Genomic DNA, 57,671 nt, shown 5'->3' with positions numbered 1-57,671 from the left:
CTTAATGCCCAACGAATATTGACAGCACCACCCTGCACACCAAATGATAGGGTTGAGCGCGGGCCTACTTTCACCCGATAAGCATAGGTTAGATAAATACCTGTGTTTTTGGCAAGACCAATACCATCATAAGATGCCTGTAAACCGAGTCCCATTTTCTCACTGCTGATAGGCATGTCCATCGAGAAAGTGTAGGTAGTAGGAGCCCCTGGAACCCCGATCCACTGATAGCGTCCGAGAGCAGTCAGACTTAATACATCTCGGCTACCCGCATAAGCTGGGTTGATAGCCATTGTATTAAACATGTACTGTGAAAACATCGCTTCCTGTTGCGCGTAGGTGTGAAAATTGACAGATAACAACCCTACGAAAAATAGCGTAGCTAACCTGCTTTTCAGGTTTGTAAAGTTTTTCATATTTTACTCAATTAATAGTAAAGACTTAGCATGAAACTTTGTCTAAGCCCAATTATACTCAATAGCAAAACAAAGTTACATTAAGAATTTTAATTATCAAATTTTTTTCATTTATCATTAAAATAATCGATTTTTAAAGTTTTTTTAACGAAAAAAACTCTTTTTCGACTGATTTTCGATACATGCGTCATTCAATAGTTTGCTTTCTAAAAGCACCTAAAACCTTGCCAGAATTAACAAAATTTCAGATGAATTTTATAGCCGTTCTTTGCTTAAAGTTCCTTTGTTTTATAAGGTTTTGAGTGAACCGGAAAATCCTTGTTCACTCATAGCCCTGTTATCAATTATCTTACAACTGTAATAAATCCAATTACTGGTTTTCCATCCCATTTACCATCGGCTTGCACCACGTAGTAGTAAGTACCATCCGGAACATCTTTGCCATCGCTCATTAACACAAGGCCATTGTTGGCTTTTCCATCCCAGCCTTGAGACTTGCCGTAATCCTCATTTTTGTATACCAAGATACCCCAACGATTATAGATATAGATGCTAGCTTTTACATTGGTATTATTGATGTGTTCAATAAAGAATGTATCACCTTTGCCATCATTATTCGGAGAGAAACCACCTGGTATAATCGCTGTCGCCGTATCATTCGGTAGCGGTATGTCATCGCCTATAGTGATTAATGTAGGAGCACTATTGTTGCCAGGGTTACCATCATTATCAGGGTCAGGGTCTATACCTGTCTGAGAAATATCGGTTATGTTGGCAGTTGTATCTCTAGCACTACCATACGCAGTATTAGCAAAGATAACAGCCTCTTGTTTTTCGGTCAGAATTCTTAACTTCAACTCTAAGGTATCTGATGCACCCGGTGCTAACGAACTACTGTCGGCAATCAACATGGTAGTTACACCTGTTAAGGCAGTTGTACGGCCATTAAAATCAGGATTCAGTTTCAACTGGCTGCCTGCACTCAATGTTGGCGTATTATCAACAATAATAAAGTTACTGCTATCGTCGGCTACAAATACATTATCGAGACTATCGATTAGTTGTACTTTCGTAAGTGTACGTGTACTATAGTTTTTGATAACAAATCTATAAGTCAGATTATAGGTTTTATCTGCATTCGGGATTGTATCCAGTACAGCCGATTTTGCTATACCCAGTGCCGTAACATTGATAGGATTAATACCTCCATCGATACTGATTGGCGTGGCAATACTATTGTCTTTAGGATTACCATTATTATCCGGATCAGGATCAGTGCCATTGGTAGATAAATCATCAACCGTTTTATTGGTTGGATATTTACCTATAGCTAATGCCTGGTTGGCAAATGTAGTAGTACCCTCAGAAAGTGTTACACGTGTAAAGATTGTGATATTACGCGTGGTATTTTTAGGAAGTGTACTTAATGAATCAACCAATAGGTTAATCAAATTGCCACGTCCGGTATAATTATCATTAACTTTAAATCCGGCATCAGCGGTTACATGTACTGAGTCGATTCTTACACTATCTCCAAAGGTTACAGCAAGATTGTCTTGTACTTGAACTCCAATGAAGTCAGTGCGTCCGTAGTTTTTTACTTTGAACTTGAACGTAACGTCGTAAGTTCTGTCGCCTACTTTAGTCGGCTCGGTAGCTTCTTTCGAGATACCTATCAAGGCTTCAGGTAAGATACCGAAGTTGATAACAGTAGGGGTACTTCCCTGTGGATCAGGGTTGAGGCCGTCATTAGAAATATCGCTGATAGTGATACCTGCCGGAGTTTTGCCCGAAACAATGATTGAATTTCTGAACGGCCCTAAGTTACTGTTGAGTTTCACATTGACTACCCATTTAACCGTATCAATTCTGCCAGGAGCTATCATACTTGCACTTGCCAATAAGCAAGAGTTACTTGCGCCATTATAATTGGCATTGGTTACCAGCTGGCTTCCAGCACTTGCGCTCGGTGCTTGTACAATAGTGGCCTGTACCGGAGCAGGGAATGTATTAGTTAATGTATCACATAGCTGTACGTTCGACAAGGTCAGGTTTCCACAGTTTTTCATAATTGCACGGAATGCGATATTATAGCTTCCATCAGCCTGCTTAATAGTATCTTTTACATAAAGTGCCAGACCTATACAAGGGATTTCGATCGAACTCATGCCACCTGGGTCTAAGTTCAGGTTCGTCGGATTACTACCCGGTGCATCAGGGTTTGTACCTGCATTCGATAAGTCAACTACGTTTTCAGTATTTCCGTTAGCCAAAGTACCTGAACCTCTTGCAATAGCTGTATTGGCAAATAGTTTTATTGTATCCGGTTGCAGATTGACACTGAATTGGAGTGTATCTGTCTGGCCCACTGGGATACTACTACCCGGAAGTGTCAGACGGGTATCTGTTGTGCCATTGAATGCATTATTAATCACTAACTGGCTACCAGAATTTTTAACCGGTGTACCTAATACTGTAAATGTAGCAGGTAAGTTAAATACTTTTGATAGCGTATCAGTTAATACTACATTGTTCAGAGCCAACGAACCGTTGTTCTTCACAAATAGTGTATAAGTAACATCGTAAGAACCATTGGCTTTCTTGGTGCTATCTGATACAATTTTAGCCAGACCTACACTTGGGCTCTTATATAGTCTCACAACCGTTGGTTCTGCACTTGGTTTATCAATATAAGGACCGTTGTTTGATACGTCTGATACATCATCTTCAATACCAAATGTGGTCATTCCGGTAGCTTCTACCAGGGCATTGGTACTGAATGGTCCTTCATTGCCATTTGGTACAATATTGATAACAAATTTTACTGTATCAGTCACACCTGCTTCAATTTCACTACCAGTCGGAACTGTCAGATTTAAGTCTGTCGAACCGTTGAAATTATCGTTTGGTATCAATTTGCTTCCTGCGCCTACCGTTGGTTTCTGAATAATTGTATAAGTAACCGGCGATGGAAACATGGTAGCAAGGTTTTCAGTCACCTTAATGTTTTCCAGCTTCACGTTTCCACAGGCTTCAATAAAGGCACGGAATGTAATATTGTAGCTGCCATTTGCCTGACGGGTTGTATCAGCCGCCAACGACATAGCTGTACAGATTTCCTGACAAGTAGCACAGTGAATATCCCAATGACTGCTGTTATTACTAAGAATTGGATCAACCTGGTCGATTTTTATAATCTTAGCTATATTTCTGATCGTACCTGCTTTGGTAGTTTTTGCTGTATAAGTATAAGTCTTGATAGCGCCACCAGGGAAAGTACCGATCACACTCACTAATGAATCTGTACCAAAGGCTGTTAAGCCTGGAGTAGCAGAAGTAATAGTGATACCTTTTGGCAACACGTTTGTAATATGCACATTGGTAGCTGTGGTCATGGTATTGTTGGTAACCGTAATAGTATAAGTCAGTTGGTCACCCACTGCCAGTTCTACACGTGAACCTACGATTGTGATGCCTAACTCAACACCAGCCGTATCTAATGGCGGTGTACCGCAAGTATCAATGTCTACTATAATTGGTGCGCTTGCGCTGTAGCAACCTATGGCGCTTTTCTCAAATACATAATATGTACCTGCACCAACAGCTGTTGCGTTAGTCAACAATGGTGAGCTAAGTGTTGCACCTGTACGGAACTCGAATGTACCACCTGTAGTTCTTGGTGCACTGGTAACCGCATTCGTAAGATTGACCGTGGTAGCCGGACAAACATTTTTAGCTGTAGCAACTACTGATGGAGGAGTGATTGTGTCATTAGCCACTACCACAATGGTATTCGAACTTAACGAAGCACAACCTTGCGCATTTAATAATTTAACCGAATAAGTGCCAGATGTTTTTACGACAATACTTTGTGTAGTATCTCCGGTGCTCCATACGCGACGACCCGTCTGTACTATACTTAAAATAACCGAATCGCCGGAACAGATATTTGGAGATTTATTACTTTCAATATTTGGTGCTGTACCTATACCATTGATTGTAAGTTTGAAAGTATCTGCTGCTGCCAAACATGGGCCATTTCCGTCAGGATCATTAGTAGTCAATGTAAAGTTTACAAAGCCTCTTGTAATGTCTGCACTTGTATAATTATATTTTGTATTCAGACTCAGAGAATTATCGAATGTTCCGGTACCATCGCTAGTCCATTTAACACTTTGCGCCGAGCCACCTTTTTGTCCGTGCAATTCAAAGAAATTGGCACTGATACATACGGTAGAGTCTTTACCGGCAAATGCTGTGGCCGGATTAGTTGCACAAGAAGTGGTATCGTTACAATTGATAATCTGAACGTTGATACGGCTTCCTTCGCTGAAACAACCTGCACCTGATTTTTCAAATACATAGTATGAGCCTGTTCCAACTGATGATGGATTAGCCAATACCGCAGAATCAGGACTGTTGTATGCACGGAATGTAAATGTTCCGCCAACTGATGAAATCGCACTTGTTACGCCGGTTGTTAAATCAACATGCGTGAACGGACATACATTCGTAAGGTCTTTGGTCGTTGGTTTTTTCAGACCCGAGCCATTCACCTGTATCGTAATCACATTAGATTTTTCACTCTGACATTTGCCGGCATCACAAACCGCCCAGTAACTGGTTACTGTGGCAGGAGATACGTTGATAACAGCACCCACTTGTCCGTCAGACCATTTCACTGTACCTACACAACCTGCAGCTTCTAAAGTAGTTGAGCTACCACCACAAACCTGTGGTTTTTTGCAGCTTACCAATGGAGGCGCCGGGCTACCTACGTTAACAGTAGCAGCAGCCGATGGTGCACTTTCGCAAGAACCTACTTTACATTTGACTGTATATACTGTTGTCTCCTGAGGACTTACAACAATCGAAGAAGTAGTTTGTCCATTAGACCATACGAATGTGCCAAGACAACCAATTGCTTTCAAAGTAAGAGTGTCTCCCTGACAAATTCTTGGTCTTGCACAAGTACAGGCAATAATTGGCGGCTCTGGCTGAGAGGTAACCGTAATGGTTAATTTATCTGCTTCGTCGCTTGTACAAGTGCCCTGGGCAGCTTTACAAACGGCGGTATATTCTGTTGTAGTAACCGGATTTACCGTTACTGAACTTCCGGTAAGACCATTCGACCAGATTACATTACCCTCACAACCTGTTGAAGAAAGCACTGCGGCATCTCCCACACAGATAGTTGTATGATTAGCACTAAGAACCGGTTTGTTCAGTTTGCCTACTGTAACAGTAATGTTATTTGATTTTTCACTTTCGCAATTTCCTATTTTACAAGCAGCGGCAAATACAACGGTGTTTGTGACGTTAACAGTGATGCTAGAACCCGTTTGCATGTTTGACCATACAACTGTACCTGTACAACCCGTAGCAGTTAATGTTACATTACCACTGGCACATAGGTTTGTATTTGATGCCGAGATAACCGGAGGTACGCTTGTTTCTGTATTGACTGTAATCGTTTTAGATGCTACAGCCTCGCAGGTTCCTGCAGAGCAGGTAACTGTATAATTAATAGTAGCAACCGGATCAACTGTAATACTGCTGGTTGTCTGACCATTACTCCATAGTAAACTACCTGTACAACCTGATGCTGTCAGCGTAGCCGAACCACCTACGCAAATAGTATCTTTAGAAGCCGTAATAGTAGGCGCTGTAGTAGAAACCGTGATAGTACTTGCAGCAGAAGAAACACTATTGCAATCATCAACATTACAGATTGCCGTATAAGAAGTAGTAGCAGTTGGGCTCACTGTAATAGTAGCCGTTATAGCACCTGTACTCCAAGTTACAATACCATCGCAATTATTTGCTGTTAATATGACTGATTCTCCCGCACAAATCTGGTCTTTGGCTTTTGTAATAACCGGAGCAGCAGGTTGAGGCTTCACTGTAATAGTTTTAGAGGCTTTGGCACTACATTGTCCGCTTATACAGGTTACTTCATAAGTAGTAGTTATGGTTGGTGAAACTGCTATAGCAGAACTGCTAACCCCATTAGACCATACCAACGTACCATTACAGTTTGATGCTGTAAGGTTCACATTGCCACCTGCACAAACCACGTCTTTATCAGCATTTATGCCCGGTGTTTGAGCGGCAGGTGTGACTGTAATAGTAAGTGGCGCAGAAGTCTGGCTGCCACAACCACTTGAAGAACAAGTAGCACTATAAGTACCTGTTGTACCAGGCATAATACTTACTGAACTTCCGGTCATACCGTTAGACCAAGTTATGGTACCACTACAACCGTTGGCGGTAAGTACCACTGTTTCGCCATTACAAATCGCATTTTTACTTGCTGAAATGGTTGGAGCACTGCCAGCATTACCAATAGTAATCGTTAGTGGGCTTGATACGCTACTTGTACAAGTATTTGTTTTACAAACAGCTGTGTAAATAGTAGTAGCAGTAGGATTAACCGTAATACTTGAACCAGTTGCACCAGTAGACCACACAACGCTACCTGTACAAGAAGTGGCGCTTAATACTACACTTCCGCCTGCGCATATCGTATTGTTAGGTGCATTAGAAGTAATAATCGGTGGTACAATCTGATTAACTACTACTGATATAGGATTTGAATCACCACTAGAACAAGCATCACTGATTTTACATTTTGCCGTATAAGTAGTTGAGATTGTTGGGCTAAGTGTAATAGAATTACCTGTACCACCTGTTGACCATACTACTGTGCCTGTGCAACCAACTGAAGTCAAGGTGATGCTTTCTCCTGTACAGATATACGTAAGAGAAGTAGCAATCAATGGTACAGGCGGGTTACAAGGGCCTGAAGTAATAGTTATATCTGCGTCATCCGTATCATCTTCGCCATTACCTGTGCCATTATTTGGAGTAGAGTCAGCATCTTGCTGGTCTGATTTGGTAATCTGTGCCCAGTTCTTGATACTTCCTGTTGATGCAGTAATTTTTACTACAATCTGGAATGTTGAAGCAAATCCTACTTTAATTTCGTTAAATTTCGCTGTTACTGTATTGCCAGAAGTAGTGATATTATCTGCTCCGGTAGCTGCTATAATTTCTAAGCCATCAGGTACAATATCTTTTACTTCAACATTGGTAGCAGGGCTTGAGCCATTGTTGAGAACAGTTATGTAATAAGTAATTTGTTCACCTATGGTAGCTGTAGTTTTATTGACAGTTTTATCTAAACTTAGGTCCGAAACAATGGCGTCCACTGATGGCGATATAATCACTTTACTATTATCATCTTCTGATGTGGTAGAAGCATTACCAGGTGTTGAGTCAACATCTTTCTGGTCGGCTTTACTTATTTGCGCAAAGTTTATTTTATCTCCTGCCGAAGTTACTTTTACTAAGTAATCTAAAGTAATCGTTTGCCCAGCGGCAATATTAGAAATCGTGGCAGTCAGTATATTACCATTTTTCGTAAAAAATGGGCTCGAAATAAACTCTAAGCCTGTTGGCATCTGGTCTTCAACCTCTACATTGGTTGCCGCATGTGGGCCGGCGTTCGTAACTTTGATAGTGTATACAATATTATCCCATACTTTAGGGGTCATTGTAGTTACTATTTTAGTAAGACTTAAATCAATTAATGTATCACAATTTTTCAGATTGACTTTCAGCATTCTTGGAGGGCTGAAACAACCTGCACCAGATTTTTCAAATAGATAATAAGTACCCGCACCAACACTTCCTGGTGTTGATACCAAAGGAGATTTCTCGCTGGCTGATGTATGCCATTCGAACGTACCGCCAGGAGTAGTTGCTCCATTGATGACATAATCATTCAGATTAATGGTTTTGCCAATACACTCATCTACTACCCCGGCGCATGATGGAAGCGATGGACGAGCATTAACCACAATAACTACCGGCTGACGAGAAGTAGGGCAACCCGGGTATGAGCCGTCAATTTCTGCATAGTAGGTAGTAGTTGTGGTAGGGTATACTAGAACTGATTGATCACTATCGCTTGAGAATACAGGTGTACCATTTATAGCTGCTAAGTACCATTTGATATCGGCACTATTACTTGTAATCCCTTTAATGAATGTAGAATCGCCTACACATATATCTCCATCAATGGTAGAGACCGTCAGTGTAGGGCAAACGATTGTTTGATGTAAAGCCGCATCTATCGATAAAATATCTTTTTTGCTAATGTCAGCAGGGTTGATGCTGATTTTTGCCGAATACCCGGTGGTTGAACTGAAATCGCTATCAGCATTATCATTACCACCTTTATCTATCATTTCAGAAATAGTTGTACCCGAAGCAAGTGAGCTTGTAATGATTTGCACGACATAATCGCCTAATGCTAAACCACTAAACAGATAGAAACCATTGGCATCGGTAGTATCAGTTTTTAATACGCTACCTGTTGGAGAACCATCAGGGTTAGCGGCATATAAATGTAAGATAATACCACTTACGCCTGTTTCGTCTATATCTTGTACACCATCATTGTCCGTATCTTTCCATACATAATCACCAATAGAACCCATTGGGTTGTAGATGGCGGCATCAAGTGTCAAATTATCTTTATTAAGAGGATCAGCTTCATTTTCAGGGTCTAAAGTAATTTTTGCGCATAACGCTGTCGTATTACTGAAATCGCTGTCGGCTTTGGTATCGCTTCCCAGTTTTGTTTTGGTACTGATAACAGAACCGGCAGGTAATGAGTTAACTAACAATTTTACAACATATGTGCCCTTAACCAGATTGGTGAATTTATATAAGCCATTCACATTAGTTGTATCTTTTGCTAAAACCGCACCTACAGGATTACCGGAGGCATCGGCTGCATATAACTCTACAATTACGTTGTTCACACCTGCTTCACCACCATCCTGAATACCGTTATTATTGCCGTCGTTCCATATATAATCTCCGATACTGCCAACCGGGGTATATAGGGCAGCGTCTACCGTTAGGTTATCTTTTTTGTTTCCGGTAGAGTCGGTATTAATAGTTATTTTGGTAGAGTAACCTGTTGCTGCACTGAAATCGTTGTCTTTAGTATCATCAGAGCCTAGATCTTTTTTCTTCGAGATTTTTAAAGTATCAGATAAATTAGAAGAAGCTATTTTTACTAAATAATCGCCTGATACAAGATTTGAGAAAAGATAATGTCCGGTATTATCGGTAGTATCTTTACTAATTGGGTTACCAGATATATTACCTGAGCCATCAACTGTATATAATTCTACAATAATATTTTTGATACCTGGTTCACCGGCATCTTGTAAACCATTATCGTTTTTGTCTTTCCAAACCAAATCACCTATGCTGCCATAAGGTCCGGCAATAACTTGTATGGCACAACAGCCCTGACCTACACAGCCTCCTACATTAGAAGTAAAAGTATAGTTGCCAATCGCTTTTATAGTTAATGAGGTATCGGCATTTACAACAGCTTCCGGTGTAGTACCTATTATCTCTGTACCATTTCTGAACCACTTTACAACTGTACCGGTTTTTTTATAAGCACTTGGTACAAAAACAGTATATTGTTCGCCCGGATAAATCAGAAGCGGAACAGAAAAACAAACCGTAGTAATATCGTCTTCGGCTAAGCTATTGTTGCCTGGAGTAGAATCACTATCTGTATCTCCACCACCTATTGAATTAACTTCAGCGATGTTAAAATATACACCTCTTTGTGTAACTGTGCCATTTAATTCTAATTTTACTGAATCGCCTGGTGCCAGTGTAGCTACATTCCATAATCCTTCGCCAGTGCCAGCATTGTGAGTAAAGCTTGCACCACCTGTATGAGTTGTGAGCGTAACACCGCTAACCGGAAAGCTATTTTTCACAACAATACTATTGGCAGTAGTAGTCCCCTCATTCTTTAACCAGATGGTATGTTTAATCGAATTACCTATTGCCGGTGCTGAATTATTAACTTCGCTGCGCAGAGATAAGTCTACGATAGCAAATTTATTGGCAAAAACGCCTAAAACAGAAAAAAGCACCAACGCAATTGTTGTTGCAGTACCTCTGAATAATGATAAATTTGATGGAGGATCATCTTCGTGATAAGCTTTATTATGAGTAATAGCTGATTCGGAAAGATTGGGTATCCATTCTTTGGCTTCTTTATTAAAAGCACTTCCTATATGATAGGTTTTGGTAGAAGTGGTCGATTGGATAATCGTTGCTCCTGCATCTGCTGATAGTTTTGCTTTGATATGGAAAGCTCTGTTAAAGTCAGATGCCTGCGAAGAATAACTATACTCTTTCTGCAAATTGGCTTCTTTTTCCGGAGTTTCGATTGTAAATGATTGATCAGAAGCGATAGCTGCGGGAACTTTGTAAATAGATTTTTGACCCAATCTTTTCAGATAAATACCAACGACTTCACTTATTCTTTTGATAAGTCTAAATACGTTAATAGGTGTAGAAGTATTTCTCGCAAAATGTTCTCTCTTGTTTGTGGTAAATATGTGTCTCATCTGCAAATATTTTTAATATTCACTTACTAATTGGGTTAATCTTACTCAATAGCATATTGTAATCCATATATAGTATCTAAAATTGTGCCAGCTTTTTTTGCACGGTATCTTAGAAATAATCGTTTATTACGAATATTATCAATATTATGCTAATTTATGGCATAATTTTCTATGAGTAATTTATTAAATCGCGAAAATTGTGCCAAAGTTTTTGGGTAAATAATAAGGTAGGTTATAGTGCAGTAAGGTGATTTTAAATAAAACTTGGAAAAGTTATATTTTGACGCTGAGAACAAGTTGTAATAGATTATAAAGTAGCTATAAAGATAAGCACAAAATGTAGATAAAACAAAGCCTGAAGTGTCTATTCTTCAGGCTTTGTTGAGCTATTCCAATACCTGGCATTGGTAGCCACTCGTGTGTATAATAGTAATAATTCTTTCGTACGAAATGCTATCGCCTTCTACTCTCAGAATCTTATCACAATCTTCCAGATCAAAATTTATTTTGAACAAGGGAAACTGCTTTATCAAAACTTCAAAAAGTAAGGCGGCTTGTTTTCTTTCCTGAATATTAGTCTTAAAAACCTCTACCATTGGCTTGTTAGTTTTGTTATAATTGAACTACTCTTCTGCCAGACTTTTTATTTTTAACAGGGCTTTATCCCAAGCCTCAGACATACTTTCAAAACCACTTTCTGACATATCCGATTCAATATCAAGCAGTGTTTTACTTTCTTTCGAGCTTAATCGGTAAGTTTCATGGGCACCCTTAAATAGCTGTGCTTCTTTGCTCTCAAAATCTTCTTCGTTGTCATTTAATACACCATCATACTCAATTGATAGCAATTCGCATGGCTCATGAGTAATAATACGTCCGAAGATACCGCTTCCGGTATGGTCAGCGAATGTGACTTTACTTCCCAATTGCCAGTCTGTTTGAGCAAAAGAGCCCGGGCTAAAAATGGCCAGCCAATCTCTTGTATAAGAGTCTTGTGTCAGAACATCCCAGATTTTCTCTTTTGGGGCATCAATTTCAATAGATTTTTTAATAGTTTTCATGATTTATTTTTAGTTATAATCGTAATTTACCATCCAGCTAATACCAAATTTATCGTTAAACATGCCAAAATACGAACCCCATGAGGCTTTTTCTAGAGGCACCAGTATTTTGCCTCCATCAGAGAGTCCATAGAAGAGTTTTTCTGTTTCCTCTTCTGATTCAGTAGTGATGCATATATTAAAATTATTGCCTTGCATTAAAGTAAAACCTTGTGATTCGAGAGCATCGGTTGCCATTAGTGCGCCTCCTTTGCCTATGGGTAAACCCACATGCATGATTTTTTCTTTTTCCTCGTCCGACATATCAGCTCCCTCGGGGGTATCTTTGAAGCGCTGAAAAAACGAAAATTCTCCACCAAAGACTGATTTGTAAAAATTAAATGCTTCTTCGGTATTACCCGGAAAATTAAGGTATGTGTTGATTGTTGCCATGAGCACTAAAAGTTTAACTGTGAATTATTAAAACAAAATTAATCAACGAAGACCATTCACATGGGTGTTAAAAAAGTCAATTGTAGGGGGTGTTTGAGACATTTTTTTCGTTATTTTTACAGAAAAAAAATCTATGACTTGCGTAGGCATTTTACTTCCACATGATTACAGATTATTAAGTGTTGCAGCTATTTTAGATGTGCTTGAAGCTGCTAATAAAATCTACAAAACAGATGAGGAAACCATTCCATTTAACATCAGCTTATATCAGTTAGTTGAATCAGACCGAGCTATAAATACTTCATTTCATGGGTACCCGGTTGCAAAAATTGAAGAAGCTAACCGTATTGATTTAATTCTGATTCCTTCATTCAGCACCGATGATATGCAACAAACCATTGGTAAAAACCGGGCTTACATCCCCTGGCTGCATCAGCAATTCCGATTAGGCTCAGAAATAGCTACTTTTTGTACGGGAGCTTTTCTATTAGCAGCCAGCGGCTTGTTAAATGGCAAAGTAGCTACTACCCATGTAGATGCTTGTCCTGCCTTTTCTACTGCTTTCCCTGACGTAGTATTAAGAGGTGATAAGACCGTTACCGAAGATGGTAGATTATTTACCAGTGGTGGCTCTACTTCTTCGTTTCATTTATTACTGCACTTGGTTCAGAAGTATTGCAATAGGGATGTTGCCGTGAAAATAGCCAAAATCTTTGCCATTGATATGGACAGGCAGAATCAGTCTTATTTCAGTACTTTTCAACCATCTCGCGACCATAATGATAATATTGTAGCCATGGTTCAGCAGAAGATAGAAGCCAATTATCAGGAAGCTGAAACCATTGAAGAACTCATAAAAGACATTCCTTCAAGCCGACGGAATGTATTAAGGCGATTCAAACAAATTACGGGTATTCCTCCCATTGAATATTTGCAACAAATACGGATAGAAGCGGCTAAGAAACTACTGGAGCAAACCAATCAACATATGGGAGAGGTGATTTTTAGCTCCGGTTATAATGATCCTAAAGCCTTCCGCAGAATTTTTAGAAAAATAGTGGGTATGACCCCGACGGCTTATAGAGAGAAGTTTCAAAGTAATTAGTTTTGAAAACTACTTACTCATCCAAGAAACTCACCAATTGATTCAGAATACGTTCAATCTCAGTTTTATTGGCTTCAATTTCTCCCATATTATGCAGGTAGGTCATGCGGCGGGAAACATAATTTCCCTCTAAAATGGGCGAACTGATTTTTTCAATATTCGGATGATGAAAAATTAAGTGTATAAGGTTTTGATCACGTGGATTAAAAGTGACTAAATCTTCTTTATAATAATAGCTTGGCGCTGCCCACTTAATGCGTTCGGCGATTTTGCTATTAGAATTTTTAATGATGGTTCTTACAGCCTCAATTTCTTTTTTCAGAGGATGTTCGAGGGTAGCCATGTACTCTCTTACTTTTTCAGCATCCGATATTTTCTTTGCCATTTTTATGATTGTTTAGCAGGTGCATAATGCAATACTACAATTCCACAACTACAGGCTTTACTTCTCACTAACTCTAGTCCGAATTTTTCTGTTAAATCTCCAAAAATAGGTTTTCCTTTACCTATAGCAGAAGGATTCAGAAAAAGGTGATATTCATCAATCAAATTGTTCTGAATAAAAGAAGAAACCAGACCGGCACCGCCATATAACATGAAATCTCCGCCATCCTGATTTTTCAGCCTGTTAACCGTTTCAACCAAATCACCACTTTCTATAATGGTGTTGTTCCAGTCGGCATGGGTAAGTGTTTTTGAGAAAACATGTTTAGTCATAGTATTAAAATTCCTTGCAGCGGCTTTATCATCCTCACTGCTTTCAGGATTGGTTTCGGCAGCAGGCCAATAGGTTGACATACCTTCATAAAGTACTCTACCTGCAATAAAGGAGTCTGCTGAAGCCATGAGTTCTTTTACATAGTTTTTCAGTTCCTCATCCCAGTTCCAGACTGTCCAGTCTAATTCGCCATTCGGGCCGCAGACGAATCCATCTACTGAAGTCTGCATCTGTAATTTAATCTTTCTCATGTGTGTGTATTGTTAAAGTTAGAAAAAGTGAATTTATTGAGTCTTACTTTGTGTGAATTTTTCTAATAAAGTTTCAACTGGAATCCCGTTGATGGTCATGCCTTTCAGATTACAGTCATTAATGGCTACATGAGCCAGATTGCAATTAGTAATGGTGCTCGCTTCAAAATCGCAGTCTTCAAATCTTACCGGAGGATGCTTGGCATCAGGGTCATAGGCAGGGTGGTCCTCAGGAGGCATTCCAATATTATGGATATAAGCACCTCCCAAACTTGCGCCCTCAATTTCAATATTACTCATATTGGCATTGGTAATCCTGGTGCCATTTAAATTAACATCATTGAAAGTCAGATTTTGCAGACTTACGCAATTGAAAGTAGAATTATCAATGCAGACATCTTTTACCGTAAGTATGTTTTTGGTGTAATCAATATCAATAAGGCTCATAATGTAAAATATTTTGATTTATATGAACAAAATTAGGCGGATTTATTAACTTTGAACTGGTGTAAAAACGACAATAAAAGGGTCAAATCCGCCATTCTATTTTGCCTTCATGCCTATGAAAAATATCACGATTCTGATTCCAGAAAATGCAGTATTAGCTGCTATCAACGACCCCCGTAATATTTTCACGTCGGTTAATCAATTTCTTCAGATGGCAGGAAAACCTGCGGCATTTAATGTGCAAATGGTTGGGTTAACTAAGGAAGTAAAACTCCATGATAATTTATTTACAGTGCATGCCGATGCTACCATCGATGAAGTGAAACAAACTGATCTGGTATTTGTACCTGCCATAAGTGGCGATATAGCAACTACTCTGGAAATGAATAAGGGTTTTCTACCCTGGATTGTGCAACAATACGAAGACGGCGCAGAAATAGTGAGCCTGTGCATAGGGGCATTTTTACTGGCATCAACTGGCTTGCTAAATGGAAAGAGATGCTCGACACATTGGTTATTTGCTAATGAGTTCAGAACGATGTTTCCGGAAATAGAATTGGTTGATGACAAGATTATAACAGAAGATCAGGGACTATATTCGAGTGGGGGAGCCAGTTCTTACTGGAATCTGCTATTGCATTTAGTAGAGAAATTCGTGAATCGTGATATGGCAATTAAGGCTGCCAAGTATTTTGCCATTGATATTGAAAGAAATAGCCAGGCATCGTTTATGATATTCAATGGACAAAAGGGTCATGAGGACGATGCTGTGAAAAAAGCACAGGATTTTATAGAGAAAAATTTTGAGGATAAAATCACGCTGGACCAGTTGTCTGATATGTTTGCCATTGGTCGTAGAAGTCTGGAACGCCGCTTCAAGAAAGCTACTAATAATACAGTGATGGAATATATTCAGCGGGTAAAAATTGAAGCGGCCAAAAAACACTTTGAAACCAGCCGGAAGAATATCACAGAGGTGATGTTTGACGTAGGCTATACCGACAATAAGGCATTCAGAAGTACTTTTAAAAAAGTAACGGGATTATCGCCTATTGCCTATAAAAATAAGTATAACCGCAGTGCGCTTTTCTGAGACAGAAAGACTTAAAGGTTATTGATATATTGCTTCCAGTTTTTAATCAAATCTTCTTCGCTGACAGCTAATTGGTTGAGTATGTCAGATTTTTTATTGAAGACTAAAAGTGCTTTTAGTTTTTCTCTCCCATATTTTTGGTCAATATACATTACCACTGAGCCGGAAAGACCATATTTTAACTTACCTGTCCAGAAATTATCTAACGAAACAGGAATTTTATTTTCTGCAATAGCCTTTTTGATTTCTTTGATTCTATCGTCATCGCATTGCCCTGATGCGTAGGTAGCAAACCCTTCCACAAACCAATCAATCTTATCGGTATTGCTAAAATCAGGACTCGCATTGAGTTGCCCATGATAGACATGGAAGAGTTCATGCGTAATCAGGTTCTGGGTTTTTGCTATCTCGTTATAATTATGTTCACAGGCTTCTGTGCTCCATCTTTTGGGTGAAATCATATCCAGTTTAGTGGCTATACCGCTAGCTACCATCCAACATTCAGATTTAAAATCAGGCATGCCCCAGTCTTTTTGCCATTGGGTATCTAAAGAGGCTCGATTAGGATGAATATAGACGGCAAAGGTATTTTTGAATGGAGATTTTAGAAAAGACTCAACTGATTTAATGCCTTTTTCAAGAATTACATTATAATCATCTTTATTTTGCAGGTCGACGCTTGTATAATGCAAAGTATATTGCTCATGTTTTTCAGTTAGCCATTCGATTGGCAAAGCTACCCAACTGAATGAGATGAGACTTAAGCCTGAAATCAAGAGAAATCTATTTGTGAGTTTCATGATTCTGGTGTTCTGATAGTTACTTTATCTGGTGTTGGATACTCAAGCAATTTAGAAAAATCAACTTTCCAGAAGTCTAAATCAAGCAGGCGATTCTGATGATCTTTGGTTAAGGTAATTACCACAGGCGTGCCATCTATATCGGTGTATTCTACCTGAATCAAATCTCCGGCATAGCCATTGACATCACCACCTAAGCTAATGCTACCCATTTTTCCGCCCTCATATTCGTCTACATACTCATCATAGGGATAATCAGCAGGATTCGGATGTATTTGTGTGAGTAAAAAGTTGATTAACTCTTTCTCATTTTCTCGTATCAATCTTTTCTCGCTCATATTACCAGTTTTTAAAAGGATTGGCTGATAAGTTTGAATTATAATATTTATTGTCTCCTGTTACTTCTACGTTTATCCACTCGGGTAATTCAAAAGATTCCTCTTCGCTTTCTAGTTCTATTTCCGCTACAATTAAGCCTTCATTATTTCCCAGAAATACATCAACTTCCCACAATTTATTGCTATAAAGAACTTTGTATCTGATTTTAGAAAGCTCGGATACTGCGAAGTTATCTAACAATTCTATCCCTTCTTGTTTCGGAATTTCATATTCAAACTCTGTTCTGGTTGCTCCCAAAGAAGCACCTTTGATAGTCAGATAAGCGGTTGTATTGGTTACTCTTACCCGGATTGTTTTATCCGGGTCTTTAAGAATGTAGCCTTGCCTGAATAATTGTCCCTCAGGTTTTTGGAAATTATCCCATTTATCCTGATGGATTAAGTATTTTCTTTCTATTTCTAATGCCATATTTCTATACTTTGTATTTGTGTATGACGATTTTTCTAATCGTTCCGACAATGTATCATTCTACTGTATTAATCTATCCCTTTGCTGAGACTTTTTAGGCACGATTTGAAAAATCGTGATACACAATAAAGTTTACTTCAACTCATTCATGCGTTTGCCTTTCAGATGTGCAAATCTACTATGTTTTGGTTCGCCAATCATTTGTTTTTGATAAATGGTAGTGTTTCCTGATAATAAATAAGCTACTACGCAGGCAATTGCTACGTAAATGCCACATTGATGGCCGAATAATTCTATGCCCATGAGCATACAGGCGAGAGGGGTATTAGTAGCTCCGGCAAAGACTGCTACGAAGCCCATGCCTGTGAGCAAACCCATTGGTAATGGAATGAAATAAGATAAAGTATTCCCCAAAGTAGCACCTATAAAGAATAGGGGAGTTACCTCGCCACCTTTAAAACCTGCTGCTAAAGTAAGAATGGTAAAAGCCATTTTAAGTGCAAAATCATAAGCGGGTAGTGGCTCATTAAAGGCCTGAGCTATAGTTGGTATACCTAAACCAATGTATTTGGTAGTACCAATGATCCAAATGCCAAGCACTACAATGATACCTCCTATGAAAGGGCGGAGCGGAGCATAATTAATGTATTTTTTAAATTGACTACTCACGAAATGGATAGTACGACTAAAAATTGCGGCACATACACCTGCGGCTATACCAGTCAGGATAGCGTATAATAGAGTGAGTGCAGATATATCAGGTACTAAATCAATATGATAAACGGTGTGTTGCACCTGACATAGTTTAGTTACTAAATCGGCGATGATGGCTGATAGAAAGGCTGGAAGGATAGCATCATACCTGAGTCTGCCTATCAGAAAAAATTCTAAACCAAAGACTGCTCCGGCCAGAGGAGTACCGAAAACAGATCCGAAACCTGCTGCAATAGCCGCGATGATTAATATTTTTCTTTCATTTGTATTTAATCTGAAAGGTTTAGTGAATTGGTCGGCGATGGCAGCCGCCATTTGCAAGGCTGTTCCTTCTCTTCCAGCTGAACCTCCTAATAGGTGGGTAACCAATGTACCTATATAAATAAAAGGCGCCATTCGGAATGGGATGATTTCCTGTGGCTGATGGATGGTATCTATCAATAAGTTATTTCCTGCTTCAATGCCTGTACCTAAATGTTGGTAGAGCCAACCAATAGCAAAGCCACCAATGGGAAGTAAGGCGATGAGCCATAGATGAGTTTCTCTGAAATTCGTTACCCAATCAAGCGAGCGTAAGAAGATGGCTGACGTAATACCTATGCAAGTACCTATAACTGTACTAATGAATATCCATTTGAATAAATAAGGAATAGCAGGGAATTGTCTGAAAAACAGACGAATCTGGAGAATGATTTTGCGAGATTGATTTTTGTTTGACATACAAATCCTGATTAAATGTTAGGGACATTTACAATCAGGCGCCATCAGCTTGTTTAAGGCGGTTCAATTAGGAAGACACCATTTCCTTTTTCTTACGATACAAAAGTAATAATTGCATTCATATATAAAAACAAAAGCCATAAGAATGCGTGTTTCTTACGGCTTTTGGACATTTAAAATTTTGTTAATCCAGAGGCAATTCTGTAGTAATAGCTATTCTGTTCCATGCATTAATGGCTACAATAGCTACAATAATTTGTGCTAAATGATTCGCATCAAATAAGCGCTCAGCGGCTTTATACGTTTCTTCAGAAACATGATTCTGAATTGAGGTTATTTCTTCAGTCAGGGCTAATATGGCTCTTTCTTCTTCTGTGTATAGTGTAGTTTCTCGCCAGGCGCTTAATAAATAGATGCGTTGTTCGGTTTCTCCATCTTTTTTAGCTTCGCGGGTATGCATATTTAGACAAAAAGCACAGCCGTTAATCATAGAGGCTTTTATCTTGATTAAATGTTGATGTATTTTGCTGACCTGTGAATTTTGTACATAATTTGCGAGTCCATACATAGCTTTAAATGCTGCTGGTTCAACCTGTTGGATATTGATTCTTGTGCTCATTTTTGTTTGTGTTTTAATGAGTACAAAGGTCGGCAGCAGACGCCTGAAAAAACTTAAACAGGTTTAAGAAACGATAACTTATATCTTTTTTTTACGGATTTCGCTTAAATACTCTGGTGTGAAACCCAGATAAGAAGCCAACATATATTGCGGCACACGATTGACAAACTCAGGATGAAGTCCCAGAAAATTGCGGTACATATCTTCTCTTGAAAGATTGTAAGTATGTTTGAAACGTATTTGTGAAGCGCCGTATGCTCTTTGTAGAATGAGTCTGAAATATCGTTCAATTTTAGGGATTTCTTTAGATAATACTTCTTGTTGTTCAGTAGTAAGTACAAGGATATCGGAGTTCTCAATTGCCTGAATATAAAACAGTGAAGGTTTTTGGGTTAATAGAGTAGAATAGTCACTCAACCACCAGTTTTCAAGTGCGAAATTATTGGTATGTTCATCACCTTTATCGCTAACAAAAAACATTCGCAAACAACCTTTTTCAACAAAATAACTGGCTTTGCAAATCTGTCCTTCTTTTAATAAATATTCTTTCTTTTTTATATGTAGGCTTTGTACACAAGCCAGTATAGTCTTTTCTTCCTGTTCGTCTAATTCAATGTATCTCTTGATGTGGCTGAGTAGGGTAGTAGACATTGGAGCAATGTTTAGTGCATTTAATCAATAAAAAGGGCAGAATTTGATTTCTGCCCTTAAATATACTACACTAAGCAAGATTCGTAATATCAAAAGGCAATTTACGTATGCGTTTGCCCGTGGCTGCAAAAATGGCATTACCTAATGCCGGAGCAATAGGAGGTAAGCCCGGCTCACCCACACCACCCGGATTGGCTCCACTATCAATGATATGGATTTCCATTTTTGGTGTTTCATTGATGCGCATCAGGTTAAACTGATGGAAATTGGTCTGGTCGCAAACGCCATTAGTAAAGGTGATACCATCTTTAATAGCGGCTGTCAGACCCATCACAATATTCCCCTCAGTCTGCGCTTTTACGTTATCGGGGTTTACATAGTAGCCACAATCAATTACCGATACTACTTTATCAATATTAACACCGTTTTCTTTTTTGCTTACTGTAACGCAAGCGGCTGAAATACTATCAAACGAACGGAACACGGCTATACCTTTGCCTTGTCCGGCTGGTAGTTTTTCGTTCCAGTTGGCTTTTTCGGCCAGTGTCTCCAGCACTTTTCTGAAACGTTCGTCAGTTAAAATATCCAGTCTGGCTTGCAAAGGGTCTTTACCTGCCAGATGTGCCAATTCATCTATGAAGCATTCTTGTCCCCAACCAAAGTTTGAAGCATATACCGAGCGCCACCATACAACGGGGATGTCGGTTTTTACGTTTGTCCAGCTTATTTTTGAGGCCGTAGCAAAGTTGTATTTGCTGTTTTCGGGGCTTATCTCCCCAGTTAACCAAGGGTCGGCTTCATCGTCTTTTAATCCTTTAAATACCTGCCCTGCAATAGACTCCCCAATAGCATGGTGATGGAATCCGGTAATTTTGCCTTCTTCCACAAATCCTTGCATATGGCTCAGCATACCCGGACGATACGGCCCTTGTGTAATATCATCTTCACGTGTCCAGATAACCTTTACAGGTTTTTTCAATTCTTTTGATAGATGGCAAGCCTCTAAAAGAAAATCGTGATAGGCTTTTCTGCCAAATGCACCACCTAAAAGTGTTACATTGATTTTTACCTGTTCAGGCTTTACATTCATGTATCCGCATACATCTCTCAATGCCCAATCCGGTCCTTGTACTGGTGCCCATATTTCTATGGTGCCATCGTCTTTGACATGTACAATGGCATTTTCAGGCTCAATAGGCGCATGGGATAAGAATGGAGTTTCGTAACTGGATTCTATCTTTTTTGAGGCAGAAGCATATTTTGCCGAAAAATCACCTTTTTCTTCATAATTAATACCCTCTTTTTTTGCAGCAGCATAAGTAGCTTCAAAATACTTTTGTGTACTTAGGGTTTTCTCAAAATCGCCATTATCCCATTGTACTTTCAAGGCTTTTTTGCCTTTTAGGGCTGCCCACCAGTTGGTAGCAATTACGGCCACTGCTTCCGATTTGCGATGCGGCATCGGGCGTTCGGTTCTTACTACCTGTAATACCCCCGCTACTTTCCTGGTATCGGCATCATCAATAGACGCGATTTTACCATGAAGCATAGGCGAGTGTACAATGCTGGCATAGACCATGCCCGGCACATCTACATCCAAGCCATAAACTGCTTTGCCTGTTACACGCTCCGGTACATCGAGACGTTTATTGTATTTACCTATTATCTTGAAATCTTTGGCTTCTTTTAGTTTAGGATTTTTTGGAATTTCTAATTTTGAAGCATCATCCGCTAATTCGCCATAAGTAAAGCTTTTATTACTTCCACGATGCACAATTTTACCGTCTTGTGCAAAACATTCCGTCGCTGAAACATTCCAACGTTTGGCGGCAGTCTGGGTAAGCATCTCGCGGGCGGCAGCTCCGGCTTTGCGGATAGGTTGCCACAAGGCTCTTACTGAGCTACTGCCACCTGAGGTCTGGTTGCCATATTTTCCTTTGCCATCACTTTGTACAATCTTCACTTTATCCAGACTTACTTCCAGTTCTTCGGCTAAGAGTGACGGAACTGCCTGCGTTGAACCTTGTCCCATATCAGGACGAGGGTTCACCAATGTGATATTTCCGGCAGTGTCAATAATAATAAAAGGATTTATTTCGAGACTTACGATGGCAGGAGTTATCTTTTTGAGTGTAGCATCTTTGGCGAAAGAAGATACTCCCAAGGCAAAACCAAAAGTAGTTAAACTTGAAGTTTTTAAGAAATTGCGTCTTGAAGTCATAATATTTGTCATTTTTTCGTAGTAAATAGGTTAGATTATTTGCCTCCACCCACACCTGCTCCGGCTTTCATGGTGTCAGATGCTTTGTGAATGGCTCTACGGATACGGTCATACGTACCGCAACGGCAAAGATTACCGCTCATCGCTGCATCAATGTCTTCATCCGTAGGATTGGGTGTAGTTTTTAACAAAGCTACCGCCGACATGATTTGCCCAGACTGACAATAACCACATTGAGGAACCTGCTCATCAATCCAGGCTTGCTGAACTGCGTGAAGTTGTACTTCACCAATGCCTTCAACTGTTGTTATTTTGGCATTTTTGGCAACAGTTGAGATAGGTGTCTGACACGAACGGATAGGTTGACCATTCAGATGAACGGTGCAGGCACCGCACATGGCCATTCCGCAGCCAAATTTGGTTCCTTTTAAGCCAACAAAATCACGGATAACCCAAAGAAGTGGCATATCTGGCTCGACATCCACTTTCACTTTTTTATTATTTACTGTTAAGTTGAAAACTGCCATTGTCGTAGTAGGTTAGTTAAATCTAATTAATGTAAAATTTTGAAAAAGTTAAGACTTTTGCAATTATTCTTTCAGATATTCGACGAACGTCAGGAAATTGATAAATTTTGTTGATTATGTAACCACAAACAAACACATGCTTGCTCGCAAGATTTTAAACGTTTAGCTATTTTAATTGGCTTTTCTGATTGTATGTGTTAATTGACAAGGTAAAAAATAGTTAATTTGTGACATCTTTTACATTTCATATATAAATAACACCTATACCCCTTTATGTTTATAGATTTAAGAAGCGATACCGTTACGAAACCTACCCTAGGAATGAGAGAGGCCATGTTTTCGGCTGAATTAGGAGACGATGTATTTGGTGACGACCCGACCGTAATAGCTCTGGAAGAAAAAGCTGCAGCCCTATTTGGTATGGAAGCCGCACTATTCTGTGCTTCAGGAACTATGACCAATCAGTTGGCTATCAGAGTTCATACTTTGCCGGGTAGCGAAGTAATTTGCGATAAGTTATCGCATATCTATTTATATGAGGGTGGAGGAGTATCGCTTAATTCTTTTTCTTCTTTAAAATTATTAGATGGAGATAAGGGCAGAATCAATGCGCAGCAAGTGCGTGATGCCATTAATAATCCGGATGATATTCATCAGCCAATTACCCGTTTGGTATCTCTTGAGAATACCATGAACAAGGGTGGGGGATGTTATTATGAATTATCGGAGATTGAAGCTATCAGACAGATATGTAACGAGAATCAGCTTCCATTACATTTAGATGGTGCAAGAATCTTCAATGCATTAGTAGAAACTGGTGAATCTACTTTAACGCATGGACAATTGTTTGATTCCATCAGTATTTGTTTATCGAAAGGCTTGGGATGTCCTGTGGGGTCTTTACTAATAGGAAAAAAGGATTTTATTAAAAAAGCCCGTCGTGCGCGTAAAGCAATGGGTGGTGGCTGGCGACAAGCAGGTTTTTTAGCTGCCGCAGGTATTTATGCTTTAGATAATCATATTGAACGCCTGAAAGAAGACCATGCCAGAGCAAGAAAAATCGGGCAGATGTTAGCGGCCTTGTCCTTTGTAGAAGAAATTTATCCGATTGATACCAATATTGTTATTTTCAGATTGCCGGCATCTATTCTTGCTACTGAATTTGTTGCTAAGGCAAAAGAATATAATCTGGGTTGCGTGACTTTTGGAAAACACCTAGTAAGATTTGTTACCCATCATGATTTTTCAGATGAGCATCTGGCAGAGTTTGAGAAGGTGATTAAGCAGATAAAATTTGTATAACGATTTTTTAAATCGTTGTTCGTCAGAAAACGATTTGAAAAATCGTCATACACAAGAATAAAAAAAACCTCGCAGTCTGCGAGGTTTTTTATTTATGCCGGAAGTAATTCTTTTCTTTTCAGGATAGATTCGAAGAGTTTCATATCATGTTCACTGTTGAAGACATTGAACGGGAAACGAAGAAACTGGCCTTTACCGATAATCAGTAAATAGGAATCCTCATTTTTTTCTGCCGACTGAATGCTTTCCCACTTCATGATGCCACCCTCTTTCTGATTCAGTTTTACCAATATCTGACGACTATCTATTTCGTACATGAATTTATCGAACATCTGTTTGTTTTGTTCCATTTGCGATGCCGCATAAAATTGCGCATACCAGAACAAAACATATAAACCACCTCCAACAACTGCCACTACCGGAATCCACCAGTTTTTGTATGAACCTGTAAAGTGTAATACCAGCCCTAAAATAACTACCGCTGCCGGAATCAACAACCATTTCCAATCTTTGCGCATGTGGCGTTTAAAGGCAATACTTACGTAATCTTTTTTATCTAATGCAAATTTCTTTGTTTTAACTATCATTTTTTTGGTTTGTACTTAAATGAAAGCACAAAAATAGAAAAAGGCTCTGATAATATCAGAACCCCTCACTATTATTTTATACTTTTTAGGTACATAAATGAATTTCTAACTTTCCCGAAACTGAATGGTGTCTATTACATACTTATTATTCTCACCTCTTTTTACTAAAATATACACCAGAAAATCTTTGTTACGGCTGCGATAATTACCTACGCTATATTTTAAATCAATATTTGATGAACCCTGATAAACGAATTGAAAAGACAATGGCGGATTATGCTGAAAAAACAATTTAAAAATCTGTTCAGCTTGTTGTGATGATATTTTCTGAAAATCAATTTTTTCGGAATCAATAATTAACTCTATTTCCTGACTAAGGCAACTGGCAAGCATTTTAGGATTGCCACCTTTGAATGACATTCTGATTCGGTCTGTTAATTCATTATTTGCTCTTTTATTAGTGCTTGTAATTCTTCCATCTGGTTTTGATGCATTTATAAAGAGTAACAGAACTAAAACTGAGCAAACGTATTTTAATAGCTTCATAGATAGATGTAATAAGTTTTAAGTATCTTTGTTGGTGATTTATCCTGTATAGTCGTTTACATAAACTATGCCAAAATCAAGTACAACCCGGTATGGAAATACCAGGTATGAAAGTACACATCATGGCTAACTGAAAAAATTATGTCCAATCAATTATTGAACAGTACCGAAACTTTTCAAAAAATCCGCCGTATAGCCTATCAGATTTACGAGCAGAACTTTGATGAGTCGGAAGTAATTATTGCAGGAATCAATGGCGAGGGGTATCATTTTGCCGAAAAGTTGGTGGCTGAATTAAAACAAATCTCTTCTTTATCGGTAACAATCGCTAAAGTAAGTGTAGATAAACAGGCGCAATCGCAGCCAGATATTAAGATAGAAAGTGAGGTAGATACTTTTCGGGACAAAAATGTCGTTTTATGTGATGATGTGTTAAACACAGGCAGAACGCTGGCCTATAGCTTACGTCCGTTTTTGAGTATTCCTTTAAAGAAAATACAGGTAGCTGTAGTTGTTGATAGAAATCACCCGATGTATCCTATTGCGGCCGATTATGTAGGGTATTCGCTTTCTACTACTTTAAATGAGCATATTCAGGTAATTCTGGGCGATGAAGCAAAAACAGGCGTATATCTATATTAATGTTGTTGAAGAATGATGTCTAAACTCAACCTTATCAGGTTCGTATTAGTTTTTGTAGTAGCAACCGCAATCTATGCCTGTGGCGAAAAAGAGCCGGATTATCATCCGAAGCCAACAGGTTTTAATCGTCTGGATTTACCTCCGCATACTTATCAATCTTTGAAAGAAGACCATCCCTATACTTTTGAATATTCAAAAGCGGCGATTGTTCAGAAAGATACTTTCATGAATGCCGAACCGCATTGGATAGTTTTATATTATCCTACATTGAATACCCGCATTCAGTTTACCTATAAGCCTGTCAACAATGACCCTAAGCGTTTGCAGAATATGATGGGCGATGCTGCTAAACTGGCATTTCACCATGATAAAAAAGCGTATTCTATTAAAGATGGGATACTGACAACGAAATCAGGGAAAAAGGCTGTTGTATTTGAACTAGAGGGAGAGGTGCCGAGTCATTATCAATTTTTTGTAACGGATACTACCAAGCATTATTTAAGAGGGGCTTTATATCTGATGACAGCTACTAAGAATGATTCTCTTCGTCCGGTAATTGACTACATGAAAGCAGATTGCAGACATATCTTAGAAACATTAAAGTGGAAGTAACGTGAATTTCTCACATTACCTCCACCTTTCATGGCTTAAAGTTAAGTAATACTATAATGGAAAAAACACCTTGAAGCTAAGCTTCACTTCGTCTCGGGTTTTTACCCCGAATAAGGATGGACGTTCAACCTGAAACTGGCTCAGCAAAATATCAAATTTACCATCAAGCGCTATTCTTTTATCACTATCTGTGCGGGTTACAACGATAGTTACAGGTTTTGTAACACCGTGAAACGTAAGGTTTCCTTCAGCAGTTAGTTTATTATTATCATTTTTAATCTTATTACTGGTAAAAGTTACTTTCGGATATTTCAATCCCTCCATTACTTCTATGGCGTGCGAATCACGATTGGCATTACCACTATCAAAAGCATCTACTCTCATGGATACCGCTACCTGACTGATGGTTTTGGTAGCATCGTCATATACAATTACTGCGTTTACATCTTTGCAAACCCCTTCCCAATCGTGTGCCGGATGGGTCATGGCATAGGTAACAGTAGAGGTCTTTTTATCGGCAACAATTTTTCTGCTATCTACATTGGGTGAAAATGCAAAAACAGTAAATAAAATAATAATGGCTATAAAGTTCTCTAAAGTTCTCATTTCTTTAATTGGGTATATATTTAAAACGTTGCGAAGGATTTCATTAGGGCATGTCTGACAATCTCAGTTGTATCAAAACTCAAATTTTAAAATAGCCATAGCAGCAAAATAGGCACCGAAAGTGGTAAATGCTGCTGCTCTGTGATATGGTTTTAGTGTAAAATCATCACTTATCTTGCGCGCCAGTACATTGGTGGTTATCATACCTGTAAAGTGAACGTATGATAAGATTTTGTGCACTTTTACATTGCTGATACCTTTTCGGTTGAGCATAGCCGGTGGAGCGGTAAAGGCCATCAATGCCGTTGTGCCATAGGCTATATTAATACCTAATGCAGTAGCCTCGTGTGCTCTTTTAATTCTGGTATAATCATCACCACCTGCTCTATAAAGTTTAGCACCTAAAAAGCCCTGAGCCAACATACCTGCGGCAGTTAACAAACCCATTGCCTGATGAATTTTAAACATGGTTCTTCTTACTTTCAATTCTCTGGCTCTGTTTTCAGCCGTTAATTCGGGTGCGATGCCTACTTTTCTAAACAGCCCTTTTTCTCCCCAGAAAATCCTTTGTGTCAATAGCATTTTATCGGGTAATAACTTTGGTGTTTCAGCAGTTGTATCTAAATCAGCTAAAAGACTGTCAGATTCGGTGACTTGAGCAAAAGCAACTACAGAAAGCAGGACAAAAAAGAGCAATAAAGAAATTTGTTTCATACCTATCTATTAAAATTGTTTGGTTCTAAAAAGGGGAGGATGTCGCCATCCTCCTTGCCCTGGAAACACACTATTCAGAAACACATATATCAAAATCTTATAAGAAACACATATATCCACAAAGCCTGTTTAGGCACGAACCCGTAGCGTATTGCCACTGTTCTGAATTTCGGTTTTATACACTGTTAAGGCATTAGTTGCAGGAGATAGTTTTACCGAGCCATCTAAGTTAAATTCTGAACCATGATTCGGGCATTTCAAATCGTTGGTAGCAGGGCGAAATGCTATTGTGCTGCCCTCATGCGTGCATAATTTTGATAAGGCTGCATAAGTGCCCCCTGTATTTACAACAATGATGTTGGATACATAACTAAACTCACCATTTGTTTTTAGTTTGCTGAAATCAGCATGAGTCAAATCAATCGTAAAATCGATGTTTGCACCACTGGTTGTACCTTTTATTGCTGTGCTGGTACCGGGTCCTGGTCCAGGGCCCGGGTTTGGATTTGGGTCACCATCGTCTGAACTTGAGCAGGCAGTTAATCCTGTACCCATGCAGTAAAAAGCCATTAATGCACCTGTACTCAATCCAAGCTGTCGTAAAAATTGCCCTCTACTTAATTGTGTTTGTTCCATAGAAAGTATAAGTTTTATTTGGTTTAAAATGCGTAGTAATTACAAGCTTTACGGACATTTTAAAATGAGGGTTGCGTTGCCAAATAAAAATTAATAGCCTTCCGTCTTATTTGTAAGACGGAAAATAAGATAAGGTGGGTTGCTTAAATAGGACAAAAGCCTATAATTCTGATAGACATAACAAGCAAAAAAATGCCTGATAATATTGTTATTATCAGGTGCTTAGGTATGTTTTTTACAGCTACAAAAATTGTAAATTATTTATAAAAAAAGTGGCGATTTTGGAGGATAAAATTCTGGAAAAAATAATTTGTTATTTTCCTATATTTCGTTTTGCTTCAGCAATTACACCTTTATTTTCAGCAGTATCGAGTGCTTTATTATATAGCTCATTCGCTCGTTTTTTATTCCCGGCTCTCTCGGCAATTCTGCCTAAACCGAGGTAAGTCATGGCGTAATAATCTTTGGTATAGCGTTCGTCCGGTTCGTTTTTTAAAACATTATTATAAAACTCTAATGCCTGTTTATCATTCTTTTTTGCTTTCTCAGCCATTAATCCATCAAACAGATTAGCCGCAATCTGATAAACCGGACTATTAATTTTATGCAAGGTATTTATTTTTGGAATAGCCTCTTCGTATTTGCCAAGCATTACCAGTGTTTCGGCATAACGCATCAAATAAACGGGGTTATTAGGATATTTATCATGCAATTGGTCAGCGTATATAAGAGCTTTATTATAATTGAGTTCATATTTTAAATTCACGTTCATATAATAATAAGCTGCCTCAACCCTCGAAAAAATAGAGCGTTGTACAGCCAGTTCCAGTTGGTTTAAACCTATTTTTTTATTGCCATTTTCGAAGAAAATAACTACGGGCTTCACCATAGGGTGAGTTTCAGGGTATTGGATACGATAATAGTTATATAAACCGGAAGTAAAATAAAATTCAGGATTTCGTTCTATCATCCCAAACCCATCTTTCATGTAGCCATAGGCTTTTCGGGCTTCATTGGCAGCTTTCATAGGTTCTTTTCTATAGGTATAGGCTAATGTAATGTAGCCATGTGAGGCCAGCAAGAAAAAAGTAGCTTCTGCTTTTCGGTTAGGATCTTTCAGCATAGGTTCAGCCAGAGTCTGACATTTTTCCAGAAGCGACATATAGAGATTAACAGCCCTTAGATTTTTTTCGAGGGGAAGATTCTGCCACTGCACCTGTAAGGCACTTAAAAGTGGAGTAACCGGATGATGTGGATATTTGGCTTTTACTTTCTGAAAGAAAGTATCGGCCTCCTTAAATTCATAATTATATAACTTATCCAAACCTTTGATAATCGTTTGTTTGGAATCAGCATCAGTTAGTAATTGTGCGGTAGTAGAAAAACTAAAAGTAAAACTCAGGATAAATAAAATAATCAGCCTTTTCATAAAAGTTTATAGTAATACCCTTTGTTAACAAAAAAGCATAAAAAAACCTCCCGTCAAGGAGGTTTTTTTATGCTTTTTTTCGTAACCTACTATTGTTGTGTAATTTACGGATTAACGATGAGTTTGTAAGTAAGCATTTACAGCTTCGCGGCTTCTTAAATTAACACCGGCAGCTTTCATGTTTGCTAAAAGAGTCTTCTCGATAGTTGAGTAACCAAATACAAGACTTGTTTGTGGCTTGTAGCTCATTACGCCATTTGCGGCTTTTGAACTATAATACATTGAAATCTTTCCTGTTTCGAAACCGAAACTAACCTGTTCTGTAGAACCATCTGTTTCCTTAACAAGAACTCTTGGCAACGCAACCCATTGAGTGCCGACTTTTACATAAGCCATTACAATACTGCTGGCTGTGATGTTGGCATCTGTTTTTTCAACTGCGCCAACTTGGCCTGTATTGCCAACTCCGGTACCTGCTGCATCTACTGTCTTCCAATCAGCTGCGGCTACTGTTGCTTCAGCCCACTTCACGTTGGCGTTTCCGTCCTTACCATTAGTACCATTAGCACCTGTAGCGCCAGTAGCACCTTGAGCACCGGTAGCACCTACAGCGCCAGTTGCACCTACGGCACCTACAGCACCTGTAGGACCTTGAGCACCTTGTGGACCTGCAGGACCTTGAGGACCTTGATCTCCTTTACATGACCATAAAGCAACAGATAACGCTAACGTTACCACTGAAAGAAGTCTATAAAATTTGTTCATGATTTGTTGGGTTTTGATAATTTGACTTCAGTTACGTAGCAATATTATTGAAATTTGCTCAACTTTGCAAATGCTAATATCTGTTTATTTATTTTACGGCGAAAATATTTCGTCGAAAAAATTAAAAGATATTTTCTCTTTCGTGTTTTTGAAATAAAATAAACCAAAAATTGGCTTAAAGTCAATAGATTAAAATATTATTAAATAAAAAATAAATTTTTTCTTAATTTATGCAAGCATTAGATTGTCTTAATCAGGTAGCTGATTTTCACCGAACTTTTAAACACCCTATTTTAGAAAGCCCTCAAATACCGTCTAAACAAAGATGTGACCTAAGAGTATCACTCATTGCTGAAGAACTAAATGAATTAAAAGAAGCCATTGAAGAAAAAGATATAGTAGGGGTAGCTGATGCTTTGGCCGATATACAATACGTATTGGCAGGCGCAATTCTGGAGTTTGGTCTGGGCGAAAAATTCCGCGCCTTGTTTGATGAAGTACAACGTTCGAATATGAGTAAGGCTTGTACGTCAGTTGCCGAAGCAGAAGACACCATGAGGCACTACGCTGAAAAAGGAACGGAGTCTTATTATAAGGAAGTAGAGGGGAAATTTCTGGTATACAGAAAAGGTGATGATAAGACTTTGAAAAATATTAATTATTCTCCAGCCGATTTGCAAAGAGTATTGGGTATTCCGGCTGATTGAAATAATTGAAAGGTGCAATGAAGTCTCTTTAAAATGTTATAAAGTTTTTAATCACTCATTCGCTAATTCACTCATTAATCATGACACCTATTGCTGATGCTATATATAATGTAAAAGAGAAGTTTCTACGTTACGTACAGATTGATACTCAATCAGACCCAAATTCAACATCAAACCCATCGACTGAAAAGCAGAAAGATTTGAGCAGATTATTAGTTGAAGAATTGTTGGCGATGGGTATTACAGATGCACATCTGGATGATTGGGGGTATGTATATGCTACCATCCCGGGTAATTCAGCTAAGAATGTTCCCGTAATCTGTTTTTGTTCGCATGTGGATACGTCACCTGATTGTAGTGGAGCAGGGGTGAAGCCAATGGTAAGCGAGTATTGGGATGGAACAGACATTGTTCTGCCTGATGACTCTACGCAGGTGATTAAAATATCAGAGCACCCTGATTTGAAGCATCAACTAGGAAATGATATTATTACTGCCAGTGGAACGACCTTATTAGGGGCTGACAATAAATCGGGTGTTGCCGAAATCATGGCAGCAGCTGAATACCTGATGCAACACCCTGAGATAATTCATGGTACTATCAGGATTTTGTTTACACCTGATGAAGAAGTAGGACGGGGAACTGAAAAAGTAGATTTGAAGAAACTGGGCGCTGACTATGCCTATACCATGGATGGCGAAACGGTGGGTACTTTGGAAGATGAAACTTTTTCAGCGGATGCGGTAAGTTTAACGATAAATGGTGTGAGTACTCATCCGGGCTTTGCTAAAGGGAAATTGGAAAATGCCATGAAAATAGCAGCTGATATTTTGGCTGCCTTGCCTAAAGATACCTTATCACCTGAAACTACCGAAGATTACGAAGGTTTTATTCATCCTACCCAAATATCGGGTATACAAGAGCAGGTTAAACTCGATTTTATTATCAGAGATTTTACGGTGGCGGGTTTGCATGAAAAGGAAGCATATCTGCAAAATATTGTGAATGAGGTATTGAAGAATTATCCTCATTCAAGTGTCGATTTTAAGGTGATTGAGCAGTATCGAAATATGAAAGAGGTATTGGTGAATCACCCGAAAGTGGTTGATTATGCTTTGGAAGCGATAAGACGCTCAGGGATGAAACCAGAACAACGGAGTATCAGAGGAGGGACGGATGGGTCTCGTTTATCTTTTATGGGTTTGCCTTGTCCGAATATATTTGCAGGCGAACATGCGTTTCATTCAAAGCTGGAATGGGTATCTGTGCAGGATATGGAGAAGGCAACAGAAGTAATTATTAATTTAGTACGAATCTGGGAACAGAAATCTTAATATATGTCGATTGTAGCCAATATAAAGGAAATAGAAAAAGAGACAAGTACCAAAGGTGTAACGCTTGTCGCAGTCTCTAAAACCAAGCCTATTGAAATGCTCATGGAAGTATACAATGCAGGATTCAAGCGGTTTGGAGAAAACTATGTGCAGGAGCTAACCGAAAAATATGAGAGTATGCCAAAAGATATTGAATGGCACTTTATCGGGCACTTGCAATCAAATAAAGTCAAGTACATTGCGCCTTTTGTGAGCCTTATCCATTCGGTGGATAGCTTTAAATTATTACAGGAAATAAATAAACAGGCAGCCAAAAATAATCGGGTTATTGACTGCCTGCTACAAATATATATTGCCGAAGAAGACACCAAAAGCGGCATGACTGAAGAAGAATGTCTGGAAATTCTTCAATCTGAAACGCTGAAAAATCTTGCCAATATCAGAATTGTAGGCCTCATGGGTATGAGTACTTTTACTGATGATGAGAATCAGGTAAGAAAAGAATTCAGAAAACTCAAAACTTTTCATTCTTCGTTACTTTCTTCTCATCCATATCTCAAAACTATTTCAATGGGTATGAGTGGCGATTATGCCATTGCTATTGAAGAGGGTAGCACCATGATTCGGGTAGGTAGTAAGATTTTTGGGAACCGTTCCTACCCAACCTGAAAACACCTCATACTGATACTACCCATATCAAAGCCTTCGTAGGTATATTTGATAGCTTCATCTTTATTGACCAGACCTGCTGTATAAAGCATAGGTAAGTAATGGTCATAACTTGGGTGAGCCATTTGTCCTAAGGTACCAAATGATTTGAAGTCTGCTAGATCAGCTAGTTGTCTGTTATCTAATTTATTTTTCACAAGCGTATCAAATTCCATAGCCCAGTCAAAAGGTTTTGAAGCATCGCCATGCCAGTTGATTTGACGCAGATTATGTACAATATTCCCGCTTGTCAGAATCAACACACCTTTATTTCTCAGATTTTGTAGTTCTTTAGCTAACTCAAAATGGAATTGAGGTGGCTTTGAGAAATCAATACTCATCTGGAATGTCGGAATATCGGCTTCGGGATAAATATGACGGAGAACAGACCATGCACCGTGGTCAAGTCCCATTTTATGTTCTTCTATGATTCCAATAGATTTTACTTCATTAATTACCTCACGGGCCACTTCGGGTGCACCTTTGGGTTCATACTTTACTTCATATAATTCTTTCGGGAAACCTCCAAAGTCATAAATAGTTTGCGGAGCAGAATTAACCGATACATAAGTTTTATTCATGGTGAGCCAGTGAGCTGAAATAACCAGAATTGCTCTCGGACGTTCGATACTCTTGCCTAAAGTATGTAAACTATGCGTAAAGTTATTGTCTGCTAAGGCATTCATAGGGCTACCGTGCCCAATGAAGATAGACGGCATTCTCTCTGATTTAGAGAGGCTGTCTGTTATATTTTTTAAGTCCTGTAAATTCATTGCCTGGGTAGTAAAAGGTAAAATACTTAGCTTTTTTAAAAAGTCTAATCTTTTCATACATGTACATTATATGTATATACAACTAATTTTTGTTGAATAAGATTCAATTTCATGAAACTTATGTATTTTTATTGGCGATGCTATCTTATTTTTGCCATTATTCCCTTATATATAAATATAGATAACACAATGAATAAATTTTTCTTACAGGCAGGGGCTCTTTTAGGAGCAATCGGAGTTGCACTAGGGGCTTTTGGCGCTCATGCATTAAAAGATAAACTAACGACCTCGGGCAGAATGGAAACATTTGAAACAGCCGTAAAATACCAGTTTTATCATGCCCTGGCTTTGGTTTTGGTTGGCATATTGGCAAAAGAAATCATTTCTAAAAATCTGACTTATAGTGGGTATTGCTTCTTAGGTGGAACGCTTATTTTTAGCGGAGCTTTATATCTTATCTGTTTTACCGGAATCAAAACTTTTGGCGCTATCGCGCCTATTGGGGGTACACTGATGATTGCAGGTTGGCTGTTGTTATTCTGGGCAGTTTTGAAAAGCTAATTGTTTATCAGAATGTGGCGCGAACTTCCAGTTCGCGCCAAAATTTTATTACTCCACATAATCCAAATCCTTAGAAAAGGTTTCTTTCAATGAAGCATTGGCAATAAATGCTGCTCCGAAGCATACAATACCTATAATAGTAGCACTCAAAATCAAATTGCCATTCAATGCCTTAGTCAGATACTGATGGGCTATTAAAATGGGTACGGCTCCACCACGGGCAAAGTTTGGAATGGTGGTGGCAACAGTAGCTCTCAGGTTTGTACCAAATTGCTCTGCCGACATTGTAATGAGAACAATCCAGTAGCCGGAGGCGGCTCCCATGAATACACACATGATAAATATAGCTGTGTTACTAGCTCCCCAAAGATTGAGGTAAATCAGGCATAAGCATAAGCAGATAGCCTGAAAAATGAAGATAGTTTTGCGTCGGTTTTTTAGTAGCTGGCTTACGTATCCGCTAATGAGGTCGCCGCAGGTTAATCCTATATATACATACATTACGGCTTGTCCGGCAGTTACTTTCCCCTCTATACCTAAGGCTTTGGCTACTTCGGGGGCTAGTTGCATCAGTATGCTGACGATAAAAAAAATAGGAAAGCCAATAAACATGCAGGCTATGTACCGCTTGAAACGGTCTTTGTTGGTAAAGAGGCTTAAGAAATCTCCTCTGATAATATTCTGCTCTTCGGCATGCTTATACATTTTAGATTCAAAGGTACCTACTCTTAATAATAATAGGAGCAGCCCCATGCCACCACCTATGAAATAGGCTGTTCGCCAATAAAAGGCATCGCCTACTAATGCGGCTACTACAGCGCCAAATGCGCCTACCGATGCCATAATCATAGTACCATAACCACGTTTTTCTTTCGGCATAGTTTCGGCTACTATGGTAATTCCGGCACCTAATTCTCCGGCTAAACCAATTCCGGCCAAAAATCTTAAAATTCCGTATATATAGATATCCTGTACAAATCCGTTAATAATGGTAGCAAGAGAATACAATATGATAGAGCCAAATAAAACAGAGAGGCGGCCTTTTTTATCACCTAAAACACCAAAAAAAATACCGCCACACAATAACCCTATCATCTGTACGTTAAATAGCCATAAACCGACATTCGTATTGTCGACACCTACTACACCTAATTCAGTTAGACTGCTATGACGAAGTACAACGAATAGAATCAAGTCATAGGCATCTACGAAATAACCTAACGCTGCAACTAATACTAGTAAAAAAGTTGATTTTTTCATGTATTAATAAAATTTCACGAAAATAGAGATTCGTATAGAATTTCGCGAAAAAAAATAACGACATTTTCGGTAATTTTCTGAAACATATTCAATAAAAGGCTAGTTTTGTCGTTAATAAGCCTAAACCGTTAAATACTAAATATTCAGATTTCTATGGAACAAACTCAAGAAAGAAGAAGTAACACGGCTATGACCGCCGGACTTGTTTTAGCCTGTGCTTTAGCAGCACTATTTGGCTTCCTTTATTTTAATGCGCGTCAGGACATTGATTCAAAAAATGTTGACGTTTCGCAAAAAACAAAAGAACTGCTCCTTACCAACTCTAAACTTGATTCCATTGCCGTACAACTTGATGCAAAAATTGCCGAAGTACAAGCTTTAGGTGGACAAGTAGAGGATTTACAAGCGTTGAAAGCTCAATTAGAGCAAGACAAGAAAAATCTAGTTAACTCAAAAAGTGTAAGTATTAAACAATACGAAGGTAAAATCAAAAATTACGAACTGGCATTGACAGAAAAAGACAATGAAATTGCCAAGTTGAAAGAAGAAAACGCAGTACTAACAACACAAAACGAGACTTTAGGTAATGAAAATACCGGCCTGAAAACAGAGGTGTCTGGTCTGAAAACCGACAAACAAGCATTAGCAGACTCAGTATATAATGTTGGTGTGAAAAATAAAGAACTTACCGAAAAAGTAACATTAGCCGCTGCATTGAAAGCCATGAATGTAAATGTAAATGCAATCAACTCTCGTGGTAAAGAACGTGATGGTGGCGAGTACAAAGCGAAGAGAGTAGATAAGGTAAAAATATCTTTCAAACTAGCTGAGAATCCGCTTACGAAGAGAGAAGAGAAAGTTATTTATATGAGATTACTTGACCCTAAGGGCAATGTAGTTTCAGACATGGCGACAGGCTCAGGTACATTTAATTTTGGAGGAAACGAAACCGTTTATACTTCTAAACAAACAGTAATGTATGATAATTCTGGCCAGAATGTAGATTTCGTTTATTCACGTGGAGCATCTTATGAAAAAGGCAAATACACTATTGAACTTTATTCAGAAGGTTTCAGTATTGGTCGTGGTACATTCGATGTGAAGTAATCAATATATTGATTTATATAAAGTCCCACCGGAGCAATCTGGTGGGACTTTTTTGTTTCGTATATATCAGGCGAAAATTTCTTTGTATTAACCTATCAACTTTTTTAATAAATCTACTGTAAGAGGTTTGGAAATATAACCAATAATCATCGGATATTTCTTTACCCTTTCTTTATCCGCCGGATTGGTTGATGATGAGAGTATCACCACCTTTGTATGTCCAAATTTCGGGTAGTAAGTTTCAATAAATTCATCAAGAAATTCCCATCCATTCATCATAGGCATATTCAAATCGAGAAAAACTAACTGAGGGGCATCTGATATCTTGGTGTCAGTAACATTACTTAAATTATGATAATAACTGAGGGCTTCATTGCCGCTCAGACAAGTAACCACTTCTTTGGCAAAAAGTGCTTTCTGTACTACCACTCTTATTAAAAGCAAAGTTGTTTCGTCATCATCAATACAAAGTAGTTTTTGAATCATAGTTTAATTTTTTTTAATGTATTTGAGACAAATATCTATTTACTTTCTTGTAAAAATGTATTTATATGTCCAGCCTTGAAAGTAGATAGAGCCAATCAGTTCCCTTTACGTTGATCGTATTCAAAAAATGTATAAACGTTGATACCAAATTACTTCAATCTTGCTGATTAACTATTTCTCAACATTAATCAATGACTACTTTGAGACAAAAGATAATCAGATTTTGTTTAGCCGAAAAGCAAATTTTATGCCACAACTTTAAACAGCGGGACGGCACAATATATACGTAAATAAAAAACTTCGTTGAACTTTAAATATGTATTTTTAAACACTTAATTGAATAAAATCTGGGTGAATGGATAGGTTTTTGCTAATAAACCTATGTTTCGAATGACATTTTTGTGTTTCGACTCAGTCCCACTTTTATTCGATATGCATATCTGGAATACCTACAAGGAACTTATTCAAAGAAACGGCTTAGGTGCTTATACTGAAAAAGATGGGTTATTATATTGGCAAAACCGCCTGTTTACTATTCTTCTTATCTATTGGATACCTATTAGTTTTTTAGCGCTTGTGCCCGGCGTAATCATGTCAATTGTAGGAGGTATTCCTATACTGGCCATAGTTGATGTGCTTGCAGTTTCATTAGTAATACTTATCTCTTTTAGCAAGCGATTAAGCATTCTCATTCGTAAGGTAATATTTATCGGAATTCTCTATTCGGTTGCTCTTGTATTAATTTATTACCTTGGTACAAGCGGCCCGGGTCTTCTTTATTTGCTCGGAGTCACCATTTTCATTGTTCTCATATTTCCGGCAAAATTTGGCTATTTGTCTGTTGTAACTAATATTATTATTTGTATTCTTTTATATTTTGCTATTCGATTTCAATGGCTTTATAGCGCTACAAGTCCTTTTTCTTCGGTTGGTTCATGGATTGCTGTTTCTGCCAATCTGATTTTATTGAGTTTAATTTTCTCGGTCTTATTACCAAAGCTTTTGAATGGATTGCAGAATATTATTGATAGGCAGCAAAAGTTGGAGCAGGAGCTAAAAATGCATCAAAGTAATTTAGAAGTAAATGAAAAACGATTCCGGTTATTACTAGAAAATGCGGGAGATATCATTGCTACATTTGATAGCAAAGGAAATTTTATTTATATAAGCCCGGCTTTTGAAAGAATAACAGGATACCCTATTGAAGAATTGATAGACAAGTCATTTACCTGGATTATGAACCAGGAACAAGAGAATCGCTCCGTACAATTCTTTGAGAAAATTCTACAAAATCCGAATGTTCCTGTTCATACTATTTTCCCTTTAAATCATAAGAATGGGCATATATTATGGATGGAAGGTATTGTTACAAATTTATTGCATGAAGATAATATCAGCGCCATTATTGGTAATTATCGGGATATTACCGAAAAGAAAGAAGCCGAAGAAAAAAAGAGAATCAGTGAGATAAGGTACCAGACACTTTTCGAACAGGCACCTGATGCTATTTCTATCACCGATGCCAATGGCCAATTCATTGAAGTAAATACCAGTATGTGCAATTTGCTAAGTTATTCGAAAGATGAATTTAAGGATTTGAAAATAAGAGATATTCTTTTTGAAGAAGATATAGAATTAAACCCACCTAGAATACAGAAACTAAAACCAGGTGAAGAAATTCGATATGAGAGACGCTTAAGAAGTAAAAATGGTGAAGCGGTATATGTAGACTTAAGCGGGGGTACCATGGATAATGGGCAACATTTGGTTTTTGTAAGAGATGTTACTGAGAAAAAAATCGCTGAGCGGCAGAAAGAGTTTGATCGGAAGAATTTTTATGCCTTGATTAACAGCACTGATGACCTGATGTGGAGTGTAGATAAAAATATGGACTTAATTACTTGCAACAGGGCATTTGATGACTTAATTCAGGAGGTAACCGGGAAGTCTCTTTCAGAAGATACTGCCATTATTAAATCTGAATTTACAAAAGAGCAACTTGCCCGCTACAGTACTTTTTTCGAAAGAGCTTTTGCGGGAGAAGTTTTCAGAACTATTGACCATCTGACCAGCCCTTTTGAAATATGGTCTGAAATTTCTTTTTATCCTATCATACAAGGAGATAAAATCATCGGATGTGCCTGCTATTCCAGAAACATTACCGCACTAAAAATGGCTGAGCGGGAACGCATTAAAATGACCGATGATATCATTCGGCGCAATGAGAATCTGGAGCAGTTTGCATATATTGTCTCACATAATCTTAGGGCACCAGTAGCTAATATTAGTGGAATAATCTATGTTCTGGAAACCATGAATTTAGATAAAGAGCAGGAAAAACTAATGATAGGCGAACTTTCTAAATCAATCAACAAACTGGATGAGGTAATTCTTGATTTGAATCATATTCTGCTCAGAAAAGATGGGCATTTGTATCAATTAAAGGAAACAGTACACTTTTCAGAATTGGTTGAAAATATACAATTCAGCATAGGAAACATGATTGTTGAGGGGCAGTTTGCTATTGTCAGTGATTTTTCGGCAGTTAATGAGTTTACTACAACCAAGAGCTATTTATATAGTATTTTCTATAACCTTATCTCAAATAGTATAAAATACAGAAGAACAGATACTGATTCTTTTATCAGAATTACAAGTAAGTTAATCAATAATAGGCTTGTTCTTACTTTCGAGGACAATGGTCTTGGGATAGATTTAAAAAAGAAAGGAGACCAGGTTTTTGGCTTATATAAGCGTTTTCATTATCATACTGAAGGGAAAGGAATGGGGCTGCACATGGTAAAGACACAGGTAGAAGCCTTAGGAGGAAAAATATCTATAGAAAGCGAAGTGAATGAAGGAACTACATTTGTGATTGAATTTGAAAGGAGTAAGCTTTCCTGACTATGTATAAGATGACAGCTTTCGTTTTCTTATCTGTATATTTTTATTAACCACACACTTTTGACACAACCTCTATTTTGGGTCAATAAAATGCTAGCAGGATTTCTGAGTTTATCTTTGCACAAACTTCTCACTTATTAACGCTTTGGCAACCATTCCTTAACATTTTCTTTATATAGCAAGAGTAGTTTTGCGCATAAAACTTTTTAAAATCATACCATCAGGTTTTTCGGTAGATTGTTTTAATTTTATAAAATTGTCAGATAAAACCAAAGATGACTATCTCGGGTTGCACCACAATTTAATCTCGCATTCAACATTGAAGAGTTTGGCTATTGGTTGGGTCAGGCTCTGTTACTTTTTAACAAACTTTACAAGCATGAAAAACTTAGCCATAATTGCACTGATTCTGAGCTTGATACTCGGTTGTAAAAATCAAAAGACAAACGGCAATCTAACCAGTTCCAGTAGTGCCAACGTTAAAAAACATGGTTTGAAAAGAATAAAATTAACCAATGGCTGGGCATTAACTCCCATAGGCAAAAGCCTGAAATTACAGGATTTACCACTGAATCTGGTAGTTTCTCCCTCAAAAAAGTATCTGGCTGTTACCAATAATGGCCAAAGCACGCAAAGTATCACCCTCATCGATACCGCAACCGAAACAATTTTAGATGATGAACCCATCGAAAAATCGTGGTTAGGTTTAGCCTTTAGTCCTGATGAAAAGTATCTCTACGCATCGGCTGGTAATGATAATAAAATCAATATTTATAAAATTGAGAATAACCAGTTGCAAAAAGATGGTGAGATTATCCTGGATAAACCATGGCCGGTAAAAGTTTCACCGGCAGGACTTTGTGCAACTGATAAGCACATTTTTGTAGTTACTAAAGAAAATAATATGCTGTATCAGTTGGATATTGCTTCCAGAAGTATACTGAAAAAGGTTCCTCTTACGGCGGAAGCCTTTACGTGTGTGCTTTCGCCCGATAAGAGTTTGCTTTACATATCGTCTTGGGGTGGTGCAAAAATCCTGATTTATGACATAGCTGCCTCAAGAGTCACCGATGAAATTGTGGTTGATAAAAACCCGAATGATATGGTGCTTACCAAAGATGGTCAGTACTTATATGTATCTCATGGAAACGATAATACGGTTTCGGTTATTGATACCAGGCAAAAGCAACGTATCGAGACGCTTTCATGCGCACTATATCCCGATTCACCCCTTGGTTCAACACCAAACGGTGTTGCTTTGAGCGACGATGAAGAGTATCTTTTTATAGCTAATGCCGATAATAACTGTCTGGCTGTTTTTGAGGTAGAAGAGAGGGGTAAAAGCCGTTCAATGGGTTTTATTCCTACAGGTTGGTATCCGACTTCTGTCAAAGCAATCGGTAATAAAATTTATGTAACCAATGGTAAAGGGCTTTCGTCTTCTCCTAATCCAAAAGGACCAAATCCTGTGAGTTCCAAGAGTCCACAATTTAAAGGAGCTAACCCTGAGGCAGTGCGTGGCACACAATATATTGGTGGATTGTTTAAAGGAACATTATCAATTTTTGATTTTCCGGATGAAAAAACTTTAGCTGATTATTCAAAAATCGTTTACGAAAACACGCCTTATACTAAAACCAAAGAAATAGAAACTGAAGGACAGAGAGGAAACCCGATTCCGACGAAATTAGGACAGAAGTCGCCTATTAAATATGTTTTTTATGTGATTAAAGAGAACCGTACGTATGATCAGGTTTTGGGTGATATAAAAGGTGGCAATGGTGATACAACTTTATGTTTGTTCCCTGAACGAATTACACCTAATCAGCATGCTTTGGTGAAAGAGTTTGTTTTATTGGACAATTTTTATGTTGATGCCGAAGTCAGTGCTGACGGACACAACTGGTCAACGGCGGCTTATGCCAATGACTATGTGGAGAAGACCTGGGTAACCAGTTATGGTGGTCGTGGTGGTACATATGACTATGAGGGTAGCCGTGAAATTGCCTATCCGAAAAATGGGTTTATCTGGGATTTTGCTCATCGTGTGGGTGTAACTTTCAGGTCTTATGGCGAATTTTCTGAGCAGCGCGCAAAACTACCCAATCTTAAAGAAAATTGTAGTCTGAAATTCCCGGCTTATAATCTTAATATCAAAGATGTGACTCGTTTTGAGGCCTGGAAAGTTGATTTTGATTCTTTACTGGCTATAAACAAGGTACCGAAATTAAGCATTGTTCGTTTGGGTAATGACCATACTGCCGGCGCGAGAGTGGGGATGCCAACTACTGAAGCTATGGTGGCTGATAATGACCTGGCGGTTGGGAAACTGGTTGAACATCTGTCTAAATCTGGTATCTGGGAGCAGTCAGCCATATTTATTCTGGAAGATGATGCACAGAATGGCTCAGACCACGTGGATGCACACCGCTCAACTGCCTATGTGGCAGGGGGTTATGTGAAACGTGGTTACGTGGATCATACCATGTATTCAACCTCAAGTATGTTGCGTACGATGGAGTTAATTCTGGGGATTCCTCCTATGAGCCAATACGATGCTGCTGCTACTCCGATGTGGCGTTGTTTTAGCAAGACGACTGATAGTAAGGGGTTTGTGGCTCGGAAAAATAACATTAATCTGGATGAGCGCAATGTGGCTGTCAATAGAAATTCAATCAAATCAGCTGAATTTGACCTATCGAAACCCGATTTAATTAATGATTTGGAGTTCAGCCAGATTGTATGGCAATCTATTAAAGGACTAAACAGCCCCATGCCTGCGCCTAAAAGAAGTGCATTCCTAGTGCTAAAAGAAGGGGATGATGATGACGACGATTGAAATCAGATATACTGCTAATTTCGGGTGGATTTGATTACTGAGTTCCCACAAATTGTGTGGAGATTTTCAGGCTTGCAGAAAGTTATACACATTCAGTCGAATCAGTTAAAAAAGATTTTGCCAAAAATCTGAAAGATTCAAGTTTAAAAAAAATATGACTCATTCTTAAAACCTCATCTTCGAAGTTTAAAAATATAGAATAAACAATCCACCGCATCAATGTCTTTGCATCAACGGCACAAATATTTACCTTTGATTAAAATTAGCATTCAATGTTGAATTTATCACGTGGAGAATATCAAGGCAGAGTGCACAGCACAGTTTCGACCTCAGGCTTGCTGATTAGCCTAACCGACTATAACCATGAGCAGACGGTACCGGTATTGCACACGCACGAAAACCCTCATCTGAGTTTCGGACTTACAGGGCGTATGGCAGTGGGTAGAAAATCACATGCAGGTCTGAACACCAGTATCGAACAATTCTCTTACGTTCGGGCAGGCGAAGAACATCATATCTCTTTAGTTACGCCCATTGGTAAAAATATTAACCTTGAACTGGAACCGGAATTTTTTAACCGCTATGCACTCAAGGAATCTGATTTTGAAAAAATATCAGGAACTCCCGGTTCGTCTTATATTATGCTGCGACTCTATAAGGAACTACACATGCAGGATAATATCTGCGATGACAGCATTGCTATGTTAATTCTCAATTTACTCCAGTTGCAATCACCAACCATTAAAAATGCATCCCCACGCTGGACGCAGGTAGTGCACGAACTGCTCTGTGATAATTGGGACAGAGAAATATCGCTGAATCAGATTGCCTCAGCAGCCGACATACATCCGGTAACCGTGTCGAAATATTTTGCCAGATATTTCGGTTGCAGTCTAGGAGAATACCGGAGAAGACTAAAAATTGAAAGGGCACTCCATTTAATGAACTCTACTGATAAACCTTTAACTGAAATTGCTTATCTCTGTGCTTTTTTTGATCAGAGTCATTTCATCAGGGCATTCAAAGAGGCTACCGGCTTTTCGCCAAAACAGTTTGTAAAATAGCGATACGCTAATTTCATCCAATTTTCAGGAAATATTACGTGGTAATTTTGCATGTATCCAATTAAATTACAATTACATGAAAAATATTACTTTTAGCCTTCTGTTGATTACATTCAGTACCTATGCCTCTGCACAAAATCTTATACATCAGATTGACAGTCTGGTAACCCTTAAGGTTTCAGAGTATGAGCTCTCTGGAAACGTGCTGGTAGCCGAAAAAGGAAAGATTATCTATCAGCAATCAAATGGTATTGCTAATTCTGTAACAAATACACCCGTTACTTCAGCTTCGGCATTCCATCTGGCTTCCGTCTCCAAATTATTCACATCGATCGCCATTTTGCAGCTTAATGAAAAAGGAAAGCTCAACTTAAATGATCCTGTTAAAAAATACATTCCCGAATTAGATAATGGAGTTATTACGATTAGCCAGCTTTTATCTCACACTTCCGGATTGGCTGATTATCAGATACTGGAAAAACCCTACAATCAGGATACGAGTAAAATATTTACCATCGGTGACATCCCTTTAATCATCAATAATGACAAAAATGCTTTCCGGTCTGCCCCGGGTGAGAAATGGAGTTATTCAAATCCGGGATACAATTTGCTGGCACTCATTATTGAAAAAATAACCAAAACTTCGTTTCCTGACTATCTGAGCAAATATGTATTCAAACCTGCGGGCATGTTGCATACGTATATCAACACTCCATTAATAAAAGTCAATGACCCAAATAGAGTAGTTGGGTATGACTATTTGTATTTTGCACCCTGGGTGTTGCAGAGAGCAGACTCATTAGGACATAACCACATAGAATTACATCATATAGATGGTTTGATTGGCATGGCTAATGTAGTCAGTACCTCAGAAGATCTTCTGAAATTTGACCAATCATTATATATAGGTAAAATAATTAAACAATCCTCACTGGATAAGGCTTTTACCCCTATACGCCTGAATAACGGAGAGTTGGCTGAAACGGGTTGGAAAAACACCAAATCATACTTTGGCCTGGGTTGGTGTATATTAAAAGATTCGACGTATGGTAAAGTAGTATTTCATACAGGCGGAATGCCCGGCGCCGTAACCATGTTTAGCCGGAATATAATCAGAAACCAGACAGTTATCGTGCTCAATAATATAACCCACCGCAGTACGCATAATACGGCCATGAGCCTTATGTACTTGATGAATGGTGGAAAGGCCCAGACAGATAAAAAATCAGTAGCAAACGAGTTTGTCAGAACATTGACTAAACACGATATAAATACTGCCTGGGCTCAGCTAAACAGTATTAAAGCAGATACTGCTCATTTCTACTTAGATGAACATGAAATGAATATGAATGGCATTGGTATGTTCTTTAATAATTACAAAGCAAAGGGAATGGAAGTGCTGAGATTGAACACGGTTTTATTTCCGAACAGTGCAAACGTTTATGACAGCTTGGGGATGGCATTAGCTGATTCGGGAGATAAGCCAAATGCAATTCTAATGTATAAGAAGGCTTTAGCCATTAATCCAAAATTTACAAGCGCGATTAATGCATTGAAAAAGTTAACGGGTGATTAAGCGTTGACAATACTTTTGTCAGGTAAATTTTACTTTCGGAATTTCTACCATTAGGTGGCATAGAAGAAAATATGCACAGAACTCCATGGTTGCGTCTATGCTACCATTCTGAAAAAGAATGGATTTATCCTTAAAATAAGCAAATTAGAAGGGAGTAATAAGTATTTGTAGAATTAATTGAAAAGTGTGTACCTTAGTGTGTCCATGAAACACCTAAACTTTTTAAAGATGAAAAGATTCTTACACTACTTTCTGTATTTGAGCATTCTTCTTCCAGCTTGCAAAAAAAAGTCGGAAAATAATCAGCAGACAAGCAGTAAATCGCCCATGTCAGTCTGTGCTTTGCCTGAGGTAATAGATAAAAAATGGTATTCTTCCAATAAAAAAGCGCCGCTTTTACCAGGGTTAGAGGGTATTAACTTTCCGGTTACTACCAAAAGTGATGAAGCACAAAAATACTTTAACCAGGGGTTAATGCTGGCCTATGGTTTTAATCATGCCGAATCGGCCCGGTCTTTTTTTGAGGTGACAAGACAGGACTCAAGCTGTGCGATGGGCTGGTGGGGATTTGCCTTTGTGTTAGGGCCTAATTATAATGCCGGAATGGAACCTGATAATTTCCAGAGAGCGTATGATGCCGTGCAAAAGGCGCAGAGACTTTCGGCCGGTGCTACATCAAAAGAAAAAGATCTGATTCAGGCATTAAGCCAGCGTTATTCTAATGATTCGGCTATTCCACGTGCTCAGTTAGACTTGGCTTATATGGATGCCATGAGACATGTTTATAAAAAGTATCAGAATGATGCAGATGTGGCTACGCTTTTTGCTGAGTCTGTTATGGATTTACATCCCTGGCAATTATGGAAAAACGATGGAACCATGCAACCCTGGACACCTGAAATTGTAGAGGTACTAGAGAAAGCATTACAGATAAATCCTAAACATGCAGGTGCCAACCATTTCTATATTCATGCACAGGAAATGTCGCAGCATGCAGAGACGGCTTTGACAAGCGCTAAGTTACTTGAAACACTAGTGCCGGGTGCGGGGCATTTGATTCATATGCCATCGCATATCTATATCCGGATCGGGAAGTATCATGAAGGAGTAATAGTTAATCAACAAGCATCGTTGGTTGATAGTTTGTATGTAGAAGCGTGCCATGCGCAGGGGGCATATCCGCTAGGATATTATCCTCACAATTACCATTTCATTGCGGCTTGCGGAACCCTGAGTGGTGAGAGTAAGCATGCAATAATTGGCGCAAAGCAAACGGCAGACCATGCCCATAAAAAACTGATGCTTGACCCTGCCTGGGGTACTCTACAGCATTATTATACAATTCCGTGGTATGTACAGGTAAAACTGGGTTTGTGGGATGATATTCTAATATCAAAGGCTCCTGAGAAAAACTTGAAATATCCTTCAGTAATATGGCATTATGCTCAGGCAATGGCCATGATTTCGCAAAATAAAACGACAGCAGCCAAGGAGCATCTAACTGAAATGAAAAGTATTCTTAAGGATACAACTATAAAAAACATAACCATCTGGAATATCAATAATGTATATGATTTGTGTGTAATTGCTGCGAAGACCGTGGAAGGAGAGATTAATGCCAAAGAAAAGAATTATGCACAATCAATTGCGCTATTAAAGGAAGCTGTTGCTAAAGAAGATGCACTTAATTATAACGAGCCTGCCGATTGGTTCTTTTCTGTCCGCCATCATCTGGGCGCTATATTAATTGAGGGAGAAAAATATGAGGAAGCAATTAAGGTTTATGAGCAGGATTTAAAAACGTATCCCAAAAACGGTTGGGCGCTCAAAGGGCTAATGAATGTGTACGATAAAACAGGGGACAAGAAAAAATATGGCGTGGTAAAACAGCAATTTGATGAAGCATGGAAATATGCTGATATTAAAATTGCTTCTTCCAGACTTTTATAAATTTGACTTTACCCGTATAAAAATACCGATGGACTGCTCCATCGGTATTTTTTATGTATCATTAAAATGAATCTTCTTATTTCGGGAAAGTTACGTACATCTCCTTACGGTTCTGATATGGGTTTTCAGACTCGTTTACTTTCAAAGGTTCGCCTTTCATCTCTGAAATAGATACGCGGGCATTAGGCGCAATTTGTTGTGTAGCTACCTGTCCGGTAATCAGCTCCAATGCTTTTTTCAAAAGGGTCTCGCTTTCGTCACCCCAAGGTTTAAAAGGAATCACATTGTCTGTTACGGCGTAGTCAGGAGTAAACCCATTCTTTGTCCCATAGTTTGACTCACCTTTAGAGTTGATGGTTTTCAGAACGATTGGTTGCATAGCCCATTTCCAACGTTTTTGTGAGTCAGATATAGTTACTGAACCTACGTTTTTCCCATAAGTATGAGCGCCAATCAGAATAACATCCATATAGGGTCTTAGTCCGTTGATAATCAACTCACTGGCAGAGGCTGTTCCAGTTGAAGTTAGTACATATAAACGATTCAGTGTTCCTAAGTTATTTGGTTCATTTCTGAATTTTGTAGGTGTAGTGTAAGACGGTCTGTCTTTCGTTACATTGGCATTCCACTCGTCACTATGAATCACATTATCTGTATTCAGATTCTTCACAATCAATGAAGCCAGAACATCGGCAGAAGAAATATATCCACCAGGATTCAGTCTTAAATCAAGCACCAATTCATTTACGCCTTTACTTTTGAAATCAGCAAATACTTGTCTAAGATTAGCATCAAAAGTACTGATAAACTGGCTGTATACCAGATACCCGATTTTCTTATTACCTTTTTCAATCACTTTCGAGAAGTGTACAGGGTTATCCTGCACTTCAGCTTTAGTTACCTGTACCGTAGTACCATTTAGAGAAAAAACATTACTAGCAACTTTTCCCAGACCAAAAGTAGCTGTCTCTGGACTCATTAGTGTATTATAATTGTTTTTATCCAGCTGTGTACCGTTCACTGTCAGAATAATATCTCCACGTTTCAACCCGGCTTTTTCGGCAGGGCTACCTTTTATAACATACGTAACAAAAAATCCTACGTTAGTCTGTGCGTTATCAAGATAGTAGATGGTATACTTCATGCCAAAAACTTTATTGATTCCGTTTAACGAGTTGGTAAGTGCCTCTACATCTTCCTGAATCCACGAAAAACGATCGGTATTTGGATAGTCATTTAATAATGTATAGAAATAGTCTTCCGGAGAATCATTAGTAGTTTTCTTTGCAGGCATCTGGTCTGACCATAAGTACCAATACTTCATATTGTCATAAACCCAATTATTAATAGTTTGATTGGTAGTATCGGTATTGCCTGGCGCAGGTTCATTTTTGTCTACTTTACAGGAGAGAACACTCCCTGTTAAAAATAGGCCCAAAATCAGAGATTTTGCGGATGTAAATTTCATGTTCAAAAGTATATTTAGCGTTCAGTTATATTGACGTAAGTAATTAACGATAGGTTGCTGAATTTGTTTTACTTTAGTAAATATACTTTACTTTCGATGAAATACCTACAAAATTTCAGCCAAATTCCCCTTGATGTTTTTCACAATAGTGTCAAGCCCTAAATCATTAGCATCTGTCCCGAAAGGCTCTTCAATCTCTTCTGCCATAATTTCTATCCCTGCAAAAGCATAAAATACAAGCGTTACAATTGGGATAGACCAGAATTTGTATTCCAAAACAGCCGTAATTGGCATGGTAAACACATAAATAAAAATGATTTTCTTGATGAAAATATTATAAGAAACCGGAATGGGGGTGTTCTTAATCCGCTCACAAGCCCCAAGGTTATCAGTAAAAGATGAAATTTCATTATTGAGCACAATTAGCTGCTCGGCATTAATAATGCCAGACTTGTGCAATTGATGAATTTCGGTATAAATAGCCTGACATATTCTGTTCGGAATATGTTTGAAAGTTTTGTAGTAGTCCTGATCATATACTTCCGTAAAAACCAGGTTCTCTATATGTACTTTTCCACGCAGGTGGTCTTTTACCGCATGTACATAATTGCCTATCAGGATTTTTAAAGTTTCCTTTGCCGGATGGTTTTCAGGTAAAAAAGTAGCTAATTTTAAAGCAAAATTTCTTGAATTATTAACAAAACTACCCCATAATCTACGGCCTTCCCACCATCTGTCGTAAGCTGTATTCGTTCTGAAAACAAGCAGTAAAGACAATACAAATCCTACTAAAGAGTGAACGGTAAGCGGATTTTTAATAGGCACATAATGCAGGATATTATTTTCTATATAAGCAAATACGGCAGTATAAGCAGCCAGACCCAGCATGGCAGGCATTAGTTTACGGAAAGTATCTGCTTTGTGAAAGTAGAAAATGAATTTCCACCAATTCTTTGGGTTATAATCAATCATAAATTTGTGGGTAGTTTGCCTGAGGGCTTTTTATATGTTAATTGAGCTATATTGCTGCAAATATAATTTTTTTGGACAATACTGCTAAAACTGAAAAACAGAATGATTGCTCTTTTGGTTGTAATAGTAAAGGTTTGAATGAGATTTAAAAAACATTTCCAGTTAAAAATACTGATTCAGATACTTTCTGATTTGGAGGATAATTTTTTATGAATAATTCAGAAAAATTTAATTAATTTCTAAGAATGCTTGTATATTCGTGCCAAAACCGTTGAAAATATGAAAAAACTGCTTTATTTAGTTCGTCATGCTACCGCTGAAGAAGGGGGGAATACTCCTATGTTTCGGGATTTTGACCGTAACCTTACTTCACATGGTATCATCGAATCGGCCCGTATGGGGAAATTTTTAGCAGAAAAAGGTATAAAAATTGAGTTATTGGTAAGTAGTGCCGCCGACCGCTGTAAATCGACTGCCAAGATTTTTGCTGAACAATTACATAAAGATGCTGATGAAATTGTTTTAGATGAGGCTATTTATGGGGGAGGAGCAAGGGCTTATCTGGCAGCTTTGAACAACCTGGACGACAAAGTAAAATCAGTGGCTATTTTTGGGCACAACCCTGATATTACTTTTTTTGCTGAGTATCTTACCCGTGCTGATATTGGTGGGTCTATGGAAAAAGCTGGGGTTGTTGTAATAGAGTTTGAGAATGTTAAATGGGCTGAAATCTCGAACAAGAGTGGTAAATTTTTAAACTCCTATTCACCGGGCAACATTGCAAAAACTGAATAGTAATTAAGTTTTGTTTTTAATTGAATGGCAAATAATACTAAAGGCACTAACAATCGCCTTATTTTCAGAATTATATTTATTTTATTCCTGGCTATAGTCATCTGGTTTTTATACGATTTATCACGCCAGACTACAGCCCCCTGGAATAAGAAAAAACAGATTGAACGTGCTTTCTGATGTAGCGTTCAATCTGTTTTTTATTGATTTTTTTCATTAATCACCCATTCACCGGGCGTCGGTTGCTCAATCACTCAATTAATCAGAACGATAGCGTAGCTAACACAGGATGATGGTCAGAGGCAAATCTACCATTCCACGACATCGAAATCGTTGCATGCTTTTTGACTTTGAAGTCTCCATTTTTTACAAAAATATAATCAATTCTCATCCCCTCTTGTTCTTTTGACTGAAAACCTGTAAACGAGCTATAAGGCCCGAAATGGGGGGTGAGCGATATGTTTTCAGTATCAAGCAAATGGTCTGGGTTAGCCATATCTGTGAGAATCTGAATGGGTTCTTTACTTGGAGCGGCATTAAAATCACCTGTAATAATGGTAGGGGTGATGCCAGCAATTTCTTTAATTTTCGATAACAATAGTTTGGCACTTTCTCTACGGGCTATGACTGCCTCATGGTCGAAATGAGTATTGAAAACGAAGAAGATTTTCTTATCAACTATGCGTTCAAATTTGGCGTAAGTAACAATGCGATTATACTTAGCTTCCCAGCCTAAACCTACTGTCTCAGGATGTTGATTCAGCCAGAAAGTATTCGTTTGTAGCATCGTGTACTTATCTTTCCTGTAAAAGATACACGAAAATTCTCCAGCTTCTTTGCCATCGTCACGGCCTTTGCCAACCCATGCATAAGTATCAGGCAATAAGGCTTCAAGGTCTTGGATCTGGCTATAGAAGGCTTCCTGCATGCCACAAATATCAGCATCAAAGTAGGTAAGAATACTTGCCAGATTATTTTTGCGATTATTCCACTGATTATCACCATCGGAAGCAATGCCCAAACGGATATTGTAGGTCATAACATTCATGTCTTTTTGTGCAAAACTCACTTGGGCTAAACTGAAAATAAGAACGACTAAAAGAGAGATTTTTTTCATACAACATTTAAAACCAAATAATTGGATTTCTTATAGGTAAATTTCTGATTACTTCTTCGGTGGTTGGATTATGCTCTAAACTTTTCCAGGTTTGTAGCCAATTATTTTGCTGAAAATTAGCTGCTCCAAAAACAAGAAAAGGCTGAGCCACAGGCCAGTCATTCCAGTACATCACATCTTGTTTAAAAGACCATTTGCTTTTATCTGCCACATAAGGATACATAAATTCAATGCCTTTTTTGATGGTCTGTCCTTCGGGTGTGCTAAATTCCCAGAGATTATCCTGCTCGGTTGAGAGTATCTGGCATATCATCACCATGGCATCTAAATTGAATAACGAATAGCCGTAAGGTTTGGTACGACCAAGTTCCAAAGGAAAACTACCATTGGCTGCCATTTGCCTGGGTAATAGAACTGTTTTATAGCGATTGCGGCAAAACTCAAGCAGATTTTGATTATTAGTCAATTTGGCAAATGAGGCTACCTGCATCACCCAGCACGTACCATGGTTATTCTTGGCTTCCATTTCTTCTTTACCATATGGATGGGTGGTGAGCCAGTTGAGGTACTCGGCGAACCAGTTTTTTATATCGGCCAGTAGCTTTTTATCAATATTAGCTGCTTTCTCCATTTTAATTATTCCTTGCGCTACTTCCATCAAATGAATGGTATCTATAATACCAATACCTCTGCCTGATACTTTACGGGTAATGGCTTGTGCATAGAGTAGCGATGGATTCATTCTGGTAGCAGGATTAACAAACCAAGCCTCTAAATGCTTAGAAGCTTGAGCCACATATTGTGGATTGTTCGTCAATACATACGCCGATGCTAAACTGCCAATAATCTTGCTGAACCGAATCACAGCTAAACGGTGGGCAACAAAATTATCGGGATTGGTCAAACCATCTTTCTGAATATATGGTCCATCAGGATTGGCTGGGTCAGGCCACCAATAATCTCCTTCTGAATAAAAATCATGAATTGTCCCCTGACTGCGGATACTACTACTGGCTGTAACTGTAACAGGGGCTTGCTTCATAGCCCAATCGGCTTGGCTTAATATTTGTTTTCGAAGAGTTTCAGTAACTTGTTGTTTGACTGTTCCTTGCGCCGAAACAGTCAGTGTTAAAAACAAGCAACAAATGATATATATTGTTCTTTTTTCCATAATGAAGAATCTCCAAATCCACTTTTTGATTGGGTTCGGGGGCATGTGAGGTTGTGCATGAATAGAAAAGGAAATAAGTATAAGTAATAGTGGTTTCATAGAGGTGTAGGTTGTACCAGATTGTGGCTGAAAGGTACAAATTTTTTCTATTTCGCAAATACAATCGCACCCGATTCTACTACCGGTTCAATGGTAATTACTACCGATTTTGAAGTGGGTGTCTGGCTTATATCTGCATAGCTATCGATAGGTACTAAGACATTTGCCTCTGGAAAATAAGTGGCTACGCATTTAGCAGGAATACTATATGGAACTATAATAAATCTTTCGGCAATGCGGGCAACATCTCCGAAATGATTATGGAGATTCACTACCTGATAAGTCTGTAAACCTGCTGCTTTGATATCCGATTCGTTCATCAAAATAATCCTACGTTCATTATAAATACCCCTGTAACGGTCGTTTAAGCCATATACAGTTGTATTAAACTGGTCATGGCTTCTGATGGTCATCATCAGATATTCCTCTTCTTTTAATTGAATCGTATGCAAAACATTGATACTAAACTTGGCTTTCTTTGTATCGGTAGCAAATTTCTTGGTACGTGGGGCATTAGGCAGATAAAAGCCTCCATCTTGTCTCACTCTCACATTATAATTTTCAAAGCCGTCAATACTCTGCTCAATCACGTCTCTGATATGGTCGTAATTGGAGATTAGGTATTCCCAATTGGCGGTAGAAGGTTTATTACCTAAAGTAGCGTTAGCAATACCTGCAATTATCGCAGGTTCACTCAGAAGTGTTTCAGCAGGTGGAGTTAATACTCCCTGACTGCTATGCACCACACCCATAGAATTTTCGACGCTCACAAATTGATTACCAGTGGCTTGCTGGTCAATATCAGTTCTGCCCAGACAAGGCAATATTAAAGCAGTTTTACCATGTACTAAATGACTACGATTCAATTTTGTGGAAACATGGGCTGTTAAATCACAATTTTGCAGGGCTTTGGCTGTAAACTCAGTGTCTGGTGTAGCTGATAAGAAATTACCACCCATGGCTATGAATACGCTGGCTTTTTTCTCAGCCATGGCTTTGATTGCTTCTACTGTATCGTAGCCATTTTTACGAGGCGGCGAAAACTGGAAAACTTCTTTCAGTTTATTCAAAAACTCAGCTTTTGGTTTTTCATATATCCCCATTGTGCGGTCACCCTGTACATTTGAATGTCCACGTACCGGACAAGTACCTGCACCCTCTTTACCAATACTGCCTTTGAGCAAAAGTAAATTCACTACTTCTCTGATAGTAGGCACAGAGTTTTTATGCTGGGTAAGCCCCATTGCCCAACAAATGATAATTTTATCATGATTGATCAATAGTTGAGCTGCTTCCTGTATTTCATTGAGCGGAACGCCACAATCGGCCGCCAGGCTTTCTAACTCATATTTTTTCAGGTCTTCAACTAATGCTTCATATCCCTCGGTATGGTCTTTAATGAACTCTTTATCTAATACATTACCTTTCTTTTCCTCTGCTTCTAACAGGATTTTATTAAAGGCTTTCAGAAGTGCCAAATCTCCATTAATTCGAACTTGTAAGTAAGTGTCTGTCAGTTTTTCGCCGCCAAACAATAAGTCTTTTACTTCCTGTGGATGGTTGAATTGTAGCAGACCTGTCTCTATCAGTGGATTGATAGACATGATTTTTGCCCCTGCTCTTTTGGCTTTTTCAAGCGCAGTCAGCATTCTTGGGTGATTAGTGCCCGGGTTTTGCCCTAAAATCATAATCACTTCTGCTTTCTCAAAATCGTCAAGCTTTACCGAACCTTTACCTAAACCTAAAGTCTCTCCCAAAGCCGAACCACTCGATTCGTGACACATATTCGAGCAATCGGGTAGATTATTGGTTCCATACATTCTCACAAAAAGCTGATAGAGAAAAGCGGCCTCGTTACTTGTCCTGCCAGAGGTATAGAAAATAGCTTCGTCAGGTGAGGCTAATTGATTAAGATATTGACCAATTAATTGAAAGGCCTCTTCCCAGGCTATCTTTTCATAATGCGTTTGTCCCTCCCGCAGGATCATCGGATGCGTTAATCGGCCTTGTTGTCCGAGCCAATAGTCAGATTTCTGAGAAAGTTCTGTTACTGAATATTTCTGAAAGAATACGGGCGTTACTTTTAGCGTTGTGGCTTCTTCTGCAATGGCTTTGGCGCCATTTTCACAGTACTCGGCTATTCTTGAGCGGTGTCCATCAGGGTCGGGCCAGGCACAACTGGGGCAATCAATGCCTCCTTTTTGATTCAGATGCAGTAATGCTTTTAATCCTCTACCCACAGGCATAGCCCCAAAAACGTGTTTTAATGATGAATATACCGCTTTCACTCCGGCAGCTTCTTTGGCGGGTTTATCTGTTTCAATACCTGTAAAATCGATAGGAGTCAGCGGATTAACGCTGTTTTTGTTATGATCAATCTGCTCTTTTTTCATACGCTCAATTCATTACTTTTGCGCTTCCACTGTAAATATTAAAACTATGTTCTCTTGAAAAACCTATCAGGGTCATTCCAAAGGTCTGGGCGGTTTCAATGGCCAAACTTGAAGGAGCCCCTACACAAACCATGATTGAAATACCTGCCATGACTGCTTTCTGAATCAACTCAAAACTTGCCCGGCTACTCATAAACAATAAAGTATCAGAGAGTGGAAACAGGTTTTTTTGTAATGCTGCTCCAATCACTTTATCTAAAGCATTGTGTCGACCAATGTCTTCGCGTAACAATAATAAATCTCCCTTGTTGGGGTCCTTTAGTTTTATCAAGGCTGCCACATGAGAGCCACCTGTATGTTTAAAGAAAACCTGTCTTTCCTCAACAATGTTTGGTAATTGATAAATAAAATCAGACGAAACTTTTAACGAGGAAACTGTAGGAACAGGGCATAGTATCTGAATCGCTTCAATAGAAGCTTTGCCACAAATACCACAACTGGACGTGGTATATGAGTACCGTTCTAATTTCTGAAAATCTAATTTAACCGTTGGGTCTAATTCTATTCTGATAATATTCTCCTGAATTTGTTGTTGATTATCAGTACAATAATGAATAGATATGATCTGGCTGAAATGCTTAATTATACCCTCTGTAAACAAAAATCCCAGGGCTAACTCAAAATCATGACCTGTGGGAGTTCGCATAGTCACATAAACACTTTTCTGTTGACGTTTATCTTCGGCTCCATAACCCACTCTGATTTCCAGGGGTTCTTCAACCACCACCAAATCAGGTTTTTCAAATGGCTCATGACCATTGAACTTGATAATAGTGTCTGATTTGACGGAGTTTATCATGTTTAAGAAATTGTGTTTTTATCTTAACAAGAATCTATCAATTAAGGTTTTGACAGGGAGAACTGATGCACTAATCTGATACAAATTAAATAGATAGGATTGATTAGTCTTTTTATAATGCTAAAAAATCAGAGAGAAATTTGTGAATTATATTTGCCTATAGTAGAGATTGGGCGTCTCGCAGTGCGGAGAATAACGCAACAGTTTGATTTCACCAAAAAACTCCTTAAATACTTTGAAAGCACAATTCTAATTTGGAAATTTAAGGGCCACCCAGTAGTGAATTACAATTTAAATAACATTATCGCTATGGAGGATAAGAAAAAGAAAATCGGGACAGACGGAAAAGGTTACCAACACGGTGGGAACCTTTTTGAACGAGAAAGTGGTGGATTCCAAGCGCCAGCCACTCAAGCCGCATCAGAAAAGGTGACCAATGGGGACGCCTAGTTATGGTGGGAACCTTTTTTGCTGAAGACGAGATAATTAGTGTCAAGCACAAAAGCGGAATCGAAAAAGGTTACCAGCATTGCACTGCCCCCAAAAAGTTAGACACATCTTGAGGGTATTTGTATGAGAAAGAGAAACAAATATACTTATGAGTTTAAGCTTCACTGTGTAGAAGCAGTTTTAAAAGAATATCGTTCCATTAT

50 protein-coding genes and 1 riboswitch (1 of these 51 running past the window's edge) are annotated in these 57,671 nt (G+C 38.5%); of the genes, 18 read left to right on the top strand and 32 right to left on the bottom strand.

Going from position 1 to position 57,671, the window contains the following annotated elements; genetic code table 11:
• The 5 genes from D0T08_RS16805 to D0T08_RS16785 form a co-directional block, all read right to left on the bottom strand.
• A protein-coding gene (locus D0T08_RS16805) for a type IX secretion system membrane protein PorP/SprF (RefSeq protein WP_116983837.1) crosses the window boundary here: on the bottom strand, nt 1-416 show its beginning. The gene continues 604 nt to the left of window position 1, outside the view; 416 of the gene's 1,020 nt are visible here — the first part of the coding sequence; it begins with the start codon at nt 414-416; its stop codon lies beyond the left edge, outside the window.
• 344 nt (nt 417-760) lie between these two features.
• Nucleotides 761-10,873, bottom strand: coding sequence for an SdrD B-like domain-containing protein (locus D0T08_RS16800; RefSeq protein WP_116983836.1), 10,113 nt, complete (start codon nt 10,871-10,873; stop codon nt 761-763).
• Between the two features lie 386 nt (nt 10,874-11,259).
• Complete coding sequence (locus D0T08_RS16795) at nt 11,260-11,469, bottom strand: hypothetical protein (RefSeq protein ID WP_116983835.1); 210 nt, start codon at nt 11,467-11,469, stop codon at nt 11,260-11,262.
• Between the two features lie 27 nt (nt 11,470-11,496).
• Nucleotides 11,497-11,934, bottom strand: a complete 438-nt coding sequence (locus D0T08_RS16790) for an SRPBCC domain-containing protein (RefSeq protein ID WP_116983834.1) — start codon at nt 11,932-11,934, stop codon at nt 11,497-11,499.
• A 9-nt stretch (nt 11,935-11,943) separates the two neighbouring features.
• Nucleotides 11,944-12,366: a VOC family protein gene (locus D0T08_RS16785; protein ID WP_116983833.1), complete on the bottom strand. Its 423-nt coding sequence runs from the start codon at nt 12,364-12,366 to the stop codon at nt 11,944-11,946.
• A 133-nt stretch (nt 12,367-12,499) separates the two neighbouring features.
• Between D0T08_RS16785 and D0T08_RS16780 the strand changes: the two genes are divergently transcribed.
• Nucleotides 12,500-13,471 carry a GlxA family transcriptional regulator gene (locus D0T08_RS16780; RefSeq protein WP_116983832.1) on the top strand — a complete coding sequence of 324 codons (972 nt, stop codon included), beginning with the start codon at nt 12,500-12,502 and terminating at the stop codon, nt 13,469-13,471.
• 13 nt (nt 13,472-13,484) lie between these two features.
• Here D0T08_RS16780 and D0T08_RS16775 read toward each other — a convergent pair whose 3' ends face one another.
• Genes D0T08_RS16775 through D0T08_RS16765 form a run of 3 tightly spaced genes read right to left on the bottom strand, consistent with a single transcriptional unit; the run spans nt 13,485 to nt 14,887 of the window.
• Nucleotides 13,485-13,856: a DUF1801 domain-containing protein gene (locus tag D0T08_RS16775; RefSeq protein ID WP_116983831.1), complete on the bottom strand. Its 372-nt coding sequence runs from the start codon at nt 13,854-13,856 to the stop codon at nt 13,485-13,487.
• A gap of 2 nt (nt 13,857-13,858) precedes the next feature.
• Nucleotides 13,859-14,440: a dihydrofolate reductase family protein gene (locus D0T08_RS16770; protein ID WP_116983830.1), complete on the bottom strand. Its 582-nt coding sequence runs from the start codon at nt 14,438-14,440 to the stop codon at nt 13,859-13,861.
• A gap of 33 nt (nt 14,441-14,473) precedes the next feature.
• Nucleotides 14,474-14,887, bottom strand: coding sequence for a pentapeptide repeat-containing protein (locus D0T08_RS16765; protein WP_116983829.1), 414 nt, complete (start codon nt 14,885-14,887; stop codon nt 14,474-14,476).
• Between the two features lie 115 nt (nt 14,888-15,002).
• Here D0T08_RS16765 and D0T08_RS16760 point away from each other — a divergent pair, with 115 nt between their 5' ends.
• The gene (locus D0T08_RS16760; RefSeq protein WP_116984018.1) at nt 15,003-15,980 is read left to right on the top strand and encodes a GlxA family transcriptional regulator; all 978 of its coding nucleotides are present in this window, start codon (nt 15,003-15,005) and stop codon (nt 15,978-15,980) included.
• Between the two features lie 11 nt (nt 15,981-15,991).
• On the opposite strand, the gene D0T08_RS16755 is transcribed toward D0T08_RS16760, so the two are convergent.
• The 8 genes from D0T08_RS16755 to D0T08_RS16720 form a co-directional block, all read right to left on the bottom strand.
• The gene (locus D0T08_RS16755) at nt 15,992-16,780 is read right to left on the bottom strand and encodes a hypothetical protein (RefSeq protein ID WP_116983828.1); all 789 of its coding nucleotides are present in this window, start codon (nt 16,778-16,780) and stop codon (nt 15,992-15,994) included.
• Entirely contained in the window at nt 16,777-17,118 is a 342-nt protein-coding gene (locus D0T08_RS16750) for a DUF6984 family protein (protein ID WP_116983827.1), read from the bottom strand. The genes D0T08_RS16755 and D0T08_RS16750 overlap by 4 nt, the downstream gene beginning before the upstream one ends.
• Nucleotide 17,119: 1 nt before the next feature.
• Entirely contained in the window at nt 17,120-17,587 is a 468-nt protein-coding gene (locus tag D0T08_RS16745) for a CYTH domain-containing protein (RefSeq protein ID WP_116983826.1), read from the bottom strand.
• A 132-nt stretch (nt 17,588-17,719) separates the two neighbouring features.
• Nucleotides 17,720-19,021 carry a voltage-gated chloride channel family protein gene (locus D0T08_RS16740; RefSeq protein WP_116983825.1) on the bottom strand — a complete coding sequence of 434 codons (1,302 nt, stop codon included), beginning with the start codon at nt 19,019-19,021 and terminating at the stop codon, nt 17,720-17,722.
• Nucleotides 19,022-19,049: 28 nt separating this feature from the next.
• A riboswitch (Fluoride riboswitch) is annotated at nt 19,050-19,116 on the bottom strand.
• 89 nt (nt 19,117-19,205) lie between these two features.
• Entirely contained in the window at nt 19,206-19,640 is a 435-nt protein-coding gene (locus D0T08_RS16735; protein WP_116983824.1) for a carboxymuconolactone decarboxylase family protein, read from the bottom strand.
• A gap of 78 nt (nt 19,641-19,718) precedes the next feature.
• On the bottom strand, nt 19,719-20,291 hold the full coding sequence (locus D0T08_RS16730; protein ID WP_116983823.1) for a Crp/Fnr family transcriptional regulator: 573 nt from the start codon (nt 20,289-20,291) through the stop codon (nt 19,719-19,721).
• 70 nt (nt 20,292-20,361) lie between these two features.
• Entirely contained in the window at nt 20,362-22,512 is a 2,151-nt protein-coding gene (locus D0T08_RS16725; protein ID WP_229238978.1) for a molybdopterin cofactor-binding domain-containing protein, read from the bottom strand.
• A gap of 35 nt (nt 22,513-22,547) precedes the next feature.
• On the bottom strand, nt 22,548-23,039 hold the full coding sequence (locus D0T08_RS16720) for a (2Fe-2S)-binding protein (RefSeq protein WP_116983821.1): 492 nt from the start codon (nt 23,037-23,039) through the stop codon (nt 22,548-22,550).
• A 273-nt stretch (nt 23,040-23,312) separates the two neighbouring features.
• On the opposite strand from D0T08_RS16720, the gene D0T08_RS16715 reads away from it, so the two are divergent.
• Nucleotides 23,313-24,341 carry a low specificity L-threonine aldolase gene (locus D0T08_RS16715; protein ID WP_116983820.1) on the top strand — a complete coding sequence of 343 codons (1,029 nt, stop codon included), beginning with the start codon at nt 23,313-23,315 and terminating at the stop codon, nt 24,339-24,341.
• Nucleotides 24,342-24,433: 92 nt separating this feature from the next.
• On the opposite strand, the gene D0T08_RS16710 is transcribed toward D0T08_RS16715, so the two are convergent.
• Both D0T08_RS16710 and D0T08_RS16705 read right to left on the bottom strand, forming a co-directional pair.
• Nucleotides 24,434-24,928 (bottom strand): YcxB family protein, encoded by a 495-nt coding sequence (locus D0T08_RS16710; protein WP_116983819.1) that lies wholly within the window; start codon nt 24,926-24,928, stop codon nt 24,434-24,436.
• A gap of 105 nt (nt 24,929-25,033) precedes the next feature.
• The gene (locus tag D0T08_RS16705; protein ID WP_116983818.1) at nt 25,034-25,474 is read right to left on the bottom strand and encodes a DUF4783 domain-containing protein; all 441 of its coding nucleotides are present in this window, start codon (nt 25,472-25,474) and stop codon (nt 25,034-25,036) included.
• Between the two features lie 141 nt (nt 25,475-25,615).
• On the opposite strand from D0T08_RS16705, the gene D0T08_RS16700 reads away from it, so the two are divergent.
• Together D0T08_RS16700 and gldD are read left to right on the top strand one after the other, a co-directional pair.
• Nucleotides 25,616-26,116 carry a phosphoribosyltransferase family protein gene (locus D0T08_RS16700; protein ID WP_116983817.1) on the top strand — a complete coding sequence of 167 codons (501 nt, stop codon included), beginning with the start codon at nt 25,616-25,618 and terminating at the stop codon, nt 26,114-26,116.
• A 12-nt stretch (nt 26,117-26,128) separates the two neighbouring features.
• Nucleotides 26,129-26,728, top strand: coding sequence for a gliding motility lipoprotein GldD (gene gldD / locus D0T08_RS16695; protein WP_310586263.1), 600 nt, complete (start codon nt 26,129-26,131; stop codon nt 26,726-26,728).
• A gap of 51 nt (nt 26,729-26,779) precedes the next feature.
• Here gldD and D0T08_RS16690 read toward each other — a convergent pair whose 3' ends face one another.
• From D0T08_RS16690 to D0T08_RS27810, 5 genes are all read right to left on the bottom strand, one after another.
• Nucleotides 26,780-27,334, bottom strand: a complete 555-nt coding sequence (locus tag D0T08_RS16690; protein ID WP_116983815.1) for a YceI family protein — start codon at nt 27,332-27,334, stop codon at nt 26,780-26,782.
• 72 nt (nt 27,335-27,406) lie between these two features.
• Nucleotides 27,407-28,048: a hypothetical protein gene (locus D0T08_RS16685; RefSeq protein WP_116983814.1), complete on the bottom strand. Its 642-nt coding sequence runs from the start codon at nt 28,046-28,048 to the stop codon at nt 27,407-27,409.
• Between the two features lie 129 nt (nt 28,049-28,177).
• Nucleotides 28,178-28,684 (bottom strand): ubiquinol-cytochrome c reductase iron-sulfur subunit, encoded by a 507-nt coding sequence (locus tag D0T08_RS16680; RefSeq protein WP_116983813.1) that lies wholly within the window; start codon nt 28,682-28,684, stop codon nt 28,178-28,180.
• Between the two features lie 313 nt (nt 28,685-28,997).
• On the bottom strand, nt 28,998-30,113 hold the full coding sequence (locus tag D0T08_RS16675; protein ID WP_116983812.1) for a M48 family metallopeptidase: 1,116 nt from the start codon (nt 30,111-30,113) through the stop codon (nt 28,998-29,000).
• A 111-nt stretch (nt 30,114-30,224) separates the two neighbouring features.
• Entirely contained in the window at nt 30,225-30,851 is a 627-nt protein-coding gene (locus D0T08_RS27810) for a collagen-like protein (protein ID WP_199538181.1), read from the bottom strand.
• Between the two features lie 257 nt (nt 30,852-31,108).
• Here D0T08_RS27810 and D0T08_RS16665 point away from each other — a divergent pair, with 257 nt between their 5' ends.
• From D0T08_RS16665 to D0T08_RS16655, 3 genes are all read left to right on the top strand, one after another.
• Nucleotides 31,109-31,585 (top strand): nucleoside triphosphate pyrophosphohydrolase family protein, encoded by a 477-nt coding sequence (locus D0T08_RS16665; protein WP_116983811.1) that lies wholly within the window; start codon nt 31,109-31,111, stop codon nt 31,583-31,585.
• An 80-nt stretch (nt 31,586-31,665) separates the two neighbouring features.
• Nucleotides 31,666-32,919, top strand: a complete 1,254-nt coding sequence (gene pepT, locus D0T08_RS16660) for a peptidase T (protein WP_116983810.1) — start codon at nt 31,666-31,668, stop codon at nt 32,917-32,919.
• Nucleotides 32,920-32,922: 3 nt separating this feature from the next.
• Entirely contained in the window at nt 32,923-33,588 is a 666-nt protein-coding gene (locus D0T08_RS16655; protein WP_116983809.1) for a YggS family pyridoxal phosphate-dependent enzyme, read from the top strand.
• Here D0T08_RS16655 and ygiD read toward each other — a convergent pair.
• Nucleotides 33,576-34,457 carry a 4,5-DOPA dioxygenase extradiol gene (gene ygiD, locus D0T08_RS16650; protein ID WP_199538180.1) on the bottom strand — a complete coding sequence of 294 codons (882 nt, stop codon included), beginning with the start codon at nt 34,455-34,457 and terminating at the stop codon, nt 33,576-33,578. The genes D0T08_RS16655 and ygiD overlap by 13 nt on opposite strands.
• Before the next feature lie 132 nt (nt 34,458-34,589).
• Between ygiD and D0T08_RS16645 the strand changes: the two genes are divergently transcribed.
• Complete coding sequence (locus tag D0T08_RS16645; protein ID WP_116983808.1) at nt 34,590-34,961, top strand: DUF423 domain-containing protein; 372 nt, start codon at nt 34,590-34,592, stop codon at nt 34,959-34,961.
• 48 nt (nt 34,962-35,009) lie between these two features.
• Here D0T08_RS16645 and D0T08_RS16640 read toward each other — a convergent pair whose 3' ends face one another.
• The gene (locus D0T08_RS16640; RefSeq protein ID WP_116983807.1) at nt 35,010-36,221 is read right to left on the bottom strand and encodes an MFS transporter; all 1,212 of its coding nucleotides are present in this window, start codon (nt 36,219-36,221) and stop codon (nt 35,010-35,012) included.
• Nucleotides 36,222-36,374: 153 nt separating this feature from the next.
• Between D0T08_RS16640 and D0T08_RS16635 the strand changes: the two genes are divergently transcribed.
• Nucleotides 36,375-37,328, top strand: coding sequence for a hypothetical protein (locus D0T08_RS16635; protein ID WP_116983806.1), 954 nt, complete (start codon nt 36,375-36,377; stop codon nt 37,326-37,328).
• 87 nt (nt 37,329-37,415) lie between these two features.
• Here the strand turns inward: D0T08_RS16635 and D0T08_RS16630 are convergent, their stop codons facing one another.
• Nucleotides 37,416-37,814, bottom strand: a complete 399-nt coding sequence (locus D0T08_RS16630) for a response regulator (protein ID WP_116983805.1) — start codon at nt 37,812-37,814, stop codon at nt 37,416-37,418.
• 381 nt (nt 37,815-38,195) lie between these two features.
• Between D0T08_RS16630 and D0T08_RS16625 the strand changes: the two genes are divergently transcribed.
• The 5 genes from D0T08_RS16625 (at nt 38,196) to D0T08_RS16605 (ending at nt 48,147) form a co-directional block, all read left to right on the top strand.
• Nucleotides 38,196-40,718 carry a PAS domain S-box protein gene (locus D0T08_RS16625; RefSeq protein ID WP_116983804.1) on the top strand — a complete coding sequence of 841 codons (2,523 nt, stop codon included), beginning with the start codon at nt 38,196-38,198 and terminating at the stop codon, nt 40,716-40,718.
• A gap of 379 nt (nt 40,719-41,097) precedes the next feature.
• Nucleotides 41,098-43,557 (top strand): beta-propeller fold lactonase family protein, encoded by a 2,460-nt coding sequence (locus D0T08_RS16620; protein ID WP_116983803.1) that lies wholly within the window; start codon nt 41,098-41,100, stop codon nt 43,555-43,557.
• Between the two features lie 272 nt (nt 43,558-43,829).
• Complete coding sequence (locus D0T08_RS16615; RefSeq protein WP_116983802.1) at nt 43,830-44,621, top strand: AraC family transcriptional regulator; 792 nt, start codon at nt 43,830-43,832, stop codon at nt 44,619-44,621.
• A gap of 76 nt (nt 44,622-44,697) precedes the next feature.
• Nucleotides 44,698-46,197 carry a serine hydrolase gene (locus tag D0T08_RS16610; RefSeq protein ID WP_116983801.1) on the top strand — a complete coding sequence of 500 codons (1,500 nt, stop codon included), beginning with the start codon at nt 44,698-44,700 and terminating at the stop codon, nt 46,195-46,197.
• A 228-nt stretch (nt 46,198-46,425) separates the two neighbouring features.
• Entirely contained in the window at nt 46,426-48,147 is a 1,722-nt protein-coding gene (locus D0T08_RS16605) for a hypothetical protein (protein ID WP_116984016.1), read from the top strand.
• A gap of 76 nt (nt 48,148-48,223) precedes the next feature.
• Here D0T08_RS16605 and D0T08_RS16600 read toward each other — a convergent pair whose 3' ends face one another.
• Together D0T08_RS16600 and D0T08_RS16595 are read right to left on the bottom strand one after the other, a co-directional pair.
• Nucleotides 48,224-49,615 carry a S41 family peptidase gene (locus D0T08_RS16600; protein ID WP_116983800.1) on the bottom strand — a complete coding sequence of 464 codons (1,392 nt, stop codon included), beginning with the start codon at nt 49,613-49,615 and terminating at the stop codon, nt 48,224-48,226.
• 105 nt (nt 49,616-49,720) lie between these two features.
• Entirely contained in the window at nt 49,721-50,587 is an 867-nt protein-coding gene (locus D0T08_RS16595; RefSeq protein ID WP_116983799.1) for a bestrophin family protein, read from the bottom strand.
• Nucleotides 50,588-50,866: 279 nt separating this feature from the next.
• Between D0T08_RS16595 and D0T08_RS16590 the strand changes: the two genes are divergently transcribed.
• Together D0T08_RS16590 and D0T08_RS27805 are read left to right on the top strand one after the other, a co-directional pair.
• Entirely contained in the window at nt 50,867-51,382 is a 516-nt protein-coding gene (locus tag D0T08_RS16590) for a histidine phosphatase family protein (protein WP_199538179.1), read from the top strand.
• A 24-nt stretch (nt 51,383-51,406) separates the two neighbouring features.
• Nucleotides 51,407-51,559 (top strand): hypothetical protein, encoded by a 153-nt coding sequence (locus D0T08_RS27805; RefSeq protein WP_199538178.1) that lies wholly within the window; start codon nt 51,407-51,409, stop codon nt 51,557-51,559.
• A gap of 82 nt (nt 51,560-51,641) precedes the next feature.
• Here the strand turns inward: D0T08_RS27805 and D0T08_RS16585 are convergent, their stop codons facing one another.
• The 4 genes from D0T08_RS16585 to fdhD all read right to left on the bottom strand — a co-directional run bounded on the left by D0T08_RS16585 (nt 51,642) and on the right by fdhD (nt 57,018).
• Complete coding sequence (locus D0T08_RS16585; RefSeq protein WP_116983797.1) at nt 51,642-52,496, bottom strand: endonuclease/exonuclease/phosphatase family protein; 855 nt, start codon at nt 52,494-52,496, stop codon at nt 51,642-51,644.
• Between the two features lie 7 nt (nt 52,497-52,503).
• Nucleotides 52,504-53,667: an alginate lyase family protein gene (locus tag D0T08_RS16580; protein ID WP_116984015.1), complete on the bottom strand. Its 1,164-nt coding sequence runs from the start codon at nt 53,665-53,667 to the stop codon at nt 52,504-52,506.
• A gap of 146 nt (nt 53,668-53,813) precedes the next feature.
• Nucleotides 53,814-56,159, bottom strand: coding sequence for an FdhF/YdeP family oxidoreductase (locus D0T08_RS16575; RefSeq protein ID WP_116983796.1), 2,346 nt, complete (start codon nt 56,157-56,159; stop codon nt 53,814-53,816).
• Between the two features lie 4 nt (nt 56,160-56,163).
• Complete coding sequence (gene fdhD / locus D0T08_RS16570; protein WP_116983795.1) at nt 56,164-57,018, bottom strand: formate dehydrogenase accessory sulfurtransferase FdhD; 855 nt, start codon at nt 57,016-57,018, stop codon at nt 56,164-56,166.
• 117 nt (nt 57,019-57,135) lie between these two features.
• Between fdhD and D0T08_RS16565 the strand changes: the two genes are divergently transcribed.
• Nucleotides 57,136-57,468, top strand: coding sequence for a hypothetical protein (locus tag D0T08_RS16565; RefSeq protein WP_116983794.1), 333 nt, complete (start codon nt 57,136-57,138; stop codon nt 57,466-57,468).
• Nucleotides 57,469-57,671 lie beyond the last annotated feature (203 nt).

Source organism: Emticicia sp. C21 (assembly GCF_003418935.1).
GTDB lineage: Bacteria > Bacteroidota > Bacteroidia > Cytophagales > Spirosomataceae > Emticicia.
This window is presented reverse-complemented; position numbering and strand designations above follow the sequence as displayed.

Bases quoted from the DNA above. Each gene is read 5' to 3' on its own strand.
- D0T08_RS16800 (WP_116983836.1), bottom strand. From the start codon at position 10,873: ATGAGACACATATTTACCACAAACAAGAGAGAACATTTTGCGAGAAAT.
- D0T08_RS16795 (WP_116983835.1), bottom strand. From the start codon at position 11,469: ATGGTAGAGGTTTTTAAGACTAATATTCAGGAAAGAAAACAAGCCGCC.
- D0T08_RS16790 (WP_116983834.1), bottom strand. From the start codon at position 11,934: ATGAAAACTATTAAAAAATCTATTGAAATTGATGCCCCAAAAGAGAAA.
- D0T08_RS16785 (WP_116983833.1), bottom strand. From the start codon at position 12,366: ATGGCAACAATCAACACATACCTTAATTTTCCGGGTAATACCGAAGAA.
- D0T08_RS16780 (WP_116983832.1), top strand. From the start codon at position 12,500: ATGACTTGCGTAGGCATTTTACTTCCACATGATTACAGATTATTAAGT.
- D0T08_RS16775 (WP_116983831.1), bottom strand. From the start codon at position 13,856: ATGGCAAAGAAAATATCGGATGCTGAAAAAGTAAGAGAGTACATGGCT.
- D0T08_RS16770 (WP_116983830.1), bottom strand. From the start codon at position 14,440: ATGAGAAAGATTAAATTACAGATGCAGACTTCAGTAGATGGATTCGTC.
- D0T08_RS16765 (WP_116983829.1), bottom strand. From the start codon at position 14,887: ATGAGCCTTATTGATATTGATTACACCAAAAACATACTTACGGTAAAA.
- D0T08_RS16760 (WP_116984018.1), top strand. From the start codon at position 15,003: ATGAAAAATATCACGATTCTGATTCCAGAAAATGCAGTATTAGCTGCT.
- D0T08_RS16755 (WP_116983828.1), bottom strand. From the start codon at position 16,780: ATGAAACTCACAAATAGATTTCTCTTGATTTCAGGCTTAAGTCTCATC.
- D0T08_RS16750 (WP_116983827.1), bottom strand. From the start codon at position 17,118: ATGAGCGAGAAAAGATTGATACGAGAAAATGAGAAAGAGTTAATCAAC.
- D0T08_RS16745 (WP_116983826.1), bottom strand. From the start codon at position 17,587: ATGGCATTAGAAATAGAAAGAAAATACTTAATCCATCAGGATAAATGG.
- D0T08_RS16740 (WP_116983825.1), bottom strand. From the start codon at position 19,021: ATGTCAAACAAAAATCAATCTCGCAAAATCATTCTCCAGATTCGTCTG.
- D0T08_RS16735 (WP_116983824.1), bottom strand. From the start codon at position 19,640: ATGAGCACAAGAATCAATATCCAACAGGTTGAACCAGCAGCATTTAAA.
- D0T08_RS16730 (WP_116983823.1), bottom strand. From the start codon at position 20,291: ATGTCTACTACCCTACTCAGCCACATCAAGAGATACATTGAATTAGAC.
- D0T08_RS16725 (WP_229238978.1), bottom strand. From the start codon at position 22,512: ATGACTTCAAGACGCAATTTCTTAAAAACTTCAAGTTTAACTACTTTT.
- D0T08_RS16720 (WP_116983821.1), bottom strand. From the start codon at position 23,039: ATGGCAGTTTTCAACTTAACAGTAAATAATAAAAAAGTGAAAGTGGAT.
- D0T08_RS16715 (WP_116983820.1), top strand. From the start codon at position 23,313: ATGTTTATAGATTTAAGAAGCGATACCGTTACGAAACCTACCCTAGGA.
- D0T08_RS16710 (WP_116983819.1), bottom strand. From the start codon at position 24,928: ATGATAGTTAAAACAAAGAAATTTGCATTAGATAAAAAAGATTACGTA.
- D0T08_RS16705 (WP_116983818.1), bottom strand. From the start codon at position 25,474: ATGAAGCTATTAAAATACGTTTGCTCAGTTTTAGTTCTGTTACTCTTT.
- D0T08_RS16700 (WP_116983817.1), top strand. From the start codon at position 25,616: ATGTCCAATCAATTATTGAACAGTACCGAAACTTTTCAAAAAATCCGC.
- gldD (WP_310586263.1), top strand. From the start codon at position 26,129: ATGATGTCTAAACTCAACCTTATCAGGTTCGTATTAGTTTTTGTAGTA.
- D0T08_RS16690 (WP_116983815.1), bottom strand. From the start codon at position 27,334: ATGAGAACTTTAGAGAACTTTATAGCCATTATTATTTTATTTACTGTT.
- D0T08_RS16685 (WP_116983814.1), bottom strand. From the start codon at position 28,048: ATGAAACAAATTTCTTTATTGCTCTTTTTTGTCCTGCTTTCTGTAGTT.
- D0T08_RS16680 (WP_116983813.1), bottom strand. From the start codon at position 28,684: ATGGAACAAACACAATTAAGTAGAGGGCAATTTTTACGACAGCTTGGA.
- D0T08_RS16675 (WP_116983812.1), bottom strand. From the start codon at position 30,113: ATGAAAAGGCTGATTATTTTATTTATCCTGAGTTTTACTTTTAGTTTT.
- D0T08_RS16665 (WP_116983811.1), top strand. From the start codon at position 31,109: ATGCAAGCATTAGATTGTCTTAATCAGGTAGCTGATTTTCACCGAACT.
- pepT (WP_116983810.1), top strand. From the start codon at position 31,666: ATGACACCTATTGCTGATGCTATATATAATGTAAAAGAGAAGTTTCTA.
- D0T08_RS16655 (WP_116983809.1), top strand. From the start codon at position 32,923: ATGTCGATTGTAGCCAATATAAAGGAAATAGAAAAAGAGACAAGTACC.
- ygiD (WP_199538180.1), bottom strand. From the start codon at position 34,457: ATGAAAAGATTAGACTTTTTAAAAAAGCTAAGTATTTTACCTTTTACT.
- D0T08_RS16645 (WP_116983808.1), top strand. From the start codon at position 34,590: ATGAATAAATTTTTCTTACAGGCAGGGGCTCTTTTAGGAGCAATCGGA.
- D0T08_RS16640 (WP_116983807.1), bottom strand. From the start codon at position 36,221: ATGAAAAAATCAACTTTTTTACTAGTATTAGTTGCAGCGTTAGGTTAT.
- D0T08_RS16635 (WP_116983806.1), top strand. From the start codon at position 36,375: ATGGAACAAACTCAAGAAAGAAGAAGTAACACGGCTATGACCGCCGGA.
- D0T08_RS16630 (WP_116983805.1), bottom strand. From the start codon at position 37,814: ATGATTCAAAAACTACTTTGTATTGATGATGACGAAACAACTTTGCTT.
- D0T08_RS16625 (WP_116983804.1), top strand. From the start codon at position 38,196: ATGTTTCGAATGACATTTTTGTGTTTCGACTCAGTCCCACTTTTATTC.
- D0T08_RS16620 (WP_116983803.1), top strand. From the start codon at position 41,098: ATGAAAAACTTAGCCATAATTGCACTGATTCTGAGCTTGATACTCGGT.
- D0T08_RS16615 (WP_116983802.1), top strand. From the start codon at position 43,830: ATGTTGAATTTATCACGTGGAGAATATCAAGGCAGAGTGCACAGCACA.
- D0T08_RS16610 (WP_116983801.1), top strand. From the start codon at position 44,698: ATGAAAAATATTACTTTTAGCCTTCTGTTGATTACATTCAGTACCTAT.
- D0T08_RS16605 (WP_116984016.1), top strand. From the start codon at position 46,426: ATGAAAAGATTCTTACACTACTTTCTGTATTTGAGCATTCTTCTTCCA.
- D0T08_RS16600 (WP_116983800.1), bottom strand. From the start codon at position 49,615: ATGAAATTTACATCCGCAAAATCTCTGATTTTGGGCCTATTTTTAACA.
- D0T08_RS16595 (WP_116983799.1), bottom strand. From the start codon at position 50,587: ATGATTGATTATAACCCAAAGAATTGGTGGAAATTCATTTTCTACTTT.
- D0T08_RS16590 (WP_199538179.1), top strand. From the start codon at position 50,867: ATGAAAAAACTGCTTTATTTAGTTCGTCATGCTACCGCTGAAGAAGGG.
- D0T08_RS27805 (WP_199538178.1), top strand. From the start codon at position 51,407: ATGGCAAATAATACTAAAGGCACTAACAATCGCCTTATTTTCAGAATT.
- D0T08_RS16585 (WP_116983797.1), bottom strand. From the start codon at position 52,496: ATGAAAAAAATCTCTCTTTTAGTCGTTCTTATTTTCAGTTTAGCCCAA.
- D0T08_RS16580 (WP_116984015.1), bottom strand. From the start codon at position 53,667: ATGGAAAAAAGAACAATATATATCATTTGTTGCTTGTTTTTAACACTG.
- D0T08_RS16575 (WP_116983796.1), bottom strand. From the start codon at position 56,159: ATGAAAAAAGAGCAGATTGATCATAACAAAAACAGCGTTAATCCGCTG.
- fdhD (WP_116983795.1), bottom strand. From the start codon at position 57,018: ATGATAAACTCCGTCAAATCAGACACTATTATCAAGTTCAATGGTCAT.
- D0T08_RS16565 (WP_116983794.1), top strand. From the start codon at position 57,136: ATGCTAAAAAATCAGAGAGAAATTTGTGAATTATATTTGCCTATAGTA.